The organism is Sedimentibacter acidaminivorans (assembly GCF_017873955.1).
In the GTDB taxonomy this organism is placed as follows: Bacteria; Bacillota; Clostridia; order Tissierellales; family Sedimentibacteraceae; genus Sedimentibacter; species Sedimentibacter acidaminivorans.
In genome coordinates, this window is sequence record NZ_JAGGKS010000003.1 from 288,358 (window position 1) to 346,028 (window position 57,671).

Here is a 57,671-nt window from a genome sequence, read left to right on the forward strand (position 1 = left end):
TATTAATTGATTAAATGTATGCATATCAAATACATTATATTTTTAAAAAACAAGAGAGTATAAATATATACTCTCAAAATTACTTTTATATTTCATTTATAATATTTACGGAAGCACTTGCTCCAATTCTATCTGCACCTGCTAATATCATTGAGTCTAGATCTTTTCTTGTCCTAATACCTCCGGATGCCTTTATTTTACATTTACTTTTAACTACATCCCTCATAAGTTTAATATCATCAACAGTGGCTCCTGACATACTAAACCCCGTTGATGTTTTAACATAGTCAGCTCCAGCTTCAACTACTAGTTCGCAAGCCTTGATTTTTTCTTCATCGCTTAATAAACAAGTTTCAATAATTACTTTTAAAATAACCTCACCATAAATTGCATTAACAACTTCTTTTATGTCATCTAAAACCATATCATATTTTTTGTTTTTCAAAGCTCCAATATTAATAACCATATCAATTTCGTCAGCACCATCTTCAATTGCATTTTTTGTCTCAAATGCTTTTACAATAGAACTGTTAGCGCCTAATGGAAATCCTATTACAGAACAAACTTTTACGTCTGTATCATGTAACAATTCATCACAGAGCTTTACATAACAAGGGTTTACACAAACAGAAAAAAATCCATATTCTTTTGCTTCATCGCATAATTTTACAATCATATCTGTAGTTGCATCTGGTTTTAAAATTGTATGATCAATATATTTAGCTACATTCATTAGTAATTTATCTCCAAGAAAAGTTATTTAATTACTTCAAGCATTTGCTTATTTTGTATCATTGCAGCATTGCCTTCTTCAACATCAACATGGAATTCTAATGCGAACGAATCGTGAACTCTGATTAATACATTTTCAAATACTAATCCTCTTTCGCCCTCAGCTTTAACTTTTACCATATCTTTATCTTTTACACCAAATTCTGCTGCTTCTTTAGGGTTCATATGAATATGTCTAGCAGCTTCAATTACTCCTTGCTCTAACTCAACTTCTCCTTTTGGTCCAACCAATTTTATCCCTGGAGTTCCAACTAAACTACCTGAACCCTTAACAGGAACATCAGGTATACCTAGTGTAAATCCGTCTGACAATGAAATTTCAACTTGAGATTCACCTCTAGCTGGTCCCAGTACTCTAACACCTTTAATAGTTCTTTTAGGTCCAACTAAATCTACTTTTTCGTCGCATGCAAATTGACCTGGTTGACCAAGGTCTTTTATTGATGTAAGTTCATGTCCTTCTCCAAACAATATATTAATATCTTTTTGTGATAAGTGAACGTGTTTGTTTGATAATCCAACTGGTACTCTATTACTCATAGTTTCCTCCAAATATTTTATTATAATTTAAATTCTTAAAAAATTATAATACACATTGAAAATAATATCAATATATAAATTGGTTTTTTCTACAATTAATTTAGCTATGCTAATAAAATCAACAATAATATTAAATAAAAACTATACACCTTTCGCTTTTTTTGTATTAATTTTATTATAAATATTATATAAAATACAAATACATGTTAATAAAATAAAATAATAAGATATATATAATGGTAATACATTATATGAAATTATTTTTGATACTATATAAAATAAAACAGCTGAAAATAGATAAATAATTATTTTTTTACTGCTAAACATATTATTTTTTACTTTATTTATATCTTTTTTGTTTTCTCTTTCAATTTGAATCTTATTATAAAAATAACTATTTTGAGGCAGTAAATCATACTTCAAAGTCAAATCAAACAGTTCATCAACATCTAAAATTTCTATATTAATTTTATCATTAACTTTATTTAAAAGTTCTTTTGCATCATCATTTAATTTACTATTTGTAATTATAAACCCTTTCATTATATTTTTTTGACTCAATAAAGCTACAAAATTCTTAACATCTATTCTATCCACTTCTGCACCTTCAAAAAGCTTGACAATTTTTATGTATGATTCTATTCCTTCTGATTCAACTGAAAATGAATGTTCTTCTATTTTTTTGTAGTTCTCATAATTTTGTTTTACAAAGAAAAATTGTATTAAACTTTCAAAACAATCTATATCAAAATCATTAATTTTCTTTTTAAAATATTCCTTTTTTGTTTTATTAATTAATTTTCTTCTACCCTCTTTTTCTTTCCTATCTAAGTTTAACTTATTTATCAATGTAAAAATTATAAATACTTGAAATGTAATAAAAAAAGAAAAAACGATACTAGATGTCATAGAATTTATTGTAGCGAATACTATTATGCATAATATCAATTTATATAACATTAAATCTGCTCTATAACTAAAATATTGTCTCGTACCTATGGTTTCTTCAATGAAAATTTTTCTATTTATTGCTTTCTTCTCTTTTCTCATAAAAATCACCTCACTTTATTATTGTCCAAATTTTAGTATTTTATACAAGATTGACTAAAGATGCGAATTCTCTATAATAAAAAAAAGCTAAAACTATAAGAATTAATATTTCTAAAGTTTTAGCTTTTTTTATTGTTATTATATATTATTTACTGCATGTTCTAATTTATCCAAATGTTTTATTGGATAATAGGAAAGTAATTCTTTAAATTGCTCTACTGTTAGTCCCTGTGTAGTAGTATAAATTTTTATTTTATCATCTAAGCTTGCATTAATAAATTCTTCTCTAATATCTTCAAAAACTTTTTCCATTGTTCCCATAATGCTCCTCTCACTTTCTATATTAATAATATTTCTTTAATACACTTTAGTATACATTTATTAATCAGTATTTATACATTTAATATGCTTGAGGAGAAATTATACATAAAATTTCAGATATTTCTTCTGTCGGATTATATATATTATGAGGCGTGTTTGAACATATATATATACTATCCCCTTCTTGCAATATTTCATTATCATCATTAACTTTGACTAACAGTGTTCCTTTTTTTATTATAACAAATTTATCAGAATCTATTATAATAAAATTTGTGCTATCCCACTTTCCTGGCTCAATTTTTGTTTCATATGCATCAAATTTAAATTTTGATTTTTTTTCACTATTTATAGGTAATAAATAAACTATTTCTTTATCATTTTCTCCCATCAATAATTTCTGCCTATCTTCTTTACGTGTAATAATTACGTTATCATCATTATCTATAAAATAATATGGAGAAATTTCTAAAACTTTGCAAATTTTACTTAATGCAGATAAAGATGGTTCAATGAGGTTCCTTTCAACCTGAGATATATAGCTAGCTGTAAATCCTGACTTTAAAGATAAATCATCTATTGTCATGCTCTTTTTTTTTCTTAGACTCCTAACCTTATTTCCATCCATTTTTAACCTCAAACTTTACTATTTATAGAAATAATAGTACTCCAAATTAAAAGTTTAGTCAATAAATGTTTTTTATATTTGAAATAATATTAAGTATTTTTATTTTTATACACTATTTACCAATCCCTTGTTCTCTAGCATAATAAAAAAGATACTGCTGTGCATATCCTGATAATTTTCCAAATTTATTTTCAGCAAATTTTCTTATTTCTTTATCATTAGTATTTTTATCAACATAAAGTGTTTGCATCACCCGTCTTACCCAAACATCAACAGGAAATGTGTCAAATTGTTTCATTGAAAACAATAATATGCAATTTGCAACTTTATCCCCTATTCCTTTATAGGTTTTAAGATATTCTAGACCTTCTTCATATGTTTTATTTTTCAAAGCATATATTATTTCCTTTTCACTAAGAAACCTTGCTGCTGCTTCTTTAATTCGCTCAGATCTAAATCCTGCCTTACATTCTTGAATTAACTCCAATGGTGATTCAGATAATTTTTCTGCAGTTGGAAATGAATAATAATCTCTTCCTCTATAATTACAAATATATTCTCCAAATGCTTTACTAATGTTTTCTATTACCTTCTTTATCATAGGTATTCTATTATTTGCAGAAATCATAAATGATATCATAATTTCCCACTCATCTTGATTTAATATCCTGATACCATATCCAAATCTTATTGCATTATCAATGATATCATCAACATTGATATTTTTTTTAATTTCAGAATAATTCGTATCCATATCAAAATAATTTTTTATTACAGTATTATAATCATTAATGCCCATATTATCAAAAATTAAATCTGTTCCATTTTGCAATACATTAATTACCTTATTTTGAACAACACCTGTATAACTTCCATCGTTCTCTTTATTCCATCTAAAGCATTGTCCACATTCAAATATATGTGTCAAATTAAAATCTTCTACATTTTCTATTATTAACTGGTTATTATTTTCTGTGATTTTCATTTTACTAATCCTTTCACTATTAGTATTTGGTAGAAACATAGCTTTATATTCAATGATAAGCCAATTGGCGACAGTTAGTATGCTTTATAGTTTCTGTACAGCGAGTATATAATGCACAACTTTTAGTGATTAATTATTTTATCGTGGATTTTTGTTAAAGGCATAAATAATTTTACACATTATTTATGCCTTTAATTAATATTACAATTTATCAAAATCCCTTGAAAATTGTTCAAGGAAGCTACCTTTACCGTAATATCTTGCTTTTTCTAAGTAAGCAACACTTTCTTCATCTTTATTTTCTTGTTCATATATTTTTCCAAGAAAATAGTATCCAAAAGCTATACGATACTCATTTCTTCCAATTTCAGTTAAATCTTTAAAAAATTCTATTCGGCTTTCTCCTTTGCCATTATAAAAATCTGCTATAGCATAAATGAATTCTATTGCCTTTTTATTGGAATCCCTTTTGGCATATTCATTTAACACATCTGTTGCTTCTTCTAATATTTCATTTCCTTTATCTATTTCGCCATTAAAAAAATGACTAAGAATTAAATTATGATAATATACATGCTGCCAATTAGGTGGAATTTTTTTAACTTCATCTGTTAAAATTTGTATAGATTCATTAAATCTCCCTGCATATAATAACCCCGTGGTTTTTTGAATTAAATTTATATGTTTTTCTTTTTCAGTTGTCATTTTTCTTAAAAGTTTATCAACTTCATCTATATATTTTTCTGGACTTTTTTCAATATATAAAAGCTGATTGAACACATTAACTTGTTTTAACAATGTTCTCCTTTTGAAAAATCCATATAATATAAAGGCTACAACAACAATTATTATTAAATCCATCATTAACTCCTTATCAATTAATAGTAAATTATACTATAATTTCAGCTTAGCTAATGCGTCCGCTAATGCTGTATTAATATTTTCTTCACTTTTACTTTTCTGCTTTGAAATAAATCGCGATGCTTCTTTATTTGAAATAGAGGATGTTTCTTGTTGTTTTCTTTTATTAAAGGCCGAAAGTTTCTCTCTAAAACCACATTTACACACAAATATTTTGCCTTCGCCTTCTCCTCTTAACTCTAGTTTTTTATGACAATTAGGACATCTAGCATTTGTTATTTGCGCTATACCTTTTCGATATCCACATTCTCTATTTTGACAAACAAGCATAGTTCCTTTTTTACCATTTACTTCTAATAAATAATTCCCGCAATCAGGACATTTTGTTTTTGTTTCATTATCATGAACAAACTTTTGATTGCTTGATTTTATTTCTTTTATTATTATTTCTGTATATTGCTTCATTTCATTTACAAAAGCATTTTTATTAAGTTTACCTTTTGCTATATCGTTTAGCTTTTGTTCCCATTCTGCTGTTAAAACTGGTGATTTTAAATCCTGAGGAGAAAGTTCTAAAAGCTGTCTTCCTTTAGATGTAGTATAAATGCTTTTATCTTTTTTTTCAATTACAAAACTATTAAATAACTTTTCGATTATATCAGCCCTTGTTGCAACTGTACCTAATCCACCAGTTTCCCCAATTGTCTTTTTTAAATCTTTATCCGCACCTTTCATATACTTAACAGGATTCTCCATTGCTGATAAAAGACTAGCTTCTGTGAAACGTGCAGGTGGCTTTGTTTCGCCCCAAGTTTGCTTTATTGATGATAATTTTATAATGCTACCAGTCTTTATAGTATTTAATTTCTCTATAGGAAAGTCATCTAATATTTCATCATCTTCATAATGACTGTATACTTCTTTCCAACCTTGAGATATAGTTACTTTTCCTCTTGTAGAGAATTTTTCATTACCCACTTTTCCATTAATCACTATCTTTTCAAATTCAAAAGGTTTAGAAAGAACAGCTAGGAATCTTTTAACTACTAAATCATAAATTTTTCTTTCTTTATCTGTTAGATCCTGTAAATAAACAGTTTGTTCTGTTGGTATAATAGCGTGATGGTCTGAAACCTTGTTGTTATTTACAAAGTTTTTATTACCTTTAATAGGTTGAGAATAGATTTTAAACCCTATTTTTGAATTTGGACCAACACTACATGCTTTTACCCTATCTTTTAATGTTTCCACTACATCTTCTGATATATATCTTGAATCTGTTCTAGGATAAGTAAGAACTTTATGTCTTTCGTATAGTGTTTGCATAATAGATAATGTCTCTTTAGCAGAAAATCCATATATTTTGTTTCCATCTCGCTGAAGTTCTGTCAAATCATATAGAAGTGGAGCATAAGTTTTATCTTTAGTTCTCGTAATATTCTCAATGATTAAGTCCTTACTCTTTAACGAATTTAATATTTTATCTGATTTTTCTTTATCAAATGTTTTTATATCATTTGTTTTTATATCTTGCCAAGTAAATCTAAATTTACTGCTCATGGCTTCAATTCCATAGTAAACTTCTGGTTTAAATGTTCTTATTTCTTCTTCCAAAGCTGCAATCATTGCTACTGTAGGAGTTTGAACTCTACCACATGATAATTGAGCATTGTGCTTACAAGTAAGTGCTCTCGTTGAATTTATACCTACTATCCAATCTGCTTCAGATCTTGCCACAGCTGATGCATATAAATTTTCATACAATTTTCCATCTTTTAAATTGTTAAAACCATCTTTGATTGCTTTATCTGTTACTGATGAAATCCAAAGCCTTTTAATTGGCTTTTTAATATTGGCTTTATCAATAATCCACCTTGCAACTAACTCACCTTCACGACCTGCATCTGTAGCTATAACAATTTCAGTTACATCATTTCTAACAAGCAAACTTTTAACCGTATTAAATTGTTTACTTGTCTTTTTTATTGTTTCTGTTTTCATATAGCTTGGGATAATCGGAAGATCTTCCATTTCCCAAGTTTTATACTTTTGATTATATTTTTCTGGATCTGCTAACGTTACTAGATGTCCTAAAGCCCAAGTTACAATATATTTATTTCCTTCTACAAAACCATTACCAGATTTACTACACCCTAATACTTTACCTATATCTTTACCTACTGAAGGTTTTTCCGCTAATACTAATATCATTTCTTCATTCCTTTTCTTTATCTTTTAATATATTGTATCACAATATATCTTTCTTGCATATACAAAATATGTTATACAAGTTTCCCAACATTATTATCAAACACTTGAAGAATAATACCTCATACGCTAGGAGGAGACCTACGTCCCTCTAATATAGGTTTCCTAACATATAAAAAATATTCTTCATTTCATCTATGATATGAAATAAAGAATATTTTATTATTATAATATTAACCTATTCTATAAATTATATTTTTTTCCTCTGTTTGTTTTATAATACTTTCTAAATCAATTCTACTTTCATTTCTTCCGTGGCGAACAAAATCAAAATCATATAATATATTAGCAAGGTTGATAATTGAATCTATTGTATAACTTTTTATGCCTATTTTATGTGCAATTGCTGATAGTGGAACTAAACCAGTTTCTATATCTTCATATATATATCTGTTATGAATTGTTGAAGGAGCCAAGACTTCTGTATATGCTGGATTGTTTTGCAATGCTTCATACAATGTTTCTCCCTCAGATTTATATATACGATTGAGCCAATTTATTGCACTATCAACTTTAATATTTAACTGTTTTGCTATTTCAACTCTTTCTTTATCTATCTTTTCTAGCAATAATGCAACTGTAGGAGTAATTCCTTCTTGATAGTGAGAAAAAGTTTCCTTGCATTCTATTCTAGCCACATTTAAAATGATTGGAACAGGGTGAAATATCACTCCCAAATTTGATAACCCCGTAAATAAAACAGATTCAGCTGGAATTAGTATATCAAAATATTTGCTTAACATATCATACACTATTTTAGTATTCTCTGGGCTATGTGCTGCAATATACAATTCTTTCTTTATTGAAAAAATCCTACATATTCCATTTTTAAGAACACGGCATGTAAATACAAGTGTATCAGTTTCTGCAACTACTACATTTGCTTTTAAGCCAGATGATTTAAGCACATTCATAAAGTTATATGTTCCAAATGTTCGACCGGGATTTAAAACAATTACTTGTCCATTTTCAAGATATGGAGCCATTTTTTTAGCTACGTGATGATGAGCATTAGCTGGCATTGCTACCATAATTAAATCTGCATCTTTAATCACTTCTTCAAGATTGCTAGAAAGCAAATAAATTTTTTCCTTATATGAATATACCCCCATTAATTCTATTCCACCATTATTATCTATGTCCTCTAAAGCTTTTGGACTTCTATTATACAATGACACTCTACATCCTAGATGAGTAAAATATGCAGCAAAAGCTTGCCCACCATTACCTGCCCCAATAATTGCAACGTTCAAACTAAAACCCCTTTCATAATAAAATATATTTATTTATAAATTTCCATTTTCCTTCAATATTTCAATTCGCTCTGATTCACTTATTTCTCTTGAATACTCTCTAGAATATGCAACACATTTTCCATCAATTACTCTAGTTTCTAAAATTCCTTTAAACTTTTCATTTTTTAATATATGTGGAGCATCTAGTATGCCCCTTTTTACACAATCAGCTATTACATCTCCATTTCCAAGAGGGTCTTCATAATTATTATAATAATCACAAATAAAATCCAAAAGAAATTTTGCTTCATCTATTAAATCAGACTTTCTCTTTTGTATAATTGTACTATTAGAAATATCAATACAATCACCAACAAGATTTTTAATAACTCCTCTAACTATTTTACAACTTTCGATTATATTTTCAGGAGTTGCCGCATGCTCTGCTTCATTAAAACCTACAACATGAATTATATGGGGTTTAACACTTGAAGCTAAAAAAGTTGTAGCTGCAAGCTGCCCTTTCGCAATATCTAAATCTGGTGACAAAAAATTTAGCCCTGCCCTAATTTGCCTATATACTCTAAAATTTTCATCCTTCATAGTTTCAGCAAGCTCTATCATTGCTAAAACCCTTGCTAAATCCATTGAAAACGATAAAGTATTAGGTGTATTAAACATATATTGAGCTATGTAATCCTTTGCCCCATACTTTTTAGCGTTGTATGAAGACAAATATGCCATAACAACAGAGATAACATCATGAGCATCTCTTAGAGCCCAGTGATGTGGTTCATTAATTTCTACAGGAATATTTCTATCGCCGTGGTATTTTATTAATTCAAATGCTTCTTTTATAGATACCTCTATAGTTCTTGTACCTCTTTTATCAATTTCATTATACCAACATAATGGTACAGCACACCACGCATTACTTATAGTTTCATCTAGCATTTCAGCAAATTTCATTACATCATCTGTTCCGCTGTAACATCTTATCAATGGCTTATTTCCAAACTGTGTAGCTCCTTTTAAGGAAATAAATTCTTCCTTTGTTCTCAAAGGAACACCTCCAGCCCCATCTAAGTTTTTATCCATTTCTTCCTGTCTAAAAAAGAACTGTTGAGTATTTTGGTCTGGGCCTATTGAAATTACATCTAAAATTTTACTTTGTGCTATAGTTTTTATCCCAGTCAATGTTTCCTTATATGAAGGTAGTCCAAAATGATGTCTTAAAACAGGATACGGATATTTATCATTTATCCTGTCTATAATATTTTGACCATATTCTTTTTCTGTTGATTTTCTATCTATATTTTTAAGGAATGCAATAGAATCATCAATATCATCAAATCCATCTGAAATATAATCAAAAAAATTATATTTCATTGCTACTTGTGAAACTGGTGAAGTACCACCAAAGCACCACTTTATATTTTTACAATCTTCTTTCTCAATTTGTGACATGTGAACTATTTCACTTATAAGATTATCACAATTATTTGCAGTTAATCTATAGCTTAATGCAACCAAATCTGGTTTTAATTCTTTTATTTTAATAAATATTTCTTTTATTGGGATTGCTGGCCCTAAAAAGACAGTTTCATATCCTTCTTTTTCAGCTATTTGCAAAAAATGAATTATTCCTGCAACATGCACACAATTACCCAACGAAGCCCCTAAAACAACTTTTTTCCTCATAATTACCTCCATCATACACTTATAGTCCCAGTGCATTTCACTTAGACACAAAAATAAAAATATTCGAAACAATTAATATTTCAAAAATTAATGTTATTATTTAAATTTATTAAAATTTAGAACGGTTTTTGGTTAGTATAAATTTCAGAACAGTTTTACTATGAATAGTTTCGACACTTTTTTAATTAAACATGAATACCTTTGCTAGCTTAGTAAAAAAATATTAGTCATTATTTTCTTTCTTTATTAAAGGTTTTTTATATTTTAATATTATTTTTTAATTTTGTCAAGTTATTTTTATTATCTTATTCCATAAAAAAGTGAAACTTCAATTTATCACTAAATGTAGTTCCACTATTTTAACAATTATTTTATTATTTTTGTATAATATTATTCTTCCTTCTTTCTATTGTTATCTGTTTTGATATGCTCTAATTTTGTAATTGATACTTCATACGCTGTTTTAGTTTGATATTCATCCTCATCATGCTTCTTCTGATATCTTCTACTTTGAATTCTGCCCCATACCTTTACATGATCTCCGACTTCAAGATTTTCACAATATCTTGCATTTCTTCCCCAAGCAATACACGGTATGTAATCTGATTTGTTGTAAGACCTATTTACTGCAATTAACATGTCGGTTATTTCTCTCCCAAATGGAGTTGTTCTATACTTTGTATCCTTACACAAAAAACCATTCAAAAAAACTTCATTAGGATGCCTTTTAATTTCTTCTAACTCTTCCTCATCTGGAACCTTAATGTCTCTTACAAAAATTCTTAGCAAGAGCTTATTACTTAAACCTTCATATCTATTATAAGATCGGAACTGTCCATCAATAACTACATAATTACCAATATCCATATTTATGTCGTTAATAATTCTTTCTGATATTATAACAGGAAGCAAATCTTTAGTATCGCTCAAACGTGGAACCTCTAAATAAAATTCATAAAACTTTTCACCAAAAACTTCGTGACTAAACTCGAGATCGCTGTATATTGCCCCAACTACCCTAATATAATTTGACTGCATCTGTTTATCATTCATACCTTTTTCTTCCCCCTATAATTTGTCTTATATATTTTATAATATTCAAACAAAACTAATATATGCTTTTTATTGGTGTTTTTTTGAAAATGTTATCCACTACATGTACAGTTAACATTTATAGAAATGTATTGAAATTAGAAATCATATGTTATATAATAATTTGAAATTAAATATTAATATTTGAAACATTAATGGCAAAATATTTAAATTGCCTTAATGAAACGAAAGGACGAAATATATGAAATTAGGTATAGTAGGACTTCCTAATGTAGGTAAAAGTACATTATTTAATGCAATAACATCCGCAGGTGCTGAATCAGCAAATTATCCATTTTGCACAATCGAACCAAATGTAGGAGTAGTTAGTGTTCCTGACAAGAGATTAGATTTCTTAACTAAAATGAGTAATTCTGGAAAAACAGTTCCAGCTGTTATTGAGTTTTTTGACATAGCAGGTTTAGTAAAAGGTGCAAGTAAAGGCGAAGGACTTGGAAATAAATTTCTTTCTCACATAAGAGAAGTTGAAGCAGTTGTACATGTTGTAAGATGCTTTGATGATGAAAATGTAATTCATGTTGAAAGCTCAGTAGACCCCAAAAGGGATATTGAAATAATTGAATTAGAACTCATATTAGCTGATTTAGAAGTTATGAGCAAAAGACTTGAGAGATTAACAAAAATAGCAAAAAATGACAAATCACTCCTGCCAGAGCTTGAACTTGTAAAAAAAATAGTTGAAGAATTAGAAAACGAAAAATCTGCTCGTTATTTAGAATATACTGATGAAGAAATGAAGTTATTAAAAACATTTAATTTAATAACAGCTAAACCAGTTCTCTATGTAGCCAATGTAGATGAAGAATACTTAGATGCTCCAGAAACAAACAAATATGTAAATATAGTTAAAGAACATGCCTCTAAAGATAATTCTGAAGTAATTGTTGTATGTGGTAAAATTGAAGAGGAAGTTTCCGTTCTTGAAGATGATGAAAAGCAAGAATTTCTACAAGAATTGGGTCTTGAAGAATCAGGACTTGATAAACTAATCAGAGCTAGTTATCATCTACTTGGATTAATAAGCTACTTTACTACAGGCCCTATGGAATCAAGAGCATGGACAATAAAAAAAGGAACAAAAGCCCCACAAGCAGCTGGTAAAATACATTCTGATATTGAAAGAGGTTTCATAAGAGCTGAAGTTACATCTTATAAAGATGTTGCTGAACTTGGCACAATGAGCGCTGTAAAAGAAAAAGGTCTAATGCGTCTTGAAGGAAAAGAATATGTTATGGTAGATGGAGATATTGTATTATTTAGATTTAATGTTTAATAATTGATATAATTTATCTCGTCTCTTTTAGATGAAAATTTAATTATGATATTCGACATGTCGAACACCTAATATAAAGTTATAAATTTAAAATATGTACACACCCTTTGTATAATAAAATCATTATAAGGGTGTTTTTTTAATAGAAAAGTAAAAAAGTTACCTCCTTTTCAGAGATAACTTTTAAAAATGCGAATTCTTGTTTTACAATAATTTAATTAATTACCTAAAGCTATTATTAGGTTTAAATGTTGCACAGTCAGTTTCTTGACTATTTTTTGCATTTTTATGCTGCACTTCTATTTTTTGTGCTGTACAATGATCTCCATCTGCATAATAATGACATGTGTTAACAACACACTTAACTCCTGGGTTTGTTGTACTCATATTGCTTCCTTTTATTTCCATATATGCCTCCAAATTTACTTTTTAAAAGTTATTTAACTTTCAAAATTATTATGCCCTAATATACAATTTATATAATAGGATATATTTAACTTAGAAATTAAATAATTTTTTTTCTAACTCAGCAAAATTCGTTATTGGCAATTCACATTCTTTATTAACGCAGATATAATAAGTTGATTTATCATCTTTTAAATTATAGTTTTTAATAAACTCTATCACTTCTGATGCTTCATCTAATTCAGTTTTTTCTAAAACTACCACAACAGTATTTGGCAGATATTTACTTTTAATTAGTTTTTTTAATTTATTAATATCTTCTTTATTTTTCAGTATACATATTACCTCTCTTGATGGATAAAGTTCATACATTATGGACAATAAAGCAAACGTGTAGCCAGATGGATATTCAGAAATAATATTTGTATAAAAATCTATTTGTTTTCTTGACATTTCTTCAAATTTTATATTACCAGTAAGTTTTGAAAGTATTACAAGACACAAAGCTGCAACAGAATTACCAGATGCCATAGCCCCATCATATACTTCTTTTGGCCTATATATTAAACTTTCACTATCATTGCTAGTCAAGAAAAACCCACCATTTGTATTATCCCAGAATAATTTTATCATTTTATCATTAAATTTTACTGCCCTTTTTAAATAATGTATTTCATATGTTGCTTCATACATTTCTATCAATGCCCATATATAAAATGCATAATCGTCAAGTGTCCCATTTTCAAGTGTTGAGCCATCCCTATATCTTACCCCAATTTTATTATCTTCACCAATTAAATTTTTTTTAATAAACCTAAGCGCATTTTCAGAAGCACGCAGATATTTTTCATCGCCAAAAACTTTATATGCCATAGCAAATGCTACTATCATCATTCCATTCCAAGATGTGAGTATTTTATCATCCTTATGAAGCTTAGTTCTTTTAAGTCGATATTCATACATCCTATTAATCATAATTTCAATATTTTCATCTGTTTCAAAATAATTTTCATTATCTATTAAATTAGGGATATTTTTACCTTCAAAATTTCCTCTTTTAGTTATATCATAATAATTATTAAAGTTCTTACCAGCCTCTTCACCTAAAATGCTTATTACTTCATCAGGTGTAAATACATAATATTTTCCTTCTTCTCCTTCACTGTCAGCATCCTGTGCAGAATAAAATCCTCCATCTTCATTAGTCATTTCTCTTAAAATATAATCAAGTGTCTTTGTTACTACTTCTTTATATATTACTTTTTTAGTTAATTGATATGCTTCTATATAACAAATTACCAATCCAGCATTGTCATAAAGCATCTTTTCAAAGTGAGGTACCAGCCATTTATCATCTGTTGAGTACCTTGAAAATCCAAATCCAATATGATCAAAAATACCGCCTCTGTACATACCATCTAATGTTTTTTCAACTATTTCCAATACCTTTTCATCATCTTCTAGTTCATAATATTTCATTAAGAACATAATATTGCTAGGCTGAGGAAACTTAGGACTTTTACCAAATCCTCCATACTTTTTATCAAAACTTTTCCTAAATGTTTCCTTAGCCGTTTCTATTATATCTTTAGATAGATTGAATTTTTCTCCACGTATATTTTCTTGTTTCTTAATAATATCAGTTATATTACTGCTAGATTCTAGTATCTCATCTTTGTTATTTTTCCATTTTGTCGTTACAATAGTCAATATATCCAATAAACCTTTAATTCCGTATCTTGATTGCTTAGGGAAATATGTACCTGCAAAAAATGGTTTTTGTTCAGCAGTCATAATTATAGTTAATGGCCATCCACCACTACCAGTTAACCTCTGTGCTACGCTCATATAAACAGAATCAATATCAGGACGTTCCTCTCTATCGACTTTAATACATACAAAATCCTTATTCAAAGCTTCCGCAACCTCAGCATCCTCAAATGATTTATGTGCCATTACATGGCACCAGTGACAAGTTGGTTTTTATAACCAACGTCATGAGTACCCAATAGAAAGAAATACTGGCTTATCTTCATCTTTTGCTTTGTCAAACGCCTCTTGGCCCCAAGGGAACCAATCCACTGGATTGTTAGCGTGCTGCAATAGATAAGGAGATTTCTCATTTATTAATCTATTGGGTACTCTATTTGAGTTAGTCATTTAATCACACCCTTTCATATATTATTTTTCATATTTCATATATTATAATCCTTATGGATTTTAGCAAATGAGTTTACTGCTGGCTTGATTTTTTTATGCAAAAAATCCAAATATCCTTTTTCTAATTCTTCATTCATTTGTATTACAGAAAAACTTCTACTCCATTATATATGAAATCCGGTAATATAATTTCATTACCATCATCAGTCATAGATATATTATCAACTGTCTCAAATGGTTCATAATATGAGCTATATGCAATTTAAAGTTTTACAAATATCCAAGAAGCACATTCATAAATTCCTGTTCCGTCTTAATAAGATTTTTTGCCAAATCCACACTTTCGTTAGAAGCAGTCTTATATTTATTGATATACATGCTGACTGATTTAATACCCATATTGCAGCCATCAATCATTAAGTCAGCAATTTGATGGGTATCATCGTTTATCATCAGTTTCATTTCTGTGCTTATCCACGAAAAGGCCTTTGCCATACCTTGCGGGTCTTTCTCCTCTTCGTTATATTTATTTAACTTTTGATGGCATTCATCACCAATTTTAATATGCTTATCATTGTACTCATCTATAATAGACTTAAGCTTCTCATTTTTAATATAAGGTTGTACCTGCTCCATACTATTTGTAGCTGATTTACACCCCGCATTACATTCCTTCAAAAGATTAATTGTATCTTCGTTCACAGTAGTCATCCTTTCTATTTTATTTATCGTTAGTATGAATAGAAATGAATTTTTTTATACTATAAAATCTTTTTTATTTGCAATCAGTCATTACAAAATCTTTTCCAAACCAACCGCGTAAATAGTATAGAAATTTTTTGTATTTACTTTAACATTAAGAACAGTTAATACAACAGTATTTTAACCTGCAGGGGATACTTTAAATGTATATGTTCATGATGGAACACAAACAGCATGTGCATTTGGAGATGCATGGAATTAGTTGATTATAGAAATTAACTATTAAATACATGGCACCAGTGACAAGTTGAATAACCTATGGATAAAAATATAGGTTTGTTTTCTTCTTTTGCTTTTGTAAAAGCTTCTTCACCCCAAGGATACCATTTAACTGGATTATATGCATGTTGAAGAAGATGTATGTTATTACTGCTGCCATAAAATATATAACTCCTGTTCTAATGGAACTGAAGTTTTATTTCTTGGTTTTTCAATATTATTTTTTATGTTTTTATTGTTTTTGGGTTTATTATTATACTTATCTATGTCTTGTCTAACACCATCAAATGTTTTTCTATTGATTTTTTTAGCATACAATTCATATATCTTTTTTCTTCTATCACTTTCCAAAACACCTGTCGCCCTGATTCTCCAGTTACAAACATTGTGCGTTGTAAACATTCTTATAGATCTTTAAACCGTCTCCCGTGTTAGCATAAACAATTTGTCATTTTAGTAGCCATGTAGGCTTTCCACTATTTGATGTGCAACTTCCGTAATTTTTTTTGATAATAAATAATATACCTATCCTCAAAATTTCTTTGGAAATTACATTTCAAATAGTAATAGTAATAATAGCGCTATTATTATTATAAAAATTATAACACAATAATATGCAATTTTCTTTTTTTCTTAGTCCATTCTTTCAAATATTTATACTCTTTCATAAAAAAACCTCTTTTATTAATTTGATAATTAATATTAACCAAAATACATCTTTTCCGCTTTAGCGTCAGCTGTTAGAATCTCTATACCCTACTTATTTTGTTTTTGTTTTAATAACGCGAAGCGCCGCCACAAAGTGGCTTCGTGCTTAGATACTGTTTCTACCCTTATTCATTGACATTATATTGAATGATTAATTTATCTATCTTTGAAATTTCATCATCATTAATTGTGTAAACTCTTCCTTTGTCATGTAAAACTTCTATAGTAATAATTTTTTTCACTATATCCTATTTCAGGTAAATATCTCTTCATAACTTCAATTATACCTTTTACATATTCATTTTCAAACTCTTCATCATTTAAATTATCAAAGTCACCGTTAAACGTCTTCACATTAAATTCATCAATATATAATAAAATATCGTTATATGCTAAACTAATAATGTTAATAGGATATATTGATATATCAACTAGATAACCATTTCCTGAATCATTTATATTTTCAATCTCATATTTTGATTTTGAATAAATTGATTTATAAAGATTTATAATCTCATTTTGCATTTCTTCTGTTAAATTTCTTATATCAAAATAGTTAGCAAAAGCATTTGATTCAATATTTAATCCATTCATATATATTTCTTCTACTTTGTTTATCTCTAGTCCTGTTATTTCGCTGTACTTTATAAAATTGCCTTTATACATAGCATCCATTGCACTGTCTACATAGGCATTTACTTCAATATGATTATTATCATTAACGCAACCGGTTAGAATTAATAACATTATAATAACTAAAAAATTCACTTTGATTTTTTTTATTATCATATAAAGTCCTTTCTTATAATTAATCTATTTGTATACTTTTATGAAATTTACTCTTATCAAAATCTTGATTTAATTTTCTATTTAAAACTTTGAATTTTCTATAAGAGAATATATCCCTTTCCATTTGTTCGATTTCTTCTACCATATTTTTATCTATGGAAATAATTTCAACATAAACTTCATCGCCCATTTCATTTTCTTGTAATTCATACACCTTTACGGTATTATTATTTTTATCATGCACTGTTTTTTTCGTTTTATATTTTATATTTTCATTGTAAATTATGAGTTCACGTTCATCTTCTTCATATCTAAATTTAGAGATCGTGCCATCTTCATTCATTATTTCACTTTCTGTAATTTTCACATAGCCTTCATCTGCAAATACAATTATGTTATATGAAACCAAAAATACAATTATTAAAATTATAAATTCAGTAATTGCATAGGTCTTCATAAAATCTCCTTTCAAAAAATTTATATTTTAAATCAATATCTTGTATCAATAATTGTTTTATATAATTTATTCTTTTTTTTCTGATGACAAATCATATTTTTTATTTACACTAAAAAACTTTATATCTAGAAAAAATTTTTTTCAAGTCTTCAATACTAAATTCCTAAATCTTTATTTATTTTAGAAAATTTTTTATTATTTTTGAATATTCAATATCATTTGATATAACTGCTGGATGAAACCCATTCAAAAATACACATTTCTCTCCATATTGTACTATTTCCAAAATTGAAGTATATTCATCCTCAAAATCATTTCTAATCATATCATCAGTTTTGCTTGCAGTAAGTAGCAATGGAACTTTTAGTTCTGATAATTCTTTTTTGATTAAGGGACAATGTTCTTTCGCAAATTGTAGCAAGCAATTCGTGTCATTATCAACAACACTTTCCCAATCGTTACCGTGACAAAAAACATAAAATTGTTTTGCAATTTCATTTTGTTTAGAATAACACCGTTCTTCTAATAGATTTACTGCAAAATCACGTGCCAGAGTTCTTCCATCAAAACTGTCTGCTACAACTTTCTTTACTAAATCCGGTCTTTCTAGAGCAACATTAAGGGCTACCCAAGCACCACCGCTTGTTCCCAGTAAATTGACATTTTCCAAGGATAAAAACTCTAATAGGGCAATTGTCTGCATTGCTTCATCATACCATAGTTCTAAAGGAAATTCCTCCAGTCGTTGAGATTTACCATGTCCTAAAAAATCTATCGTAACTACTCTATACTTATCTAAATATAACTTGATTATAGATTCAAACATTTTAGAAGAAGCAGTGTTGCCGTGTAAAAATACCAAGGGTTCTCCATTTCCGTTTTCTTCATAATAAATATTTTTGTTCTTATATTCAAAATATGCCATTTAAAATTCCTCCTATATTTGTTTTTATAAGTATACCATTTACAAAAGTAATAGTTCTACCACAAACATTTTTATAATAAAACGAGTGCCATAACAATTGCTATGACACTCACAATAAATATCTATTTTTTCTTTTGTTGAAGAATAATTCGCTTTATGCTTTTGAGAACTAGATAGTATTTTTCTGATAACTCATCGAATGACATACCCGATTGATAGTCCTGATAAATATCGCGATTTCTATCAGCCAGAATAATCTTTACTCCTGTTTTACTTCCCCATTTTTTTCGTGTGTTTTCTTTTCGAGGAATGTAAACCAACTCACCATCTATATATTTTTGAACTTCTTCAATTATCTCATTTGGCAAAATATCATTTGCCTTAAAATAGCCCATTCTGCACCTCCTGATTAAATATTGGATTAGCAGTAGCTATTACATTCGCCTATTTAAATTTAATTCTCTGTGCAATAGCCCTGCTATTAGCACAGTTTAGTTCCAACACCCATCATACAAACCACCTTTCTTTTCTCTTTTTTTAGTATACTATATGGTTATATTAAAAACAATACAGCAGTTGTTTTATTGAATATTAATTTTTCCTTGGTCTGTATAGATTACTTTGTCAGCATAACCATAGCAGTTATGATGTAAAAACATCTCATCTGAGATGCTTAATAAAACAAATAATCTGTAATTCAAAGTAACATTGTTTTTAGCAACCTTTGTTTGCTTATATAAACACTAGAAATTATACAATGTTTGAGCAGATATATAACTTTCTTCAAACAAATTAATTTGATTAAGAATATCATTAGATATGTTAGTAGTAGTATCCAAATCTTGATTCTCTATTGCTTGACCTAGTGAATCTATTGCTTCAGAAAATTGCAATATAGCTTGATTATATTCACTAGAAAAATCTGGATTCAAATCATTCCATACAACATTTAAAAAATCAAAATTATTATTTACTAAATTCCAATTTCCTACTTCGGCATTAAGTGTAATTGATCTAGCCAAATATTTTAATCTAATTATATTAGTTGATAATTTTGTCTCGTAAAAATCAAGAATAAATGAAGTGTATAGAGAAATAATATTAGCATTTACCTCGGACTCATATACATTCTCAGAAGCTATTGCATTTTCTAAATTAATTATTGCTTCATTTATATTAATAATTAAATTTAGTGGAATTAAGTTTTCTTCAAGCATTGGCTTTAATTCATCAAAATTACTTTTTATTATAGCCAACCTGCTATTAGCTTCATTCCAATTTTGATTATTTATGTCATCTATGATTTCCCCTACTGTTATATCAATTGTTTCCAACTGTTTCGGTGCAATAATAGATAACACTTGCCTTGGTATGGATATTGCACGACTTGGAATATTTTTTATTTGCCTTGGAATAGATATTATTTGTCCAATAGTAATATATTTGTCTTTTATAATTTGTGGATTCGTTAACATTAACAAATTCAATGGTATTCTATATTTATGTGCTATTTTATTTAAAGTATCATCTGGGCGCACTATATATGTTTCATAAGGATAAAAAACATTTTTCTTCATAAAAAATTTCTCCTCTCGCATGTTATTAGTAATTATATTATGAATAAAAGGCTGCTTTAGTTCATAGTATTTATTGTTTTTTATAACAAAAAAACTTCTAAAAGGATGTACCAATCAAGCTATATATTTAAAAAACATATACAAAAAAATCAACTTGCATTTCAATTATCATTTATTAGTTTATCTCTTGGATGTGGTGGAAGATTTATTATTTCTTCTTCAATAGGTTCCCCTTGTATAATTTTATTTAAATTATAATAAAAACTAGTTGTAATATTTGGAAAAAGTCTAATATTTAAAGTTGTTATTTTATAATACCCTAAACTTTCTATTGTTAAGTCATAAGTTGTAAAAAAATATTCTGGACTTTCAATTAAATCTCCTAGGAGATTTGCTACAGGTAATTCAATTATAGTTGGATTTTCAGTTGCTATTAAACTTTTAACAGGAACTTGGGTATCCCCTTGTTTGGTATAAATTGTAATAACAGCATCTATTGGAAACTCCCTACCTAAATCTTTAGTTATATAAATTTCTAAAAATCCAGTTTCAGTATTAACAGGAGTTTCAGTCATAAAAACACTATAAGTAGAATTTACTTTTTTATAATTACGTTTACTATAACTTGTGTAAGTTTCATCTATATTAAATATCTTTCTTATATCATGATAATTCAATTTAATGTACCTCCTTTAAAACCATCTGCAAATTATCTTTATTTTACATTATATGTGCTTATTAATTTAATGTATCTAATTACCTTAATGAATTAAATTTATTAAGATAATATTATTTTAATAAACAATTTTAGAAACCTATTTTTACTAGAATAAAAATCTCAAACATGTAAAAAATAATAATTGAAAATAAAAAATAGTTAGGATGGTTCAAATGCACATTATAGAAAATTCTTATGCTCATGTTTATAAAAATATTGTAAAAGTACTAAACCCAATTAAAAAAAGAATAATTAAAACAGAATGTACCGTCCACCAATTCATAAACAAACAGTCTATTATAATAATAAAAAACGATGGTCATCTTGAAGCTTTTAGTTTTATGTCTAACTATATAAATGATATAAATGAAGGAGTGATTTGGGCTGATCAAGATTTAAAAAGCAGTAGTCATTTTTACAACCCCCAAAAAAACGATGGATTATACGGAAACAGTGATGCTAAAATAGAATGCATAAGATATTACACTAAAGCATTGAATGAATATTCAAATGGAAATATAAAAGAGGCAATGTTTTATTTTGGTGCATCTTGCCACTTAATTCAAGACTTAACAGTTCCACAGCACGCTAATGTTGAATTATTAAGCAACCATAGAAGCTATGAAAATTGGGTTATCGAAAAATATAAATACCACAATGAATTTAAAGTTTTCAAAGGTGGAATATATTATAACAATTTAAGATATTATATTAACTTCAACAGCAAGAAAGCAATTGATACACATAAAAAATATTTACGAGTTAAAAATAAAAATATGAGATTTTTTAAAATCACTTCAATAATACTAACTTTAGCTCAAAAAACCACTGCTGGTTTGATGTATAAATTTTATTATGATATTCAAAAGCTTAATTCTATAAAATTATTCAAACAAGAACATAATCAATAAAATTTCAAATTGTGTATAAATTTACTGTATTTTATTGTCTAACTATGATAAAAAATTGTCAAGTAAAATAGTAAAATTTTACAAAAATTATTTTCTTTCTTTTTAATAGTTTGATATAATATAAAATAGAAAGTATATTTTGTATAAATAAATTATTAGAGATGTTCTTATAAATCTCTATAATATATTATAATTTGAGAGGAGAATTATTATGCAAAAAGCACATGAAGTTGACTACACATTGTATGGAGATGATATGCAATTTGTAGAAATAGGATTAGACTATGGTGAAAGTATCATAGCAGAAGCTGGTGCAATGATGTACATGGATTCAAGTGTTGAAATGGACTCTATTTTCGGTGATGGTTCAAACAAAGATGCAGGAAAAGGGCTAATGGGAAAATTAATGGGAGCAGGAAAAAGGGTAATAACTGGTGAAAGTTTGTTTATGTCTTCATTCACAAATAAGGGTAACAACAAGTGTGTGGTTGCCTTTGCAGCACCATATCCTGGTAAAGTTATCCCAATGGAATTAACAGATTATAACGGACAAATTATTTGTCAACGCGACTCGTTTTTATGTTCAGCAAAAGGTATATCAATAGAAATTGCTTTTCAAAAGAAAATAGGTGCTGGTTTATTCGGCGGAGAAGGATTCATAATGCAAAAATTAACTGGTGATGGACTTGCTTTCTTGCATGCTGGTGGCATGGTTATAAAAAAAGAACTTTTGCCTGGTGAAATGATAAAAATTGATACAGGTTGTTTAGTAGCATTCACTAAAGAAGTAGACTACGATGTTCAGTTCGTAGGAAATATAAAAAGTGCTTTATTCGGTGGAGAAGGATTGTTTTTAGCTACTTTAAGGGGCCCCGGCTACGTATGGTTACAATCACTTCCTTTCAGCAGAATGGCTGATAGAATATTTGCTGCTAGCAAAAAAGCTGGTGGTGAATCCAAAGGTGAAGGAAGTCTTTTAGGAGGCATAGGTTTAGGTAATATTTTAGGTAACGATTAATTCCACATAAAAATATATTGTTTTACACCAATCCCTTTTATCACATCTGGACTTATTTTATAAATAAACTTTAGCAGCTACTGAACTTGGTATGAGGTTGAGAACTTTATATAGAAAAACTAAATAATAATTAATCATAAGAAAGTAATAACGGTTAAGCAAAAAATGCTTAACCGCCTTTAAATAATTATAAATCTCATATTTAATCTAACATTTTTTAGTTGCATCATTTATAATAATATTATCATAATATTCTAAAAAGCTGTGTCTTTTTCCGTTTTCACGATATCCTATCACTGTGTCTAAATTTACATTGTGAAGACTTGTAAAAATATTTAAGTCAAAATTAGGATTTATTTTCTTTAATTGCTTTACAAGCATTTTCATTTCATGCCTTTTAGAACCACCTGTTTCTTGCTCTATTTTTTCTGTTATTTTACATGCGCATTGAATGAAATGCAAATCATTATATCTAGCCCATGCTATTATATCTTCTTCATGCACCATATACATAGGTCTAATTAATTCCATACCTTCAAAATTAGAACTATGCAATTTTGGCATCATAGTTTTTATTTCTCCGGCATAAAGCATGCTCATCAATACAGTTTCAATCATATCATCAAGATGATGCCCTAGTGCAATTTTATTACACCCTAACTTTTGTGCATACCTATACAAATACCCCCTTCTCATTCTAGCACACAAGTAGCATGGTGCTCCTCCTGACAATTCTACAACATCAAATATTTGTGTTTCAAATATTTCAACAGGAATATTTAAAACCCTCGCATTATCAACAATCCTTTTTCTATTTTCTTCATTGTATCCTGGATCCATTACTATATACTCAACCTCAAAAGGAATTTTGCTGTATTTCTTCAGATGTTGCATACACATGGCCAAAAGCATTGAGTCCTTTCCACCAGATATACATACTGCTATTTTATCTCCCGCCTCAATAAGTTTGTAATCTCTAATTGCAGAAGTAAACCTAGACCATATTTGCTTTCTATATTTTTTTATGATACTTCTTTCAATTTCTATATGTTTTTCCATTTTTATCCTACTTCAATTATAAATTTTGACATAATTTGATTTTTATATTATTAAAAAATCACATTTGATCCCATTTCCAATAATTCTTCCTTGATTAACGCAGCTTCTTCTTCATTTGCAAGAACGTACAAATAATCTCCCGAAAAAGTTTTAGTGTTTCCTTTAGGAATAATCTCTTTTTCACCTCTTTTTACAGCGACAATTAAACAATTTTGATTTAATTTCAAGTCTTTTACAGCTTTACCATCTAAATATGAATCTAAACAAACTGGTATTTCTAATATGCTTTTATTTCTACTATCTACTGATGAATCATGCACTCCATTATTTTTAAGCAATCTTTCAAGCAAAGATTCATATATAGGTTCTGACTTTAACAAACCCGCAGTAATGTACGCAACCAAAGAGATAATACTTATTGAAAGTAAATATGAGAATGAACCGGTCATTTCAGTAATTAAAATACTTCCTGTTATTGGTGCCCTTACAATAGCTGAGAAAAAACCTGCCATTGCTAAGATAATAAAATTATTTATATAATTTGAATGAAGTCCAAAAAAGTTTTGTAGTAAATCTCCATATATTGCACCAGATATGGCACCTAAAACTAATAACGGGAAGAAAATTCCACCAGGAGCTCCAGAACCATAACTTATCATTGAAAAGAAAAACTTAATAACTAAAATCAATAATAACATATTAACTGTATAATCACCATGTATTAGTGATTCTATAAGAGAATGACCTCCTCCTAAAATTTCCGGAAATACAAAAACTAAAATACCAGCCATCATAAATGGAATCATTGGTCTAAATTCTATTGGTAACCATTTTTGTTTATTATATAAATCTTGAGTTTTTAATAAAGTATTGTTATATATAGCACCAAGCACTCCAACAATAATCCCCAAAACAATGATAAGTCCATATGTTTCAAGTCCTAAAGGAATAATACCTGTAAAATCAAAAACTGGTCTTAATCCAAAAAAATGTTTTGATATAAAATCTGCTGTTAATGCTGCAGACATTGCTGGTAATAGTATAAGAGGAGAAAAATGTTTATGAACTTCCTCAAGTACAAACATAATGCCTGCCAATGGAGCATTAAATGCTGCTGCTAGCCCTGCTGCCGCTCCACAAGTAACTAAATATTTTTCTTCAATTGCATTTCGTTTAAAAATTTTCCCAACTCCTTGTCCAATAGCTGCGCCAAGCTGTATAGAGGGACCCTCTCTACCGAGAGATAATCCTGCACCAATAGAAATTACACCTCCGACAAATTTTCCTATAATTAGAGTTACCCAATTCATTTTGAGTTTTCTTAAAAGAACACCTTCGACTTGAGGAATTCCACTTCCGCTTATTAATGGGTCTCTCTTGACTAACCGCCCTACTATGTACGATAAGACTATTAAAATTAAAAACCACATTGGAATAAGTATACCCTTATTCATATTTAAATTGAATATAAATTGTCTTATATTACCTGCCTCTTCTAATACAATCCTATAAAAAACAATTAAAAACCCAGAAAAAATACCAACTACTATACCCTGTATTAAGAGCTTTATCTTAATGTTACTCATATGAGATAATGTGTTGTATGTATCTTTTTTATGCCCTTTTTCCATTCATATCCTCCTATGATTTTATTTATAGATTTTATGCAATTTCGTTAATACTATATCATATTTTGCATAATATAAAAAGTATTATCTTAACTTTTTTATTTTAAAAATGCATTGGTGACTGTCATGTCTCCAATGCATTTTTATATTATCTATACGTTTTTTTTAGTTCCTATTCTTTTCTTTATGAATATATTTTAGCATTTTAAAGAAGTTTTCATCTCTTCGCTGCATAACTTCTTCACCCTTTTTATCAGGGTAATCATAGAAGCCCTTACCTGACTTTACACCTAAATCTTTATTGTCCATTAATTCTCTCTGCAATTGAGTTGGTTCCTTTACGCAACTCAATTCGTTAAATAGATAAGAAGAAATAAAATAGAATGTATCTAACCCGCCTAAATCTGCCGTCTCAAAAGGTCCTAAAACTGGATATCTAAATCCAGGGCCATATTTCATAGCATTATCAACATCTTCTACAGTAGCTATCCCATCTTCTACAATCTTCAAAGCTTCTCTGTATACTGCAAATTGTATTCTGTTACCAATAAAACCATTAGCATCTTTCAACACAACAACTGATTTTTTTCCGATATTGTCAACTAATTGTTTTAATATGTTAACTGTATCATCAGTTGTATCATCTGCTTTAATTAATTCTATTAATGGAATTATGTGCGGAGGATTCCACCAGTGCATACCTATAAATCTACCTTTGTTTTTAACTTTTTCACATATGCCATTTATACTTAGTCCAGAAGTATTAGTAGCAAATATTGCATCTTCTCTAGCTATTTCTTCTACTTCCTTCCAATAATCTTGTTTAATATCCATTTTTTCAACTATAGCTTCAATTATTAAATCCGCATCAGCAAATACCTTTTTATTCGTTGAATAAGTTATATATTTCAATGATTCTTGAGCTTCTTCTTCGCTTAATAAACCTTCATTAATTAAGGTCCTGTTATTTATTGATATTATTTTTTTAGTGTTTTCTAAGAATTTATCTGATATATCAGTTACAACTACCTCGTAACCTTTTTGTGCAAATATCAAAGCTATACCCGAGCCCATGGTTCCACCACCAGCAACACCAATCTTTTTAATACTTTCTAACTTCATTGTATACGCCTCCTAATTTTATTAGTCTAAACTAACTATAATCTAAAGTTTAAGCTATGTATACTATTTTTTTAACCTAATATATACCTAAGCTTCCTAATATTATAGCTGGTATTGATGCAATTAAAGGTATTACTAGAGATGTAGCACATATGTCAATATAAGAGTCTTTATGTGTCATACCCGTTATAGCTAGCAATGTCAACACTGCTCCATTGTGAGGTAATGTATCAAGACCACCAGATGCAAGAGACGCTATCCTGTGAAAAGCTTCTGGACTAATGCCTGTTTGCGAAGCTATTTGCATATATTTTTCTCCCAATGCTTCCAATGCAATACCCATTCCTCCTGATGCAGAACCTGTTGCTCCCGCTAAAACGTTAACTGCTATGGCTTCAGAAATCAAAGGACTACCTTTAATGTTTAAAATAGAATTTGTAAGAGTTTGGAATCCTGGAACGGCCTTTACAACAGTTCCAAAACCAACTGCAGCACTTGTATTAATAATTGCAACTATTGATCCACCGGCTCCACCACTGATTGCTTTAGTAAATCCTAAGTATTTTTTAATATTAATTATCATTGTTAACAAAATACCAGAAATTAAAGAAACAACAATATCCCATCCGAAAATATTCAATGTTAAAATTACTGAAAGCAAAGGTAAAAAAGATAAAAACGCATTAGGCAAATCTTTTATTACGACTTCATCAGTATTCTTTTTTTCTGGTTCAACAAAGAACATTCCTTTTTCCTTAAATTTCTTTTCTCTCATAGTAAGCCATAACATACCTAACAAAAACATCAATAATGCTGCAGTAATACCCATAATTGGAGCAGCCATTGGAGTTGTTCCATAATATTTCATAGGAATTAAGTTTTGTATTTGAGGTGATCCAGGTATAGCAGTCATTGTATATCCAAACGAGCCAAGAGCTATAGCACCTGGTATTAGCCTTCTTGTAATGTTGGCTTCTCTATACAATTCAAGTGCTAATGGATACATAGCAAATACGACTACAAATAAACTGATGCCGCCATAAGTTAATACGGTACAACCTACTACAACAGAAAGAATTGCTCTCTTTGAACCTAACACTTTTGTTAACCAAATGGCTATTGATTTTGCTGAACCAGTATAATCCATTAAGTGACCAAATATTGCTCCTAACATAAATGCAGGAAACCAAGATTTTGTAAAGCCAACAAAACCCGCCATATATGTATCTTTATATGCAGGAAGTAATTCAAGCCCACCCGTTAAAGCAACTACCATTGCACAAACTGGAGCTACCCAAACTATTGAATAACCTCTATATGCTAAAAACATCAATAATACCAATCCAATAACAATTCCTAACATGCTATTTCCTCCTTTAAATTATGAATTTTAATTCTATGTAACTCTAGTAATATGTTAAAATACTAAAGTCACAAAAGGCTATATTTACTAATCCAAAACATTAGCCAGCAGTCCAACCACAATCAATTGTAAACATAGAACCAGTAATATATGCGCCTGTATCTGAACATAAAAATTTTGCTACCTCACCAACATCTTTAGGCTCTAATAACTTTTTAATTGCTGCTTTTTTCAACATAATATCTTCAACAACTTCTTCTTTTGATATACCATGTGTTTTTGCTTGATCAGCAATTTGGTTATCAACTAAAGGTGTTCTAACATATGAAGGACAAATTGAATTTACAGTAATACCATATTTGCCTCCCTCCAAAGCAGCAACTTTTGTTAGTCCTCCCATACCATGCTTAGCTGAAACATACGCAACTTTGAACTCAGATGCCACAAGTCCATGAATAGAATTTAAATTTATAATTCTTCCCCAACTTTGTTCTTTCATTGAAGGCCAAACATACTTTGTTAATAAAAATGGAGCCGTCAGCATTAAAGACATCATAAAATCCCATTTAGCTTCAGGAAAATCTTCAATTGAACTTACAGTTTGAATACCTGCTACGTTTACCAAAACATCTACTTTTGAAAATTTATTCAAAGTAAAATCAACTAAACCCTTGCAATCTTCTCTTTTGCTTAAATCTGTTTTATAATAAACTCCGCCTAACCTTTCCGCTTCTAACTTTAATTTTTCCTCATTAATATCAGCCATTACTACCTTTGCTCCATCATTAGTAAATGACTCAGCTATAGCTAAGCCGATTCCACTAGCTGCTCCTGTTACAATACACACTTTATTTTCTAACATTTTCATTCCTCCTAATTATAAATTTAATTAACTATATTTTCTGTTTCAATGCAACTATAAATTTCATAGTCGTATATTCATATAGAATTATCATCAAAAAATATTAAGCTTGTATTTCCTTTAAGTCTTCTGGAATTATTAACGTTGCTTCTGTTGCTATTTGAACATCTTCAATTGAATATTCAGGATTTATTTCTCTTAAAACAAGTCCACTAGCAGTAACTTCCATAACCCCCATCTCGGTAATAATGAAATTAACAACATTGACTGCTGTTAAAGGTAATTTGCATTCTTTTAGTATTTTGTGATTTCCTTTCGCTGTATGGTTCATAGCTACTATTACTTTTTTAGCACCTGTAACAAGATCCATTGCTCCACCCATACCAGGAACCATTTTACCTGGTACCATCCAATTTGCAAGATTACCTCTTTCATCAACTTCAAGTGCTCCTAGAACTGTAACATCAACATGACCGCCTCTAATAATAACAAAAGAATCAGCGCTATCAAAGAAAACACCACCTGGATTAACAGTTGTATATTGACCACCTGCATTTACTACATAAGGATCTTCTTCGCCTTCTTTTGGTGCTGGTCCCATACCAAGAAATCCATTTTCCGATTGCAAAATAATTTCTATATCATCTGGTATAAAATTAGATACTAGAGTTGGTAGTCCAATTCCAAGATTTACAACATTGCCATCTTTTAGCTCTTTTGCAACTCTTTTTGCAATATAATTTTTCACTAAATTTTTATCCATCATTCATTACCTCCTAATACTATATAATTTACAAATATTCCTGGAGTCATGATATCATCTGGATCAAGTTCACCAACTTCAACGATTTCATCTGCTTCAACTATTACTATATCTGCAGCAGTTGCCATCATCGGATTAAAGTTTCTCGTAGCCTTTGAATATCTTATATTGCCTTTCTTATCAACTTTTGCTCCAACTATAATAGCAACATCCGCCCTTAAAGGTTTTTCTAATAAATATTCTTTACCATCTACTTCAATTGTTTTTTTTCCATCAGCTACTATAGTTCCAATACCTGTTGGAGTTAATATTCCACCCAGGCCTGCCCCAGCAGCTCTTATTCTCTCTGCAAGGGTTCCTTGAGGCACAAGTTCAACATCAAGTTCACCTGCATTCATTTGATTACCAGTTTCTTTATTTGTCCCTATATGTGAAGCTATTAATTTTTTTACTTGTTTATTAACAATTAGTTTTCCTATTCCAACTTCAGGAAATGAAGTATCATTAGCAATCAAGGTTATATTTTTAACTCCTTTTTCTACTAATGCATTCACAATTTTAAAAGGATTTTTACATCCTAAAAAGCCACCAACCATTATTGACATGCCATCATTTATCATATTGACAGCATCATCTACTGAAATCAACTTATTCAAATTACTTACCTCCCCAAAACTACCTATAGGAGTTCTTACAGCACTTACAATAACAACTTCTTTCATTAAACTTCCCCCTTTTTCAAGATTCCTTTAAATTTTGTTGTTTAAATAATGCTTCAGATGACTATATAAAATTGATGTCTTACTTAACACAAAGCAAATACTATGCCATATTTGATAAATCCAGATGTAAAATTATTAAGGTTTGTCTTTCCAATGGTTTGAGGGAACATTCAAAATATAAAATGAAATTTCGAAAAATAACAAAAAAAGAATGTAGCAACTTTTCTACATTCTTTTTTTGTTATTTCTTACCTATTCTTATATTTATCTTTATATAACTATACTTAGCTGCAACGTAGATAATTTTAGACAAAATAATAATATGTATATTATTTTCTACATTATATGGCCTTTATATTAATGCCATAATTATCTATTTTTTTATATAAAGCAGTCCTATGTATTCCAAGCAATTTTGCAGCTTCTGTTCTACTTCCGTTAGTTATATTTATGGCTTCCATAATAGCTTTAATTTCCACATCAGCTACGATATCCTTCAAAAAACTTCTATCTTTATTATTGTCCTCCATATTTAATATATTATTAATATAGTCAGGCAAATTATTTAAATCAATGTAATTATTATAAGACATATTTGCTGCTCTTTCAAGGATATTTCTTAGCTCTCTCACATTGCCAGGCCAATTATATAATTGGAAAGCTAATATAGCTTTTTCAGTAACTGTTTTATAAGGCAGACCTACATTTTTTAATAATTGCTTTAAAATATCTTCGCATAAATTTGGAATGTCATCTAACCTATCTCTTAGAGGGGGAATATTTATTCTAACAACGTTTAGCCTATAATATAGATCTTTCCTAAAACGTCCTTCTTTAACTAAATTTAGTAGATTCTCATTCGTACAAGCTATTATTCTTATATCAATTTTTATTCCAATATTACTACCAACTCTTTCAAGTTCTCTTTCTTCTAATACTCTTAATAATTTCGCTTGCATGTTATAAGGCATTGAACTAATCTCATCAAAGAGAATAGTCCCTCCATTTGCAAGTTCTAATTTACCAATCTTGCCTTCTTTTTTGGCACCAGTAAATGCACCAGAGTCATATCCAAAGAGTTCCGATTCAAATAGTTCTGGTGGTATTGCTGCACAATTTACCCTAATAAATGGCGCATCTTTTCTTTGACTAGCATAATGAATAGCATGTGCAAAGTATTCCTTACCTGTCCCACTTTCTCCTTGAATCATCACAGTAGAAGCTGAATTAGCTGATTTTATTGCAATATCCTTCACCTTAAGCATATTTTTATTTTGAGTTATAATATCATCAAATGTATAATTGGCACAATACATATTGCTTATTTCTCTTTTGTATTTATCGACAGTATTTTCTAGAACTTTAAGCTTTTCTACCAAGTCTTTTACCTCTTTAACATCTTTAAACAATACAGTTCCTACTGCACCAATTATCTCGCCATCTTTAATTATTGGAGTCCTACTAGCTATCATATTATGTCCTTGTATTCTCTGTACATCATACAATTCTTTTTGACCAGTCTTAACTACTATGTGAAGTCGTGTATTCTCTATAACTTCTTGTACGGGCTTACCTAATACATCTTCTTCCTTTATTCCAAAAAGTTTCTCATAATTCCATTTAATTATATTACCATCCTTATTAATTAGTACTATTCCCTGATATGCATTATCTAAAATATCTTTTATAGAATTAATACTTTTTTTCAGCTCATCAATTTGAGAATTTTCAACTTCTGTATTATCTATATTTTTAAAAATAATTAACAAATATGAATATTCTTCAATAGAATCTATTACTAGTGTTTCTACAATTAATTTTCTATCATTAATAATGACTTCTTTTTCGATATTTTGCTTTATATTAAGTAAATCAATAAGCCCGTTCTTTTCCAAAATATCGAAAACTTCAGATACTTCTTCAATCTTAGTATTGAAAAATTCTTCAAACCTCTTATTTACTACAAAATCATTCTTAGAATCAATTATTAAAATACCTTCGATTAAGCAGTCTAACATTGAACAAAAGCTTTTATAGCAGGTATTTTGAATATTCACTTAAATACACAGCCTTTCTTTATACTTTTTCTTTTCAAAATATACACCCCCATATAATATTCTAAATAGATATTTAATCTATTATATTATATTTCTATAAACCTTTGCATAAAAAACATGTCATGTCATTTGAATATTTTTCAAACTATTTGTATGTACTATATGTACTAACTGATATCAAACAGTCACTAATCCATTTACTAAAATTAATGTAACGGTAATTATACAAGCTAATTCAGCATAACATATATTATATATATAACTTATTAAAGTGTTGAGGGTGGTCTATTTGAAAAAATACAAAAAAAATATTATTCCTATATTAATTATAACTTTTTTAATAGTTATTTCTTGCATGAATTTTAAAGATATTAGTGATACTTATCCTGTATCAACAAGTCCTGTAGTGAGTTTACCAATTATTATGTATCACGAAGTAAATACTAAAAATTTAGGAAAGTATATAGTATCTCCAAATGAATTAGAAGAAGATATTATTTATCTAATAAATGAAGGATATACAACTATAACTATTGAGGATTTAATTGCATTTGAATATAATGATATAGAATTGCCTGAAAAACCAATAATGATAACATTCGATGATGGATACTACAGCAGCTGTAAACATATACTACCTATCCTACAAAAACACAATTGCAAAGCTGTAATATCTATCGTTGGAAAATATGTTGATGAAAGTACAAAATCTACTTATACCAATGGATATATAAATTGGTCACAAGTTAAAGAACTAGTAGATTCTCCTTATGTAGAAATACAAAATCATACATATTCAATGCATGAACTATCAAAACGTAAGGGGTGTAGTATTATAAAAGGTGAATCTTACGATAAATACAAAACAGAAATTATTGAAGACGTTGGATTTTTACAATCTCAAATTGAAGAAAAAACAGGATATATTCCAAAAGCTTTTACCTACCCTTTTGGGATTATATGTAAGGAATGTGATGAGATACTTGAAGAAATTGGTTTCTTTGCAACACTTTCATGCTATAGCGGAGTAAATTTATTGTCAGGAAATCAAAAAGAACTTTATGGGCTAAAAAGATTTAATCGACCATCTGGAATAAATCGTGTAAACTTTTTTAAACAATTTGAAAAATAAGAGACAGAATATTAATTTCAAATTTATGAAATTTGATTATTAAATACTCTGTCTCAATAAATCACTTATTTAGATTTCTTGTAATGCTTGTTCTATATCTTCGATTATGTCATCTAAATTTTCTATTCCTATAGAAAGTCTTACTAAACCAGGAGTAATTCCTGCTGATATTAATTGACTATCTGTAAGTTGTCTATGAGTAGAACTAGCTGGATGTAGTACGCATGTACGAATATCTGCAACATGTACTTCATTGGAAGCAAGTTTTAATGCATCCATAAATTTTACAGCATTTTCTCTATTTCCTTTAATTGATAGTGAAATAACACCACTGCATCCTAATGGAAGATATTTTTTAGCAAGGTCATGATATTTATCTGTTTTTAAAGCTGGATAATTAACAAATTCTATTTTATCAGATTTACTTAAATATTCAGCTACTTTTTCTGCATTCCTGCAATGTCTTTCCATTCTCACTGCAAGTGTTTCTAATCCTAAATTCAACAGAAAAGCTGCATTAGCTGATGGATATGCACCTATATCTCTCATCATTTGTACTCTTGCTTTAGCAATATAAGCAGCATTCTTAAATGTATCACAATAAATCACTCCATGATAGGATTCATCTGGTTCTGTAAATTCTTTAAACTTGCCATTTCCCCAATTAAAATTACCGCTATCAACAATAACCCCACCTACTTGCACAGCGTGTCCATCCATGTACTTAGTAGTTGAATGTATTACTATATCAGCTCCAAATTCAAATGGTCTACAAAGATACGGTGTTGCAAATGTATTGTCAACTAATAAAGGAACATTATTTTTATGAGCAATATTAGCAAATTTTTCAATATCAAAAACGCACATAGATGGATTTGCAATAGTTTCACCAAAAACCGCCTTTGTATTCTGCTTAAATTCCATTTGAATTTCTTCTTCAGTAGCATCAGGACTAACAAATGTGCATTCTATTCCAAATCTCTTCAAGGTAACTGCAAAAAGATTTATAGTTCCTCCATATATTGTAGATGCACTAATAAAGTGGTCTCCTGATTTCATAATGTTTAACAAACTAATTAATGATGCCGCTTGACCTGATGTAGTACATAAAGCACCTACTCCACCCTCCATTGCAGCGATTTTTGCTTCAACCGCAGCAACTGTTGGGTTTGAAATTCTAGAGTACATATGACCATCAGTTGTCAAATCAAATAATTTTCCAATATGTTCTGTAGAATCATAGGTATATGTAGTTGACTGATAAATTGGAAGAACTCTTGGTTCGCCATTTTTAGGACTATATCCTTCGTGTAAACACTGTGTTTCAATTCTCATATTATTCCTCCATATTTTTAGTTTCAAATATTTTTTAATAGTGATTATATCATGCAAATCATACTACATCAACATTGTTTTCATTTTTCATAGAAATTATTGCTTCTTGTATTGCATTTAAAAGTTTTTCTCCTTCTATTTTTGCATCTTTTATCCAATCAGTTGACCATATTCTATATATTTTCCAACCCATATCTTCTAAAACTGATTGACGAAGTCTATCTCGTTCTCTTACAGTTCTTGCTTTATGATATGACACACCATCACATTCTATTCCTAAGACAAAAACCCCATTCACAGTAGGATGTTTTACTGCCATATCAATACGATATCCAGAACATCCAACTTGTGTTTTTACTAAAAATCCATTTCTAGTTAAAAAATCATATATTGCTTCTTCAAATGATGATTCAACATGAATCTCATTAGTCAATGCCAACTCTTCTTCTAAATAATTTGTACCATTAATTGCATACTCAATATATTGTCTAAGCATCTTCACCCCTTCAGAATTTGTTTTTTCCAAATTTATATCCGAAGGTTGAATTGATCCTACTAATTTTAAATTAAATTTCGCTCTTGTAATTGCAACATTCAGTCTCCTGTATCCTCCATTTCGACTCAATGGTCCGAAATTCATATACATTGTTCCATTTGCATCTTTACCATAGCCAATACTAAAAATAATTGTATCTCTTTCATCACCTTGTACATTTTCTAAATTTTTTACAAAAAATTCTTCTTCATTATCTTCTGAAAAGAAACTTTCATACATTGAATTAGCAATACGTCTTTGTCTTATTGCATTTTCAATTGCTTGTTGTTGTGATTCACTAAATGTAACAACACCTAGTGAACGATTAGGGTAATGATCAAAATGTTCAAATACAAGGTCCGCCACACATTTGGCTTCCTTAATATTATTTTTCCTTGAACCTCTATCATATACACCATCTTTAACATAAATATATTCAACCCCTGTATTTGGCATTTTTTCAATATTTGAAGGGAAAGTTGTCAATTCATGTTTATATATCTTATCGTTTGAAAATGCAATTAAATTTTCATATCTACTTCTATAGTGCCATTTTAAAGTGCGTTCTGGAATTGCATTTGTAGCTTCATCAAGTATCGAGTCAAAGGCATTATAATTCTCATCAAAATCTTCATTATAAATATCGAAACTATTTTCATGATATGTAGTATTAAAAAAGGAAGTAGGAGGAAGCTGAAATCTATCACCTGCAATTATTACTTGTTTGCCACGAATTATAGCACCTATTGCATCTTCTGTACATATTTGAGATGCTTCATCAAAAATAATTAAATCAAACTTATAACCATCTGCTTTCAAATACATACTAACCGAAAGAGGTGACATCATCATACACGGTTTCAAAGTTGTAAGTAAATTTGGTATCTCATTAAACAAACGCCTTAAAGGCATTATTTTTCTTTGTTTACTCAATTCTCTTTTTAATATTCCAACTTCTTCTAAAGACGATGTAGTAACATCTATATTAGGAATATTAGAAATTAATCTTTCTCTAATCCTAAGACTTGCAATTTCAAGTTGCATTTTATCAAGTTTAATAAACTCATCTATTAAAACTTGTTGATTTCGACTTCTAAAACTAAATACTGCTGGATATTTTGGTAGCACAACATCAAGCCACAGTTTATAAAATCTTTTTAAGAAGACATTTAGAATATTATCTGAATGAATTTCTAGTTCTTCAACTTTTTCGATAAAATCTCCCAATCCCAATTCTATGCATTGTTTTCTAATACCAATAAAGTCAATATAATCTTCTAATAATGATAAATTTAAACAGCCTTCTATTTTATCATAAATCTCAAATATATTTTGATTATACATTAAATCTGGATTTTCAAATAAATGAGTAAACCAATCAAAATCACTATAAATTGTATCTTTCTCATTAATTAAATTGCCCATATACCCTTCTAATATTTGAGTGATTTTGTCATCATGAGAAACTTTATTAATAAATGATTCAGATATAGAATATTGTTTGCAAATAGAAACAAATTGTCTGAAATATTCAAGTTTTGAAATAACTTGATTCCAATCGGTACTAACCCCATTGTAGTAAAATGAAAACTTATTTTGCAATTCTTCATTATTTTCTAAAAACATCTGCTCTATTTTTTGAATTTTATTTAATGAAGCAATATCTTGCATAACAATTTCATACTGTGTTTTGTCCTTGGATAAAATTGTAATTTGATTGTATTTATCATTTATTATTGTAATTGAATTTTTTACATTTTCAATTGTCTTCAAAATATCACTTATATTATTTGAATTATTATTTTTTTTAAGCAAAACCAAATCTAAACGTTCACTAATTTTTAGCTCTATAAGTTTTTTTACATTCCATTGATATGATATTATATTTTCGTATGGATAATTTGAAGATGTTAATGATTTTACTAACTCATCTGAAATTTTATCATTATCAAAATATAGTTTTATTTTATTAATGATTTCAATATTATTATTTATTAATTCAAAATCTGTTTCATTTCCAATATAATTAGAACCTAAGTACTCACCAAGCAAATAATGCTTGTCTTTAAACCATTTTTTACAACTATTTATATTTTTTATATTTTTCAATAATTCAATGATTTCATTAATACAAATCAAATCATCTTTATTTAATTTGAATTCCATAATTAAGCTAAAATCATTATTTAACTCTATACTATTATTGTATATATCATTAGCAAAATCTAAAACCTCTTCAATATTTGTACCAACTAAATCCTTGCTTAGTATATTAAATAGTTCATCTGAAGCCTCATTTAATTTAGATTCAACTAAATTGTTATACTCATCATTTATACAACCATAATTGTATTCAAGCATTATTTCTTTTAATAAATCAGGTACCGGTTCGTTAGTAAAATAATCTCTTATAGCATTAAACTTTTCCCTTGATTTCTCTATTAATTCCCAATTAGTATAACTTTCTTGATACAATTCACCCAATAACTCCTTGGCAGTTTGGTTATGGTCTGAAAGCCACTCTTCATTTTCCTTTATTTCTGAAATTTTATTTAAAAGCACAATAATTTCACTATCAGTAATTTTATTATGTTGCACTTTACTACATGATAGAATTTTCTTTTTATCTGCTTTATATTTATTTTTTATATTTTTAAATACTCCAATGTATTCTGTATTAAATCTAGCTAGTATTTCAATAGAATTTATTTTGAATATCTCTTTATTGTATTCTGCTGAAATATTATCTATTAATTCGCTATTTTCTAATTGCTTTTGTTTTATTTCATTTATCAATTTATCTAAAATAGAGTCTTTATTCCTATCAAACCACGATTCCGTTACATGTAGGTTATTATTCAATGCTCCCACTAATTTGCTTAAAGATATTAATTCTTCAAAAGTTTTAATCTTTTTTATACCAAGAAAAGTACTTATTTTTTGTGCAGTTTCCTTTGCTGTTTCTATTATATTTATACTTTTTATAAGCTTATAATTTTGATTTTGTATAAAATCTGAAATATTTTTTTTGTTTACGTTTTCTGATTGACTTATATTATTAAAATTAGCAATTATTCTAATGGTACTTTTATATTTATCATTAAACTTCTTTAATAATTCATCAAAATTAATATTAAATATTCTTTCATCAAATTTTGTTTTTACAACAAGCATAGATTTATTCAAAGTTAATTGATGATTTCTTGCATCATCTAATATTTTTATAGTATCACACAGTTGTACATCATTAAACCACCTTTCCGATGGCTTTGGATCGTCAAGAATAAATCCTACTAATTCATTAAGTAGTAATAAAGAATTAATATCTTCCGGCTTCCTTAAACCTAAATGTTGAGCAATAATTTCACTATTTTTTAGACATAGTTCTAATATGTCATTTAATTTGCTAAATTCTAATTTTATATTCTCTGCATTAACTACAATTTCTTTATTAGAATTAAATTTTTCAGAATCTAAATGTTTTTTAATTTCATTAGCTTCTTTTTCTATGTTGTTAATTATATCTATTGCAGGAATTTCAAATATTGATTCATCATACTTCTTTTTTAACTGTTTACTCAAATCAAAATACTGATTACATTTAAAAGTCATAGAATTAGATATAGCAATTAATTCATTCAGATCTAAATTTGTCCATTCACTCGGGAACAGTGAAGATTTAATTGATAAGTTTAATATATCTGATACAATTTTTACATTTTCGATACTTATATTAAATTTAGCACCGGTAATATTTATTATTTTTTCATATGTTTCAATAAAATTTTCATAGTTTGGCAATAACCTCATTAAAATAACATATATATTATGTCTCAACTCATGTGTCAATATTTGTATATTACATCCATACCATGGGTTTTCTGAATAATCCATACTTTTCTTTCCAATATTCTTTGCATATTCTCCAATTAAGAACTTGTATTTATTTAGTTTATCCCCATCAGTATTATCAACATCGTCAATTGAGAATACTACATCTTCTGTGTCTTCTAACTTAGCTAACTTCCCATTGATTTCATATATACTAGAATTTAACAACATACATTTAGTATGAAGTTCTTCATTGTAATTTATTAATTTTCTACGTTTTTCTTCCAATTCGGAAAGCTTGTACAAGATATCCTCATGTACCTTTATTTTTGGCGTATTTAGAGTTCTCTCAAGCTGTCCTAAAATATCTTTTTTATTAACTTTATGACTATGTAAAGTTAAACAAAAATCATCTAATTTAACTTCTTTTATTCTATCCTTTACAACATCAAGAGCTGCCATTTTTTCTGATACAAATAAAACCTTTTTTCCATCAGAAATTGCTTCAGCGATTATATTAGTAATAGTTTGACTTTTTCCAGTTCCTGGAGGTCCTTGCAATACGAAACTTATACCTTTTTTTGAAAGTAATATTGCGTCCTGTTGACTTGAGTCTGCATCTACAACTTGATATGTTTCAATTGGTCTTATATTTTTATCATGATCGTAATTATTTAAACCAGCTGGAACTTGAACTATTTCACTATAATCACCTGCTAATGCTTTAACAATATGATTGGAAACAATCTTATCTTTGTTTTTTACCAAATCCTCATACATATTCATTTTAAGAAAGGATAACAAAGCTAAAAATGTTTCTTCAGTCACCTTCCAATCATTTTCATTTGCTATTTCAACTATCTTCATTAGATATTTTTCTATACTATCTTCATGTTCATTATATTCGGGAAAAATAACCCCAAAATCATTTTCTAATTTATAAGCTAAACTAGGATTTAATAAAATTCCATCATCACGCAAGCTCAATATGTATGGCTCATTTATAGATTCTATTTTTAAACTTGCTGGTACAAGTATTATCGGTGAAGAGATTGTAATGTTTGAATTCTTATTTTCCCTCCAATTCAACATACCAAAAGTTAAATACAAAGTATTTATACCTTGTTCCTCAATTGATGTTTTAGCTTTAGCCCTCAATGACTTCAGTGTCCTTTGTTGCTCATTGAGTGTTTGATTAGTTTCAATGTCTCCTTTTACAACTAAAATGCTTTGTTCTTCACCATCATCATCAAATATTGTTTTCGATGGATATGAAAATTCCAAGCTTTTTTCTTGATTTACAAGCAAATTAAATAAATCACCTAAACATGGTGATTTAATTGCAATATTTGACCTTTTTGTTTCCTTAAAGTTTATTAATCTATTGCTTTTACCAAGGTCTAAAAGACGTTTTTTCCATAGTTCAATTTTCAAGTCTAAATTTTGCATTATAATGCCCCTTTGTTTATTACAATATAATATATAATATCATGATAAATTTATATTTGCAATACAGAATGCATATAATACACTCCCTACAATATCCATTCTCTCATTAATTTGAAATACATAAACAATTTCAATTAAATAACTAATACACGTTATTGTAGGATAAATATTATACGCACCATCACAATAATTATAATAAAATCCCATTTTTATAAATATTAATTACACCTCTTGTTGCAGATATATCTTTTTCAATTAGTGAATATCTATTTATCACATTATTTATTTCATTTTTATAAGAAGAAAGAACATAGCTAGAATTATAAAAAACTCCACCTTTAAGCCCTATTATTATTTCCTTATCAAATTTTTTTATCTTATATGAAACTAATGTTGATTCCGCTAAATATTTACCTGCATTTTCTAACAACTTAATTGCATCAGGATTTTCTTTTCGAGAATAATCAACAATTATTTTAAAAAGTGAAGCAATTTCATTTTTTTGATTTGTATATATATAATTCATAATATGAGAACGTGTACTCCCACCAATTCTTCCAAGCAAAGCTTCGCTTAAACTATCAAATGATATTTGCCTATCAAACTTGTACACTATTTCTTTAAATGCTTCTATAACAGTATGATAGCCACTTCCTTCATCCCCTAAAATATGGCTCCAACCACCTACCATTTCACCTTCTCCATTTTTTTGAACATAACAAGATGATCCCGTTCCAGAAACTACAAGAATTCCATCATTATTTCCCAAATAAGCTTTACAGGTCATTTCAGCATCATTTAATACTATTGTATTTACTCTGAATTTATTTTTTATGTAGTTCTGAATTACTTCAATATAATTTCCAGTTTCTACTGCAGCCATTCCAATACCAATTAATTGACATTCAACTCTACCTAATTCTTTTAAACATGAATCAATTAATGCACTGACATTTGAAATAGTTTCATTTAAATTTACAGCAGGATTTCCAAATCCTCCAATATTTTTATAAATAGGATTGTATTCTAAATCATATGCAACTATTTCAGACTTTGTCCCCCCTGAATCTATTCCAATTAAATATTTCATTTTTCCCCCTTTAAATATCCATTATAAAATATTGTATTTATATGTCCAGTTTATTGAGAGCGTCTCTTAAAATCTTTATTTCTTCCTTTGTAAAGGTTACACCTTTTGCCATTTTTTCATGTTCAGGAGACCACTCTCTTATATCATATTTAGGATCTCTTTCATTCCAGCTAACTAAGTTAAACTCCTTCGTCCAACCCTTTGCTGATTCCGAAAGTATAGCTATTTCTTTAACTACCTCAAATTTTAATTCTGCCATTATATTTTCTCCTTGAATTTTTATAGTTTTTCTTCACACATTATTATACTCTATTACCATTATTCAATTCAACCACATTTTTCAATACTAAATTATTATGAAATAATTCAAAACATTAAATCTCGATCTGACCACTTCCAAAATATCAAAACTGAACATTTACAGAGTGACAGTCTTGGATATAATTAATATATAATATAATAAATTTCGAGGAGGAATTATGATAGGTAAAAAAAAGAAATTTTCAATATATCAATTAACTGTGATTGGTTTAATGTCAGCAATGGTTTTTGTAGCAACAAACTTTAGAATAGAAATACCAACACCCTTAGGCAAGACCATGCTACATCTAGGCAATGTAATGTGTTTATTAAGCGGAATTTTCTTCGGTGGAGTTACAGGAGGTTTAGCTGCAGGATTTGGTTCAGCCATATATGACTTGTTTGATCCAGCTTTTGCACCTGAATTTTGGATAACATTTATAATGAAATTTACTATGGGTTTCATCGCTGGGAAAATTTCTCACATGAGAGGATTTAATGGAGAAAATAAGAAAATTAACTTAATAGCTGCTATAGTAGCTGCAATAACATATGTTTTATTATATGTATGTAAAACTATTTTCTTACAACTTATTATTCTTGAAAGCACTTGGCAAGCAGTTTCTGCAGTAGCAGTTACAAAATTTCTAGTTTCTTCTACAAATGCAATAATTGCTGTAATTGCATCACTAGCCCTATCAATAAGCTTACGCCCGGCTTTAAAAGCAGCAGGTGTATTTAGAAAACTCGAAAGATAAAAAAACTTTAAATTTAACAAAAAACCAAGGCATACAAGACCACATACATTTAGTATATACGCAATTAATTACTGGGCGACCGCAAGGGATCGCCCATGGTTTATATAAATTCAACCATATTCTTTCTATATCTTGCTGGAACAAATTGAAATTGTAAATCAATATTTGTTCTTTCTTTAATTGCAAGGTCTGTGAAATATTGTTTCCACAGATCTCTAAACATTTTTTCATCTTGTGAATATTCTATATTAATTGAATCTTTTAACTCTTTTATTTCCCATCTTTCGTTTGCATAAACAACAACCTTTTTTCGTTTCTCATCATGTATTATAAATTTTTCATATTTATATCTGTCAGCAAAATGTTCTACAATTAATATTAATATATCGTTATCTGGAGCAAATTTAGAATACAATATTCCATTAACATCAGAAAATCGAAGTATTCCAAGAAATCTATGGGTTTCCGCTCCAACTTTTAGATAAATTTGATTTATTGGTAAAACTTTCTCGTGTGAGAAAAAGTTCATGGTATTTTTACCATATCTAAAAGCAAAAATAAGAAAATCAAGTATTGTATTTTCCTTATTTTCATTGCTTGATAAGTAACAATAATAAACATTAATATAGGCTTCTCTAGATATTTTGTTATTTATTGCATCACAAACTATTTTTGCTTTTTCATAGTCAGTATCAACTATCTCAAAAGAGTTAATAATAGATTGCTGATATCTTGAATATTCAAATATACCAGAAGCCTTTTCTTTTTTATAATGATAAAAAATACATGTCATAAGGCCTTCAAATGTTCCATCATATAAGTAGTCCATAACAACTTTACTCCTTACATAAACTCAAAAATAGAAAACTGTTTTTGAGCTTCTTTAAATCTAATTTCATTTTTTATTGAATCTGGCTCAAATTTCGTATTACCGTAGTATTTTCCTTTAACTGTAATAAAGTGCTTCGCTCTTTTTAATACTGTTTTCATTTTTATAAGTGAATCATATGAAAGCTCTGCATTTTTTCTTTCCCTAATTATTCTTTGTGCACTTTTCACACCTAAACCTGGAATCCTCAACAATTCTTCATATGATGCTTTATTAATTTCTATAGGAAACCTATCAATATTTCTTAGTGCATACATCATTTTAGGATCAAATTCTAAATCAAGGTTAAAATCTATTTCTGTAAAAAGCTCTTCTGACTTAAAATAATAATAACGCATTAACCAATCAGCCTGATACAATCTATGTTCCCTAACAAGTGGTGGAACTGTATTTACAGATGGTAAATTCGGACCTGATATAACTGGTATATAAGCAGAGAAAAAAACACGTTTCATATTAAATCTATCATATAGATTCTGTGATAAATTAAGTATTGTTTTATCACTATCTGGTGTAGCACCTATTATCATTTGAGTTGACTGACCACCAGGCACAAAGCGAGGTGTATTTTTAAAAACTTTTTTATCTTCGATAGTTCTAGTCATTTCTGAATTAATTACTGACATAGGTTGAATTATACTTTCTATTTTTTTCTGCGGAGCTAAAATTTTAAGGCTTTCTCTAGTAGGTAGTTCTATGTTTACGCTCATTCTATCTGCTAAAGCACCAGTTTTTTTTACCAAAGCTGGATCGGCCCCCGGTATGACCTTTACATGAACATATCCCCAAAAATTATATTTATACCTCAACAACTCTAAAACTTTATAGATGTTTTCCATAGTATAATCTGGATTTTTCTCTACAGCAGAACTTAGGAATAATCCCTCAATATAATTTCTTCTATAAAACTGAATAGTAAGTTCTGCTACTTCTTCTGGTGTAAAACTTGCACGTTTTACAGGATTTGTAACTCTATTTAAACAATAATGACAGTCATATATGCAATCATTTGTTAGAAGTATTTTCAATAAAGAGATACATCTCCCATCTGATGACCAAGCATGACAAATACCTGCTGCTGAAGCATTACCTATACCGCCTGTATTTTTATTTTTTCTTTCAACACCGCTAGACACACAAGATACATCATATTTAGCTGCATCTGATAAAATTTTCAGTTTTTCAAATATTATATCGTTCATAATTCACCTGTTTATTAGTATAGATAAATTATATCACAGTGAATATAGGCTGTCAAACATTTGTTCTAGTACTTTTGTTTATACTAATTATTCACCTAAAATTCTTTGTTTTTTCAAAGAATTTATTATAAATGTAATTTGAATGAACCTAAAAATTCAATAAAAGTAGTGATGAACTATCTACTTTATAGCTCATCACTACTTTTAATGTTTCTACTTATATTTTTATTTAACTATTTTTTCTATAAACCTTTGTAAAATTGTTGCTACTTCTGCCCTTGTTGCCTCTCCTTTTGGATCTATAATATTGTTAGGTTTTCCTGTTAATAAACCATTTGCTATCATCCATTTTATTGGTTCACTGGCCCATGATGAAATATTATTATTATCTGCAAAGTTTGTAATATCAACAGTCGATAATACATCATATTTCATATATTTTGCATATCGATACAGTATAACTGACAACTGCTCTCTTGTTATATTATCTAGTGTTCCAAATAATCCGTTACCATAGCCTTCCACAATTTTATTTTTTGATGCCCATATAACTGCATTTTCATACCAAGATTGTGTTTCTATATCTTTATACGATGTACCCTTTATTGTTGGTGAACCTGCTAATCGGTATAAAACAGTTACAATCATAGACCTTGTCATACTCATTTGCGGTCCGAATTCTTCATCTGTTATTCCTTTAAACAACCCTTTCGCAACTACATAATTTACACTTTCAAAATACCAATCGTCTGAATTAACGTCTTTAAATATTGGTGTTTGAACAATTTCTTGCCCTGTTGTATCATTTACAATGTTATTGCTACCACTTCCATTTCCACCGCTGTTTCCGCCGTTATTACCATCTCCATCATCAATTGGTGTTTCGTCATATGTTTTTTCACCAATTGTATATGTTGTCGAAAACACAGTGCTATCATCCATTCCTACTTTTGAAGCTATCGCCTTTAATTTGCAAGATTCAGAAATTAAAATTGGTGCTGTATATGTTCTTGATGTTGGAGTTGGTGTTGTTCCATCTGTTGTGTAGTAAATCGCTGCATCTTCAGTTTCTGTGGTTAAAATTACTTCTTGTGCATCATCATATTTACCGCCACTTATATTTACAATTGGCTCAAGAACTGTTTGTCTTGCTGTAATCTCAATATCTTTTGTATAGTCACTTTCCATAGGAACTCCTGCATAGCTTAATGCATTTTGAGATACTAATACTGTATATTTTTTCGGTGTTACTCCATCATCTTCAAATTGTTTAAATCCTCCAAGATATTGTGTATTATCCGCATTAAATCTAATACGCTTTACAAATGTATCTGATGATATAACATCACTTTGATAAACTCCATCAACCACATATCCTGTATTTGGTGCAGCCACGATGAAATCAATATCATAACATGGAATATTTTGTCCTCCAACCGTTTCAAAAACTTGAATATTCGATACATTGTTTTCTTTATCATATATGGATTCAGCTTTCATATATTTTGAAAACTCAACTTCTAAACCTGATGAATCAGCGGTTGCACCTATAACATCCGGTGCCTCTAAAGAAAGAAGGCCTATATTAACTTCGGTATGCATTGGTGGAACGGTCATAGATTTTGTTAATGCTGTTTGATATTTGTTTGAACTATCATTAAATAGAACCCTCCAATTTCCTACTGGTACCTCCCATCCATATTTACCGTTATTGTCAGTAATTTGTGGGTTTTCTTGCTCTGACAATGTCAAGAACTCATCGTCCCATGCTTCCCAACTTCCGTTATTATCAGTTTGCGCTGTTGCTGTAATACCCTCAACTCTTTGGTTTTCAATTGCTTCAAATACATAACCTGATGGATCCATTAGATATTCAGGGTCTTCCGGATCATCTTCTTCGCCGATATCTTTTTCTTCCAAACGTAGCTGCATAATTATTTGTGATATTATGCTATTCCCCCATAGATTATATTCTGCATCTATTTTTGTAGTATAAACCATGTTTCCAGTTGATACTATATAGCTTAAACATTTGCCTGGTAGGGAGAAAAAACTTGAACCGTAACCAACAACTCCCATTAGACTACTAATAGAGTGACTATCTCTTCTTGCATACTGATATTCCCTAATTTCATCATATAATCTACTGCGTACATTTGAATTCTTTATACGATCAGTTAAGCTTCTTAAATTAGCAGGATCTATGCTTGCTGGTCCTGAAAATATTTGTACTGCTGTTGCTACTCCTCCTATAACCTGCATTCCCTTTCCATAATTTCCAAGATTAGCTGTTCTATTTCGGAACCCTTCATATGCTATTTCACCAGTGTTTTGAACATATCCCATATAATCAACTTTACCAGATATATTCCTTGCAGTATCTAAATTTGTAGATTTAGCCATTATATCTGCTTTTATACTTTTTGTAACTATTGATACATTGTCTCTGCTCGCAATCAATGAATTTAATTGTGCACCTACTAAAATTTTTGGATTTTCATTAATGTTTGCATCTATGGTACCACTTTTTAGTTTATTAGCTAATCCTTCACTAAAATACATGGTTCTATTTACCCTAAAATCATATCCTGTTTCAGTAGAACTATCTTTATACAAATAATACTCTCCATCACTACCCACAGAAACTTTTCTAAAGCCTTGTGCTATAAGCTGTTCTACTGAATAACCATTTACATCTTCATAGTTCACTTCTATTCCTATTTTTCCATCTCCGAAGTTTTTGTAAGCTTTTAATGAATTTTGTGTCTGTTCAGCAATTACTGCACCATTAGTATCTCGATATGGTTGCGGAATATTAGCAGGTTCAATTTTATCAAGATTATTGAGAGAATCTTCAAAGTCCTCTTCTGACGGTGAATTAAACCCATTCAAAAGCCCCATGTCTTCTCCATTTTTCAGAGAGTAAAACACTGATATATTTCCTATATCTCTACCTATTACAGCTTCCATTTTCCAATCAGAATATTGACCATTTAAGTTGTCACGAACTAAAGTAGCAGGATATTTTGTTTTATATCCATCTTTACTAGTGTTAATAACATATACATTTTCGAGCTGTGAGCTCACGAGTTTATTTATTCTAAAACTAACACGGCTTAATCCAGATGAATTATATATGCAAACCCCCTCTGGTGTATCACCGAGAGTATCAACGGAATATTTTTTTATAGCAGGGTCATCTAATGAACTGTAATGAGCTATGTTAATAAATTCATAGTTGCTTACAGTTGCCCTGTCTTCACCATCTATTACTTCACATAATATTTCTTTTGATTTGTATACCTCGCCTTGTTGTGTAGTCATCTCAGCTCTCAGAGTATGTACTGCGGTTTTTTGTGGTGTAGTTAATGATGCAACAATGCTATAGCTATGTTTGCTGTTAGCCTTAGTACTACAAATCAATACATCTCCGTCATATATATCAATGTCACTATTAGCAAAAGCCATACCACGAATGGTTATATCTGATGCTGGCTTTATTACTTGTTTTGATGCGATAATACTTACTTGAGGAGTGTCTACAGCAGTTCTAAATGTTGCTCCTTTATCAACTCCATTTCGACTAAAATAAAGATTTAAAATTGAATTATTTTTAAGTTTATCAGGTACTGAATCTGCAGTGTAGGTTATAGTATAATTTCCTTCTGCATCAGGTGTATAGTTATCACTATAAAAATTAGATTCAACACCATTTACTGCCTTATCATAAACTGCCCTATATTGATCATCATATGCAGATATTGATTTTAATGTAAAATCGTTTTTTAATAGTTCACTAACTATTACTTTTGCTTTAACATATATTTTTCCACTGCGTCCATCTGTTGATGTAGGTACAAATTTAGTATCGAAATGTACATCATACGGAATTAACATATCTTTTGTAACGTTAGAAGGAATTGTAATTTCTCCCAATTTTAATTCCTTTCCATTTTCCACCACGACACTTTTTTTAACATAATGTGTATTTTCTATCCATCCCAAAGAATCGAATGTCTCAATTTTTGAAAGTCCATTTAAGTTTGTTATATCATAGCTTGAGAAAATTAAAACGGTATAATCTCCTTCATTTAAAGCATATGTATCCGAGGTAACTTTTTCATCTGAACTGATGAAATATGAAACAATATTACCTAATTCATTGTAAATTGCCATATAAGTAGCAGGAGGAGTTTCAACTTTTTTAACTATATCCGCTGTAATAACTCCCTTAGGAATCGCTACTAAATCAACTGCACCATTTCCATATTCATCAAGGGTAACTGTGTAAAATTCAACTTCATTTACATATCCATTGTGAAACTTTGGATATACTCTAATAGTTTGATTGCTCAATTCTTTGCCCAATTCTATTGTATCACTGTTACCGCTACCTACAATGTAATTTCCTTCTGTATCAGTGATTTTTATATATGATATAGAATTGTAATTTTCCAATAATAGTATATCATTATAATTTTCATTATTAGTTTGAAGAGGTCTTGAATATGAATTTATTTTTAATCTGTTTTGGTCAGCATAATTTAAATCCACATCAATCTCTTGATTAGCTTCATTACTTGTTGCATATTCTACAAATTTAGTTTCATAATTTTCTTTACTTGCTACTATTTCGGTATCAAAATTTGGATACACTGTAAACAATACCTTTCCATTCTCATCAGTTACTCCTGAAGTATTGTAATAAAAATGAATTTGACCATTGATCACAACTTGATTCAAACTAACTGTTGCTCCTATCAATGTTCTTCCTTCCACATTACTATCATTTATCGTAATTTGAATGGTTGATGTTGAAATATTACTTACAGTTAAATTTTGCGAGTTCACTCCCCCGTTAAGTGTTATAGGTGTTGTAACCTTTTCAGGCAAACTATATTTTTTTAAATCAGAATATGGTAAAACCAAATTGTAACTATCAATTACCATACCTTCATATAATCCTACTTTTTCTACATTAGGTTTTGCATATCCATTATAAATATTGTCATTAACGGTATAGCTATAATTTATGTATGCATCAGGAGATAATTCAGCACCATTAACATTAAATATTATGCTTGCTGGTTTACGAGCATTACTCAAGTCTATTGTTGCAGCTTCACCAGATACAGCATCAAATTGACCACTTTTATATGTGTTTAAACTGTCAAGCAAAGAATAGTTATAACTTCCTGGCTTTATAATATTAAAATCAAAATTTGTATTTCCATTATCAATTATTTTCGTTTTGCTTCTCCCATCATGATTAAAAATTCGAAGATATTTACCATCGAAATCTCCTGTATTTGGTAATCCATTAAATTCTACTTGAGCTGCTACAGAATATGGTTTTTCCTCTATCTTAGAAACAAAATTTGTTACAAAAGAAGGATCTACTATTTTATATTCTATAGAAACTATCTCTGCTGCATCAGATGGTATAGATTCTTGACCTGAATAAACCCCATTTTTTGTTTCTATTAGATTTGTATCTTTACTTTTATCCACATTAGCTGCATCTTTATAATTAAGAGTCGCTATACCATTGAAGTTTGCTTTTCCATTGATGGTATATTTTATGTTGCTTAGATTTTCAACATAATATTTTCCCCCAAGGAATTCAGTTTTTATGTCTGAACGATAATATGTAATATATGGTTCTTCAACGACATTTACTAGAACTTCATTATACTTTGAATTTAATCCTAAAGTATCAATCATATAAAAATACAATTTTTTTGCATTAGAATCATTAAAATTAATTAACTTTGAATATGTGTATAAATCTTCCGTACCTGAAGTTCGCTTCAATGTATATGTTTCAAGGATATTGTCCATTTCATCTAATACATCAACCATACCTACATTACCAGCACCACCTAATTGAATATAGAGATTGTAATCTGCAAATTTATTTAATGTTAGTATTTCTTCTCCATATTTTCCCATTATTCCACAAATAGTCGGTGCTTCAGCAAAAGTTGTGCGGTAATTTACAGAGACAGATGTATTATATACAACACCCCCAGTGCCCTTGAATTCAAAATAAATAGTCTTATTTCCAAACCCATCACTTAATGTAAAACTAACTGAATTTTCTATGGAAGAAAAAGGCAATGTAGAAAGTGATGATAAATTTTCAGTAAATCTAACCTGATTAAAACTTCCTGATGTGATATTAATAGTGACTTGTTGTTCTGTTATATACGGTGCACCATCGTTGATTTTTACAGTTGGATTTATAATAGTTACAACATCCTCAGCTGGTAGTAGTGCTACTTCACAAAAGCCATTTATTTGTGTGTTATTTTCTTTTAAGTACACTTCATACCAACCACGTGCCATATTATCAGTTTGTGCTGATGAAATAAGAAGCTTTTTAGAAGATACGAAACTAACTGCTACTTCTAGAGGGGTTGCAGACAATCCGTTTTTAGTATGTTCCATGAAATGGGCTGTATACGTCTTTCCACTGTTAAAGCCCTCTCCATTTAGCGTTAATGCTCTACTTCCAGATATACTAGCGAGAGCTGGGTCTACTACAGATCCACTAATAGGTGAATACAATTTACCAAAAGCAATATTAGTTCCTATTGTAAAATCAGAATTAGCTTTTATGCCCGTTCCCTCTTCATATGATAAGCTGCTTATTTTCATTCCTTCCAATAGTATTTCTAAATATAATGAATAGTTTAGCGGTTCCGTTGAAGATATGTTAAATAAATATTCTCCATCCGAACTTTCTAAACTACATCCAACTACATCATCTGATAGTATAGCAGAACAGCTAGTTATGGAAGATTGTAAATTCAACCCTGATAATACTACCTGAAAATCAGTTGTATCCGCTGGCAATAAATAATTACCTTGAAACAAATCATAGTCTACCGGTGTTAAAGAAACGCCACCTACTACATCTGTTCTTTCTATAGGAACGGTATGAACTAAACTCCCACCATAATTGAATTTTATTGATGATGCACCACTTGGGACATCTACCTTTCCAGTTGTAGTAAAGACTCCATTTTTAGGTCCGTCAACATTAACTGAATCTGGTCTTAAAATACTATTCCCATTATTGTCAGTGACTACAATTAGTGATGAATTATTGATATTTCCACTTGTTAATGTGAATTTATGAGCTGTTGAAGTAGTTGTACTTCCTAAATAGAATGTAGCATCATCAGCACCCTCATATGAATTAGACATAGATTCACCGTGACCTCCTGATGATTGCCTCCCTACTACTGCATTTGTTAGCTTAAATTGTCCTATAGTTAATTCCGAAATTACATTAATAGGAGTATTTGTATAATATTTTTCTCCAGAAATTTCAATTTCAATATAAAGTTTATCCCCCTGTGCTGGTTGATTTAAAATTGTAAAGTTTCCTATAATGCATTGTTCTTCCCCACCGATTACTACCATATCATATTCATCATCTTGTAGAGTTGCAATTAAATTTACTGTGCTAACAGGACTCCAAAAGCTTGATTTTGTTCCACTGTATAATTTGATAGATATATTTTCTTTTTGTACACCACTATCTAAACCATATAATGAAATATCAAATGGCACTTTAGTAACACTATCAGTTATTTCCACAGGGATATTATTTTCATTAACATAAATACTCATTGAATAGCAACTAAAATAAGCATCACTGTTATCATAATATGTATCTCCATTATCTTTGAGGCGAACATAATAATTATCTGATGAATTTAAAGTTACTCCGCCGTCCATTATCATTTCATAAATGTAGCGCTCATCACCTTGAGCTGTTTTGCCTAAATACCATCGCTCACTTTGTGATGCTACAGCAGTATAAATACCATCATATGATGATACTTCTGCTGATAGCTCCCCTAAGTTTTTACCTATTGCCTCAACATAAAATATGCTATCACCTGGTTTGGGATAACTACCACACCAATCAGACTCTCCACCACCATTAAATTCTGGTGTTCCACTAGGGCTTGGGACAACAGAATCCGCACTAGCTAACATTGGAATAAAGAAATTCTGGGTAAATATCATTGTAAAAATCAAAATCCAAGATATAACTTTTTTCTTCATTAATTATTCCTCCTTGTTATTTAATAACATTCTCTTTCATATTTTTCTAAAAATATAAAACTCTAACAAAGTCATATTTTTCATGTTGAATTTTGTCTTTATATAACTTTATCTATAATTATACTTTTTATTTTAATAAATAAAAGAGCGTTTGGCCATTTGTCAATGACAAAAAAAATGACACAATTTGTGTCATCTTTTATTAAATAATATTCATATATTTCTCAATATTAATTTATGATAATTTTTTTATTTTGGGATTGGATTGCATTACCATAACTGTATATTAACTCTCTATTACTACGTCTAATCCTAACATTGCTATAACTTCATTTTTATTATATATAGGTGATGCTATTGTTAATACGATTTCGTTGGTATCAGTAGTAATGTATAAATCAGAAACAAAAGTCTTCCCTTGCAATGCACCAATAAACCAAGGTCGATCTCTCAAATCTATTGGGGGTATACCATCAAGATTACAACCCACCCTTGTACTATCTGGCATATATGTATAGAGAACTATTTTATCATTATTTTTCTTTGAAAGTTCCTTAAACAATTTTGTATGCACATTTCCATTTAATTTTATTATATCAGGATTTTGTACTAAATTTTTAACGAAAGTAGTCCACTTATTCTTAATGGAATTTAGTGTCTCTTTTGGAATTTTCACTTGTGAGTGTTCCTTAATGACCTTCGTCATTGTTTCACTCATTTTCTCAAAAGATTCAGCTTCTTTAGCCATTACTACAAGTGTGTTTGATTGCTCTTCAATTACTGAAGCTACTTGTTGTGTTGCTCCACTAATCTCATTTGACGCTGTAGTAATTTGTATTAAGTTACTATTCATGTTCTCAATTTCTTGCCCTTGCAATTCTATATCTCTGCAAACTTGAAACATAGACGTTACTGTAAGTTTACTAATTTCTGCTATGTCGCTAAATCCTGTTTCTACTTCGGATAATATTTTGGAATCTTCCTGCTCTTGGCTAACTCCATCATCAAAACAATTAATTAACCCCCTAATTTCCACTTCAAAATTATTGAGTATTTCACTGATTTCATCAGCAGACTTATTGGATGCCTGCGCCAGTTCCCTTATTTCACTAGCTATGACCGAGAAACCTTTTCCCTGTTCTCCTGCTCTTGCAGCTTCTATTGATGCATTTAGCGCTAATAAATTTGTTTGCTTAGAAATATTTTTCACTACATCTATAATGCCGTTCATAGTTCTTAATCCTTCTGATATTTCTTTTGTCTTCAGTGATAGCGAAATGTTTTCCTTTGATCTATTTTGCATTTTCTCAATAAGATGTTGCAAGACTTCCCTAGTACCCCTAAATCCTACAACAGTTTGCTCTAAATTATTCTTTGTAAGCTCTACTTTATCAATTGTTTCATTTGCTATATTTACTAACTTTCGACTACTTTCAACAATTTTATTAGACATCTCATTTTGTCTTTGAGCACCTAAAGCAATTTTTTCTACTGTCATAGCTATTTCCCGCATGGCAGAGCTGGTTTTCACAGTTATAGCAGATAATTTCTTTGTTCTATTATATAGAGTATCCGAATTCATTCCTACATTTGCAAGAACCCTTCTATAGTTGAGAAGTAATTTATTTAATTCCTCGGCAAGCCCTTTAAATCTTAATCCTCTACTTACAAATTTTTTACTTAAATTTCCTGCATTTACTTCATTTATTCCAGAAACAATATGATTACGTTCTCCTATTTTTCTGCTGATCAACATCATTATTCTTACCCTCCATAATAATTTATCATAACTTTTAGTATTTTTACACTTTTATACTTTGTATTTTTAATATAATTTGTAGTAACATTATACTCCAATCCGAAAAATTTTTCTACAAAAATATGTTTCTTTCGCTAAATTTTACTATACACTATTTTTCTTTCAGTAAGCAATGTATTATTTATAGATAAAATTAATTGGTAAAAAAAGCATTCGAGTTTTTGCTTGCTCGAATGCTGAATTAAAGTTACATTTATATTTAGCCTTTTGTCTAAAATTGTTTGCAAAGTCAATTATTAAAATAATATTTTTTTTATAGCACCGATACTATTTTTTACGCAATCTTGCTCGTTCATATTGTTTCGGCCATTCTACTTCGTTTTTTAGCTTAAAGTCTGCTTGAAGAGGCCAATAAGGACTTCTTAATTAGCTAAAGTTTCTTTAGTAACCTTTGGACTTATCCAGCGCATCAAGTTGATTTTTGAACCAGCTTTATCATTAGTTCCAGAAAGTCTTGAACCTCCGAACGGCTGCTGACCAACTACTGCACCCGTTGGTCTGTCATTAATATAGAAATTGCCTGCTGTATAAACTAATGCTTTTTGTGCTTGTTCTATGGCGTATCTATCTTTTGCAAATATTGCACCTGTCAATCCATAGTTAGATGTGCTGTCAACTAATGAAAGCATGTCTGAAAATTTTTCATCTTCATATACATATATTGTCATAACAGGTCCAAATATTTCTTCTTCCATGGTTTTAAAGTGAGGATCAGAAGTAACTATAATAGTTGGTTCTACAAAATACCCAATTTTATCATCGCAGTTTCCTCCGAATATTATTTCTGCATCTTTAGAATTTTTAGCATATTCTATGTAGTTTTTTATTGTATCAAATGATTTTTTATCTATAACAGCACCCATAAATGTGTCGATTTCTTCAATATCTCCGAATTTTATATTAGCTGCTTTTTCCAATATATTTTCTTTTACTTCAGACCATACGCTTTTTGCAATGTAGGCGCGTGATGCCGCAGAGCATTTTTGTCCTTGATATTCAAATGCTCCATCAATAAGTCCGCGTGAAGCTGAGTTTATATTAGCAGAATTGTGTACTATTATATAATTTTTCCCGCCTGTCTCACCAACAAGTCTTGGGAAAGTTTTATAATTATATATATTGTTTCCTATTGCAGTCCACATATTTTGGAATACTTTTGTAGAACCGGTGAAATGAATTCCACTTAAATTTTTATTACTTAATACTGTATCGCTTATTTCCCCTGCATTTCCAGGTATGAAATTTATTACGCCGTCAGGAAGTCCCGCTTCCTGGAATAATTTATAAATTACATAAGATGTGTATACAGTGTTAGATGCTGGTTTCCATAAGACTGTGTTTCCAGCAATTGCAGGAGCACTAGGCAAGTTGCATGCTATTGAAGTAAAGTTAAATGGAGATACAGCAAAAATAAATCCTTCAAGAGGTCTGTACTCAGTTTTGTTCCACACCTTTTTTGTTGATAATGGTTGTTCTGAATATATTTGTTGCAAGCAAACTGCATTATTTCTGAAAAAATCTACTAATTCGCAAGCAGAATCTATCTCTGCCTGCTTATAAGTTTTGCTTTGAGTAAGCATTGTAGAAGCGTTAAGTTTTGCTCTCCAAGGTCCTGCAGCCAATTCTGCAGCTCTTAAAAATATAGCTATTCTTGATTGCCAAGGCAGTTTTTCCCATTTTTCTTTTGCGTTCAAAGCCTCTTCAATTGCCATTTCAATTTCTTTTTTGCCAGCCTTATGAAATTCTCCAATTACCTTGTTTTTATTATGAGGAAGTATGCATAGACCTTTATTGCCAGTGCGGATTTCTTTTCCGCCTATTATTACAGGTATATCTATAATACCATTTTTTATGTTAACTAATTCAGCTTCAAGTTCAGTTCTTTCAGTACTTCCTAAATCATAATTCAGCACAGGCTCATTTACAAAATTAATTTCTTCTATTATATTGTTATTCATGTTTTCTCCTTCAAAAATATAATTTTATTTTATATATTACAGCTTATATAAATGTATTTACATTTAGTTCTATTAAGCTTGTTTCTCATTACTATAATACATGTAAAAATAATAAATGTCTACTATAAAACAAATTATATGTAAAATAACAACTAATAGTAAGAATATGTTTATTTATATGTTGTATTTTTTTTGTTTTGCAAGGGAAATAGTTATCATAATAAATTTTAGTAACATAAGCCAAAATTGGGAAGACAGGGCGAGTGCGCCGTTAAAAGAGCAATTAATATCATCCGAGG

General features: G+C 29.2%; 43 protein-coding genes and 2 pseudogenes (1 of these 45 running past the window's edge). 5 read left to right on the forward strand and 40 right to left on the reverse strand.

Translation table 11 applies throughout. The annotated features are described in order from the left end of the window. Window positions 1-85: 85 nt before the first annotated feature. From deoC to J2Z76_RS07040, 11 genes are all read right to left on the reverse strand, one after another. Window positions 86-733 (reverse strand): deoxyribose-phosphate aldolase, encoded by a 648-nt coding sequence (gene deoC / locus J2Z76_RS06990; protein ID WP_209511294.1) that lies wholly within the window; start codon window positions 731-733, stop codon window positions 86-88. Between the two features lie 23 nt (window positions 734-756). Then, window positions 757-1,332, reverse strand: coding sequence for a phosphate propanoyltransferase (gene pduL, locus J2Z76_RS06995; RefSeq protein ID WP_209511295.1), 576 nt, complete (start codon window positions 1,330-1,332; stop codon window positions 757-759). Between the two features lie 141 nt (window positions 1,333-1,473). Continuing rightward, window positions 1,474-2,382 (reverse strand): restriction endonuclease, encoded by a 909-nt coding sequence (locus J2Z76_RS07000; protein WP_209511296.1) that lies wholly within the window; start codon window positions 2,380-2,382, stop codon window positions 1,474-1,476. A 138-nt stretch (window positions 2,383-2,520) separates the two neighbouring features. Continuing rightward, the gene (locus tag J2Z76_RS07005; RefSeq protein WP_209511401.1) at window positions 2,521-2,703 is read right to left on the reverse strand and encodes a hypothetical protein; all 183 of its coding nucleotides are present in this window, start codon (window positions 2,701-2,703) and stop codon (window positions 2,521-2,523) included. A 79-nt stretch (window positions 2,704-2,782) separates the two neighbouring features. After that, window positions 2,783-3,331: a helix-turn-helix domain-containing protein gene (locus tag J2Z76_RS07010; RefSeq protein ID WP_209511297.1), complete on the reverse strand. Its 549-nt coding sequence runs from the start codon at window positions 3,329-3,331 to the stop codon at window positions 2,783-2,785. A gap of 112 nt (window positions 3,332-3,443) precedes the next feature. Next, on the reverse strand, window positions 3,444-4,355 hold the full coding sequence (locus tag J2Z76_RS07015; protein ID WP_245210368.1) for a DNA-3-methyladenine glycosylase family protein: 912 nt from the start codon (window positions 4,353-4,355) through the stop codon (window positions 3,444-3,446). Window positions 4,356-4,517: 162 nt separating this feature from the next. Then, window positions 4,518-5,177 (reverse strand): tetratricopeptide repeat protein, encoded by a 660-nt coding sequence (locus tag J2Z76_RS07020; RefSeq protein ID WP_209511298.1) that lies wholly within the window; start codon window positions 5,175-5,177, stop codon window positions 4,518-4,520. A 33-nt stretch (window positions 5,178-5,210) separates the two neighbouring features. Continuing rightward, entirely contained in the window at window positions 5,211-7,388 is a 2,178-nt protein-coding gene (locus J2Z76_RS07025; RefSeq protein WP_209511299.1) for a DNA topoisomerase III, read from the reverse strand. 230 nt (window positions 7,389-7,618) lie between these two features. Next, window positions 7,619-8,698 carry an NAD/NADP-dependent octopine/nopaline dehydrogenase family protein gene (locus J2Z76_RS07030; RefSeq protein ID WP_209511300.1) on the reverse strand — a complete coding sequence of 360 codons (1,080 nt, stop codon included), beginning with the start codon at window positions 8,696-8,698 and terminating at the stop codon, window positions 7,619-7,621. Window positions 8,699-8,731: 33 nt separating this feature from the next. Further along, on the reverse strand, window positions 8,732-10,381 hold the full coding sequence (locus tag J2Z76_RS07035; RefSeq protein ID WP_209511301.1) for a cobalamin B12-binding domain-containing protein: 1,650 nt from the start codon (window positions 10,379-10,381) through the stop codon (window positions 8,732-8,734). A gap of 390 nt (window positions 10,382-10,771) precedes the next feature. Beyond that, window positions 10,772-11,434, reverse strand: a complete 663-nt coding sequence (locus J2Z76_RS07040; RefSeq protein ID WP_209511302.1) for a single-stranded DNA-binding protein — start codon at window positions 11,432-11,434, stop codon at window positions 10,772-10,774. Between the two features lie 241 nt (window positions 11,435-11,675). On the opposite strand from J2Z76_RS07040, the gene ychF reads away from it, so the two are divergent. Continuing rightward, the gene (ychF, locus tag J2Z76_RS07045) at window positions 11,676-12,767 is read left to right on the forward strand and encodes a redox-regulated ATPase YchF (protein WP_209511303.1); all 1,092 of its coding nucleotides are present in this window, start codon (window positions 11,676-11,678) and stop codon (window positions 12,765-12,767) included. Window positions 12,768-12,989: 222 nt separating this feature from the next. Here the strand turns inward: ychF and J2Z76_RS07050 are convergent, their stop codons facing one another. The 11 genes and pseudogenes from J2Z76_RS07050 to J2Z76_RS07100 form a co-directional block, all read right to left on the reverse strand. Then, complete coding sequence (locus J2Z76_RS07050) at window positions 12,990-13,175, reverse strand: DUF1540 domain-containing protein (protein WP_209511304.1); 186 nt, start codon at window positions 13,173-13,175, stop codon at window positions 12,990-12,992. 90 nt (window positions 13,176-13,265) lie between these two features. Then, window positions 13,266-15,332: pseudogene (locus J2Z76_RS07055) on the reverse strand (thioredoxin domain-containing protein). Between the two features lie 270 nt (window positions 15,333-15,602). Next, the gene (locus tag J2Z76_RS07060; protein WP_342455024.1) at window positions 15,603-16,034 is read right to left on the reverse strand and encodes a hypothetical protein; all 432 of its coding nucleotides are present in this window, start codon (window positions 16,032-16,034) and stop codon (window positions 15,603-15,605) included. 287 nt (window positions 16,035-16,321) lie between these two features. After that, window positions 16,322-16,480 (reverse strand): annotated as a pseudogene (locus J2Z76_RS07065) (DUF255 domain-containing protein); the annotation flags it as partial. Continuing rightward, complete coding sequence (locus tag J2Z76_RS07070) at window positions 16,461-16,715, reverse strand: hypothetical protein (RefSeq protein WP_209511306.1); 255 nt, start codon at window positions 16,713-16,715, stop codon at window positions 16,461-16,463. The gene J2Z76_RS07070 and the pseudogene J2Z76_RS07065, both read right to left, overlap by 20 nt. 513 nt (window positions 16,716-17,228) lie before the next feature. Beyond that, window positions 17,229-17,810, reverse strand: a complete 582-nt coding sequence (locus J2Z76_RS07075) for a hypothetical protein (RefSeq protein ID WP_209511307.1) — start codon at window positions 17,808-17,810, stop codon at window positions 17,229-17,231. Between the two features lie 19 nt (window positions 17,811-17,829). Then, entirely contained in the window at window positions 17,830-18,267 is a 438-nt protein-coding gene (locus J2Z76_RS07080; RefSeq protein ID WP_209511308.1) for a hypothetical protein, read from the reverse strand. A 175-nt stretch (window positions 18,268-18,442) separates the two neighbouring features. Further along, complete coding sequence (locus J2Z76_RS07085) at window positions 18,443-19,192, reverse strand: alpha/beta hydrolase (protein WP_209511309.1); 750 nt, start codon at window positions 19,190-19,192, stop codon at window positions 18,443-18,445. Window positions 19,193-19,314: 122 nt separating this feature from the next. Continuing rightward, window positions 19,315-19,587 carry a CD3324 family protein gene (locus J2Z76_RS07090; RefSeq protein ID WP_209511310.1) on the reverse strand — a complete coding sequence of 91 codons (273 nt, stop codon included), beginning with the start codon at window positions 19,585-19,587 and terminating at the stop codon, window positions 19,315-19,317. Window positions 19,588-19,935: 348 nt separating this feature from the next. Beyond that, window positions 19,936-20,769, reverse strand: coding sequence for a LysM peptidoglycan-binding domain-containing protein (locus J2Z76_RS07095; RefSeq protein WP_209511311.1), 834 nt, complete (start codon window positions 20,767-20,769; stop codon window positions 19,936-19,938). A gap of 161 nt (window positions 20,770-20,930) precedes the next feature. Continuing rightward, the gene (locus J2Z76_RS07100) at window positions 20,931-21,446 is read right to left on the reverse strand and encodes a hypothetical protein (protein ID WP_209511312.1); all 516 of its coding nucleotides are present in this window, start codon (window positions 21,444-21,446) and stop codon (window positions 20,931-20,933) included. A 214-nt stretch (window positions 21,447-21,660) separates the two neighbouring features. On the opposite strand from J2Z76_RS07100, the gene J2Z76_RS07105 reads away from it, so the two are divergent. Next, on the forward strand, window positions 21,661-22,398 hold the full coding sequence (locus J2Z76_RS07105) for a zinc dependent phospholipase C family protein (RefSeq protein ID WP_209511313.1): 738 nt from the start codon (window positions 21,661-21,663) through the stop codon (window positions 22,396-22,398). 211 nt (window positions 22,399-22,609) lie between these two features. Beyond that, window positions 22,610-23,416 (forward strand): TIGR00266 family protein, encoded by an 807-nt coding sequence (locus J2Z76_RS07110; RefSeq protein ID WP_209511314.1) that lies wholly within the window; start codon window positions 22,610-22,612, stop codon window positions 23,414-23,416. A 207-nt stretch (window positions 23,417-23,623) separates the two neighbouring features. On the opposite strand, the gene J2Z76_RS07115 is transcribed toward J2Z76_RS07110, so the two are convergent. The 8 genes from J2Z76_RS07115 to J2Z76_RS07150 form a co-directional block, all read right to left on the reverse strand. Next, on the reverse strand, window positions 23,624-24,475 hold the full coding sequence (locus J2Z76_RS07115) for a tRNA lysidine(34) synthetase (RefSeq protein ID WP_209511315.1): 852 nt from the start codon (window positions 24,473-24,475) through the stop codon (window positions 23,624-23,626). 50 nt (window positions 24,476-24,525) lie between these two features. Further along, window positions 24,526-26,106 (reverse strand): H(+)/Cl(-) exchange transporter ClcA, encoded by a 1,581-nt coding sequence (gene clcA, locus J2Z76_RS07120; RefSeq protein WP_209511316.1) that lies wholly within the window; start codon window positions 26,104-26,106, stop codon window positions 24,526-24,528. 162 nt (window positions 26,107-26,268) lie between these two features. Then, window positions 26,269-27,225, reverse strand: coding sequence for a 3-hydroxyacyl-CoA dehydrogenase family protein (locus J2Z76_RS07125; RefSeq protein ID WP_209511317.1), 957 nt, complete (start codon window positions 27,223-27,225; stop codon window positions 26,269-26,271). 76 nt (window positions 27,226-27,301) lie between these two features. Beyond that, window positions 27,302-28,588, reverse strand: coding sequence for a GntP family permease (locus J2Z76_RS07130; RefSeq protein ID WP_209511318.1), 1,287 nt, complete (start codon window positions 28,586-28,588; stop codon window positions 27,302-27,304). Between the two features lie 100 nt (window positions 28,589-28,688). Then, window positions 28,689-29,450, reverse strand: coding sequence for a 3-hydroxybutyrate dehydrogenase (locus J2Z76_RS07135; RefSeq protein ID WP_209511319.1), 762 nt, complete (start codon window positions 29,448-29,450; stop codon window positions 28,689-28,691). Between the two features lie 103 nt (window positions 29,451-29,553). Next, window positions 29,554-30,213 carry a 3-oxoacid CoA-transferase subunit B gene (locus J2Z76_RS07140; protein ID WP_209511397.1) on the reverse strand — a complete coding sequence of 220 codons (660 nt, stop codon included), beginning with the start codon at window positions 30,211-30,213 and terminating at the stop codon, window positions 29,554-29,556. Further along, window positions 30,213-30,869 (reverse strand): acetate CoA-transferase subunit alpha, encoded by a 657-nt coding sequence (gene atoD / locus J2Z76_RS07145; RefSeq protein WP_209511398.1) that lies wholly within the window; start codon window positions 30,867-30,869, stop codon window positions 30,213-30,215. Before atoD ends, J2Z76_RS07140 begins: the two co-directional genes overlap by 1 nt. 407 nt (window positions 30,870-31,276) lie before the next feature. After that, window positions 31,277-32,953 carry a sigma-54 interaction domain-containing protein gene (locus tag J2Z76_RS07150; protein WP_209511320.1) on the reverse strand — a complete coding sequence of 559 codons (1,677 nt, stop codon included), beginning with the start codon at window positions 32,951-32,953 and terminating at the stop codon, window positions 31,277-31,279. 328 nt (window positions 32,954-33,281) lie between these two features. Between J2Z76_RS07150 and J2Z76_RS07155 the strand changes: the two genes are divergently transcribed. Then, the gene (locus J2Z76_RS07155) at window positions 33,282-34,124 is read left to right on the forward strand and encodes a polysaccharide deacetylase family protein (protein WP_209511321.1); all 843 of its coding nucleotides are present in this window, start codon (window positions 33,282-33,284) and stop codon (window positions 34,122-34,124) included. Window positions 34,125-34,193: 69 nt separating this feature from the next. Here J2Z76_RS07155 and J2Z76_RS07160 read toward each other — a convergent pair whose 3' ends face one another. From J2Z76_RS07160 to J2Z76_RS07175, 4 genes are all read right to left on the reverse strand, one after another. Then, window positions 34,194-35,459: an O-acetylhomoserine aminocarboxypropyltransferase/cysteine synthase family protein gene (locus tag J2Z76_RS07160; protein WP_209511322.1), complete on the reverse strand. Its 1,266-nt coding sequence runs from the start codon at window positions 35,457-35,459 to the stop codon at window positions 34,194-34,196. Window positions 35,460-35,517: 58 nt separating this feature from the next. After that, complete coding sequence (locus tag J2Z76_RS07165) at window positions 35,518-41,274, reverse strand: DUF4011 domain-containing protein (RefSeq protein WP_209511323.1); 5,757 nt, start codon at window positions 41,272-41,274, stop codon at window positions 35,518-35,520. 190 nt (window positions 41,275-41,464) lie between these two features. Further along, window positions 41,465-42,364, reverse strand: a complete 900-nt coding sequence (locus J2Z76_RS07170; protein ID WP_209511324.1) for a BadF/BadG/BcrA/BcrD ATPase family protein — start codon at window positions 42,362-42,364, stop codon at window positions 41,465-41,467. Between the two features lie 37 nt (window positions 42,365-42,401). After that, complete coding sequence (locus tag J2Z76_RS07175; RefSeq protein ID WP_209511325.1) at window positions 42,402-42,623, reverse strand: YdbC family protein; 222 nt, start codon at window positions 42,621-42,623, stop codon at window positions 42,402-42,404. Window positions 42,624-42,843: 220 nt separating this feature from the next. On the opposite strand from J2Z76_RS07175, the gene J2Z76_RS07180 reads away from it, so the two are divergent. Next, complete coding sequence (locus J2Z76_RS07180; protein ID WP_209511326.1) at window positions 42,844-43,422, forward strand: ECF transporter S component; 579 nt, start codon at window positions 42,844-42,846, stop codon at window positions 43,420-43,422. A 100-nt stretch (window positions 43,423-43,522) separates the two neighbouring features. On the opposite strand, the gene J2Z76_RS07185 is transcribed toward J2Z76_RS07180, so the two are convergent. The 6 genes from J2Z76_RS07185 to J2Z76_RS07210 all read right to left on the reverse strand — a co-directional run. Further along, window positions 43,523-44,251: a TIGR03915 family putative DNA repair protein gene (locus tag J2Z76_RS07185; protein ID WP_209511327.1), complete on the reverse strand. Its 729-nt coding sequence runs from the start codon at window positions 44,249-44,251 to the stop codon at window positions 43,523-43,525. Window positions 44,252-44,265: 14 nt separating this feature from the next. After that, window positions 44,266-45,513 (reverse strand): putative DNA modification/repair radical SAM protein, encoded by a 1,248-nt coding sequence (locus J2Z76_RS07190; RefSeq protein WP_209511328.1) that lies wholly within the window; start codon window positions 45,511-45,513, stop codon window positions 44,266-44,268. Window positions 45,514-45,738: 225 nt separating this feature from the next. Continuing rightward, a complete protein-coding gene (locus J2Z76_RS07195; protein ID WP_209511329.1) occupies window positions 45,739-53,595 on the reverse strand; it encodes an S-layer homology domain-containing protein in 7,857 nt (2,618 codons plus the stop codon). 286 nt (window positions 53,596-53,881) lie between these two features. Beyond that, on the reverse strand, window positions 53,882-55,354 hold the full coding sequence (locus J2Z76_RS07200; protein ID WP_209511330.1) for a methyl-accepting chemotaxis protein: 1,473 nt from the start codon (window positions 55,352-55,354) through the stop codon (window positions 53,882-53,884). 422 nt (window positions 55,355-55,776) lie between these two features. Continuing rightward, complete coding sequence (gene pruA / locus J2Z76_RS07205) at window positions 55,777-57,372, reverse strand: L-glutamate gamma-semialdehyde dehydrogenase (protein ID WP_209511331.1); 1,596 nt, start codon at window positions 57,370-57,372, stop codon at window positions 55,777-55,779. 227 nt (window positions 57,373-57,599) lie between these two features. Then, window positions 57,600-57,671: the end of a hypothetical protein gene (locus J2Z76_RS07210; protein ID WP_209511332.1), read on the reverse strand. It continues 261 nt past the right edge of the window; only the last 72 of its 333 coding nucleotides appear in the window; its start codon lies off the right edge, out of view; it ends in the stop codon at window positions 57,600-57,602.

Bases quoted from the DNA above. Each gene is read 5' to 3' on its own strand.
- J2Z76_RS07075 (WP_209511307.1), bottom strand. From the start codon at position 17,810: ATGATAATAAAAAAAATCAAAGTGAATTTTTTAGTTATTATAATGTTA.
- J2Z76_RS07175 (WP_209511325.1), bottom strand. From the start codon at position 42,623: ATGGCAGAATTAAAATTTGAGGTAGTTAAAGAAATAGCTATACTTTCG.
- J2Z76_RS07195 (WP_209511329.1), bottom strand. From the start codon at position 53,595: ATGAAGAAAAAAGTTATATCTTGGATTTTGATTTTTACAATGATATTT.
- J2Z76_RS07015 (WP_245210368.1), bottom strand. From the start codon at position 4,355: ATGTTTCTACCAAATACTAATAGTGAAAGGATTAGTAAAATGAAAATC.
- J2Z76_RS07095 (WP_209511311.1), bottom strand. From the start codon at position 20,769: ATGAAGAAAAATGTTTTTTATCCTTATGAAACATATATAGTGCGCCCA.
- J2Z76_RS07050 (WP_209511304.1), bottom strand. From the start codon at position 13,175: ATGGAAATAAAAGGAAGCAATATGAGTACAACAAACCCAGGAGTTAAG.
- J2Z76_RS07010 (WP_209511297.1), bottom strand. From the start codon at position 3,331: ATGGATGGAAATAAGGTTAGGAGTCTAAGAAAAAAAAAGAGCATGACA.
- J2Z76_RS07000 (WP_209511296.1), bottom strand. From the start codon at position 2,382: ATGAGAAAAGAGAAGAAAGCAATAAATAGAAAAATTTTCATTGAAGAA.
- J2Z76_RS07090 (WP_209511310.1), bottom strand. From the start codon at position 19,587: ATGGGCTATTTTAAGGCAAATGATATTTTGCCAAATGAGATAATTGAA.
- clcA (WP_209511316.1), bottom strand. From the start codon at position 26,106: ATGGAAAAAGGGCATAAAAAAGATACATACAACACATTATCTCATATG.
- ychF (WP_209511303.1), top strand. From the start codon at position 11,676: ATGAAATTAGGTATAGTAGGACTTCCTAATGTAGGTAAAAGTACATTA.
- J2Z76_RS07165 (WP_209511323.1), bottom strand. From the start codon at position 41,274: ATGCAAAATTTAGACTTGAAAATTGAACTATGGAAAAAACGTCTTTTA.
- J2Z76_RS07160 (WP_209511322.1), bottom strand. From the start codon at position 35,459: ATGAGAATTGAAACACAGTGTTTACACGAAGGATATAGTCCTAAAAAT.
- J2Z76_RS07190 (WP_209511328.1), bottom strand. From the start codon at position 45,513: ATGAACGATATAATATTTGAAAAACTGAAAATTTTATCAGATGCAGCT.
- J2Z76_RS07185 (WP_209511327.1), bottom strand. From the start codon at position 44,251: ATGGACTACTTATATGATGGAACATTTGAAGGCCTTATGACATGTATT.
- J2Z76_RS07020 (WP_209511298.1), bottom strand. From the start codon at position 5,177: ATGGATTTAATAATAATTGTTGTTGTAGCCTTTATATTATATGGATTT.
- J2Z76_RS07085 (WP_209511309.1), bottom strand. From the start codon at position 19,192: ATGGCATATTTTGAATATAAGAACAAAAATATTTATTATGAAGAAAAC.
- J2Z76_RS07040 (WP_209511302.1), bottom strand. From the start codon at position 11,434: ATGAATGATAAACAGATGCAGTCAAATTATATTAGGGTAGTTGGGGCA.
- deoC (WP_209511294.1), bottom strand. From the start codon at position 733: ATGAATGTAGCTAAATATATTGATCATACAATTTTAAAACCAGATGCA.
- J2Z76_RS07130 (WP_209511318.1), bottom strand. From the start codon at position 28,588: ATGTTAGGAATTGTTATTGGATTGGTATTATTGATGTTTTTAGCATAT.
- J2Z76_RS07035 (WP_209511301.1), bottom strand. From the start codon at position 10,381: ATGAGGAAAAAAGTTGTTTTAGGGGCTTCGTTGGGTAATTGTGTGCAT.
- J2Z76_RS07070 (WP_209511306.1), bottom strand. From the start codon at position 16,715: ATGTTTACAACGCACAATGTTTGTAACTGGAGAATCAGGGCGACAGGT.
- J2Z76_RS07005 (WP_209511401.1), bottom strand. From the start codon at position 2,703: ATGGGAACAATGGAAAAAGTTTTTGAAGATATTAGAGAAGAATTTATT.
- pruA (WP_209511331.1), bottom strand. From the start codon at position 57,372: ATGAATAACAATATAATAGAAGAAATTAATTTTGTAAATGAGCCTGTG.
- J2Z76_RS07025 (WP_209511299.1), bottom strand. From the start codon at position 7,388: ATGATATTAGTATTAGCGGAAAAACCTTCAGTAGGTAAAGATATAGGT.
- J2Z76_RS07140 (WP_209511397.1), bottom strand. From the start codon at position 30,213: ATGGATAAAAATTTAGTGAAAAATTATATTGCAAAAAGAGTTGCAAAA.
- J2Z76_RS07080 (WP_209511308.1), bottom strand. From the start codon at position 18,267: ATGAAGACCTATGCAATTACTGAATTTATAATTTTAATAATTGTATTT.
- J2Z76_RS07125 (WP_209511317.1), bottom strand. From the start codon at position 27,225: ATGAAGTTAGAAAGTATTAAAAAGATTGGTGTTGCTGGTGGTGGAACC.
- J2Z76_RS07110 (WP_209511314.1), top strand. From the start codon at position 22,610: ATGCAAAAAGCACATGAAGTTGACTACACATTGTATGGAGATGATATG.
- J2Z76_RS07180 (WP_209511326.1), top strand. From the start codon at position 42,844: ATGATAGGTAAAAAAAAGAAATTTTCAATATATCAATTAACTGTGATT.
- J2Z76_RS07200 (WP_209511330.1), bottom strand. From the start codon at position 55,354: ATGATGTTGATCAGCAGAAAAATAGGAGAACGTAATCATATTGTTTCT.
- J2Z76_RS07150 (WP_209511320.1), bottom strand. From the start codon at position 32,953: ATGTTAGACTGCTTAATCGAAGGTATTTTAATAATTGATTCTAAGAAT.
- J2Z76_RS07135 (WP_209511319.1), bottom strand. From the start codon at position 29,450: ATGTTAGAAAATAAAGTGTGTATTGTAACAGGAGCAGCTAGTGGAATC.
- J2Z76_RS07115 (WP_209511315.1), bottom strand. From the start codon at position 24,475: ATGGAAAAACATATAGAAATTGAAAGAAGTATCATAAAAAAATATAGA.
- J2Z76_RS07105 (WP_209511313.1), top strand. From the start codon at position 21,661: ATGCACATTATAGAAAATTCTTATGCTCATGTTTATAAAAATATTGTA.
- J2Z76_RS07170 (WP_209511324.1), bottom strand. From the start codon at position 42,364: ATGAAATATTTAATTGGAATAGATTCAGGGGGGACAAAGTCTGAAATA.
- pduL (WP_209511295.1), bottom strand. From the start codon at position 1,332: ATGAGTAATAGAGTACCAGTTGGATTATCAAACAAACACGTTCACTTA.